This window comes from Microbacterium panaciterrae (assembly GCF_039541635.1).
Lineage (GTDB): Bacteria > Actinomycetota > Actinomycetes > Actinomycetales > Microbacteriaceae > Microbacterium > Microbacterium panaciterrae.
Genome location: NZ_BAABGP010000004.1, coordinates 1 through 56,322, shown reverse-complemented (window position 1 = coordinate 56,322; position 56,322 = coordinate 1). Strand labels below are relative to the sequence as shown.

The window sequence follows — 56,322 nt, the reverse complement described above, 5'->3', positions numbered from 1 at the left end:
CGGATCAGCCGGCGGTCGCGATCCAGAGCCGCCCGGATCCGGCGACCTGCACGGAGGCGGCCCGCGTGACGAACACCGAGGTGCCCCGCGGTGCGTCGGCGGACGCGCCGTGGGAGGATGCGCCGTCCGCCGTGAGGCGGAAGGATCCGTCGGTCGTGACCGCGATCGAGGGACCGCCGAGTGCGACCGACGCGTCGCCGGTGACGGCGAGCAGCTCGAACGGCACGTCGGCGCCCGAGGCGTGGATGCGCGGGCGGTAGCTGCGCACGCCGTCGCCGGCCTCGACCGGGACGAGGTGGTCGTCGTCGCTCGCGGTGAAGGTGAGCACGCGTTCCAGCTCGGCCACGTCGACGTGCTTCGGGGTGAGGCCCCCGCGCAGCACGTTGTCGCTCGGGCCCATCAGCTCGACCCCCGCGCCGCGCAGATAGGCATGGATGTTGCCCGCCGGCAGCCACAGCGACTCCCCCGCGGCGAGCGTGATGTGGTGCAGCATCAGGGCGACGGCGATGCCCGGATCGCCCGGATAGGCCGCGGCCAGGCGCGTGACGAGCTCGAAGCGCGGATCCGTCGCGGCGGCGGCGACCAGCGCCCGCACCGCCTTCTCGACCTCAGGTCCGCCGGCGAGCAGCCAGGAGAAGCCCGCGCGCAGCCCCTCGGATCCGGCGAGCACGGCGCGCCACGGCGCGAGGTCGTCGGATCCGGATCCCGCGGCGAGCGCGTCGACGTCGGCGAGGGTCTCGGCGACCGGGCGGAAGCCGCAGAGGGCCTCGAACCCGTCCTCGAGCGCGACGATCAGCTCGGGCTTCGCGAACGGATCCTTGTAGTTGCGGAACGACGCGTCGAGCGGAATGCCGCGCGCGTTCTCGTCGGCGAAGCCCGCGGCCGCCTGCACCGGGGTGGGATGCGCCTGCAGCGAGAGCGGCGAGCCCGCGACGAGGATCTTGAGCAGGAACGGCAGCTTCTCACCGCTGGTCTGCTCCCAGTCGATCAGGGTCACCCACGGCGTCGCGGCGACCGTGCGCGCGGGGGATCCCGGATGCGCGCCCAGCCACAGCTCGGCCTCCGGGCCGCCGGATCCCGGCGTGCCGAGCACCTGCGCGACACCGTCGACCCTCCCCCACGCGTAGTCGCGCGGGTCGTTGCCGATCTCGACGAACAGGGGAGGCGTGGGCGTGCTCATCCTGCCAGCGTAGCGACCGGCGCCTGGACGCGCCGCGGCGCCCGGGCCTCGCGGAAGCGGCGGATCCGGACGAAGATGAGGACATCCGAACCCCGCAGGAGTCGAACATGAGTCAGCCCCGCCCCGCGACCGCCGCCACCGCCGCGATCCGCTCCGCCCGCGATCTGCTCTTCGCGCATGCGAGGGACTATCCGGGAGCGCGGGCGACGTTCCGCTGGCCCGCTTTCGCGGAGTTCAACTTCGGGCTGGAGTGGTTCGACGTCGTCGCCGCGGAGAACCCCGACCGCCCCGCGGTGCAGATCGTGTCGGCGGATCTGAGCAGCCGCAGCTGGTCGTACGGCGAACTGTCGCGGCGTTCGGATCAGGTCGCGAACTGGCTGAGCGGCCTCGGGATCCGCCGCGGCGACCACGTCATCGTGATGCTCGGCAACACGATCGACCTGTGGGAGACGATGCTCGCGCTCACCAAGATCGGCGCGGTCGCGATCCCCACCTCGACGCTGCTCTCCCCCGCCGACCTCGCCTACCGCGCGGAGACCGGCGAGGCCCGCGCGGTCGTGACGATGACCGCGCTCACCGACCGGGTCGCCGCGCTGCCGGCGTCGATCCTGCGCATCGCCGTCGGCGCAGACGGCGAGGCGGCGGCGGGCTGGCATGATTTCGCCGACGCGGCCACGGCATCCGACGAATTCCAGCCCGACGGCCCGACACCGGCCGACGACACGAGCCTGCTGTACTTCACCTCGGGCACGACGAGCCGGCCGAAGCTCGTGCAGCACACGCACGTGTCGTATCCGGTCGGGCACCTGTCGACCATGTGGTGGCTGGGCGTCCGTGAAGGCGATGTGCACCTGAACATCTCCTCGCCGGGCTGGGCCAAGCACGCGTGGTCGAGCTTCTACTCGCCGTTCCTGGCCGAGGCGACCGTGTTCGTGTACAACTACGAGCGCTTCGACGCGAACACCCTGATGGAGGTCATGGATCAGCACGGCGTGACCACCTTCTGCGCCCCGCCGACCGTGTGGCGCATGCTGATCCAGGCCGATCTCGGCCGCCTCGCGCACCCGCCGCGCGAGCTCGTCGGCGCCGGGGAGCCGCTGAACCCCGAGGTGATCGGCCGCGTGCGCGACGCCTGGGGCGGCACGATCCGCGACGGCTTCGGTCAGACCGAGATGACCGCGTGCGTGGGCAACTCCCCCGGCCAGGTCGTGAAGGACGGATCCATGGGGCGTCCGCTCCCGGGCTATCCGGTCGTGCTTGTGGATCCGGTCACCGGAGCGCGCGTCGACGGCGACGCCGACGGGGCCGGCGAGGGCGAGATCTGCCTCGACCTCGCCGAGCAGCCACTCGGGCTGATGGCGGGGTACTACGCGGATCCGGACGCGACCGCGCGCTCGCGCGAGGGCGGATTCCACCACACCGGCGACATCGCCACCCGCGACGCCGACGGCTACCTCACCTACGTCGGCCGCGCGGACGACGTGTTCAAGGCCTCCGACTACAAGATCTCGCCGTTCGAGCTCGAGTCGATCCTGCTCGAGCACCCCGACGTCGTCGAGGCGGCGGTCGTGCCGAGCCCGGATCCCACCCGGCTCGCGGTCCCGAAGGCGTACGTCTTCCTGACGGCGTCCGCGCACGACGACCTCGACGCCACCGCGGGCTCGATCTTCGCCTACGCCCGCGGCAAGCTCTCGCCGCACCAGTGGGTGCGCATCATCGAGTTCGTCCCGGAGCTGCCCAAGACGATCTCGGGCAAGATCCGCCGCGTCGACCTGCGTGCCCGCGAGGCCGAGCGGATCGCCGCGGGCGACGAGTCCGGCCAGCACCACGACCGCGACCACCGCTGAGTGGGGCTGCGGGGGCTCAACGCGCGTCGTAGGCCGCGCGGGACTCCTCGATCGTGGGGTGGTTGGTGATCGCCCAGCGCGCGATCGTGTGCGCGATGTCGACGAAGGTGCGACCGAGCGCGGTGAGCGCGTACTCGACCCGCGGCGGCACCTCGGCAAAGGCGGTGCGGGTCACGAGGCCATCGCGCTCGAGCTGGCGCAGCGTGAGGGTGAGCATGCGCTGCGAGATGCCGGGGATGTGCCGGAGCAACTCGCTGAACCGCATCGTGTCGCCATCGAGCGTCGCGACCACCAGCAGCGACCACTTGTCCCCGACCCGGTCGAGCACGTCGCGGATCATTCGCCCGGCGTCCGCCCCGCGAAGCTGGTGACTCCCAAGGCCGCTCTCGCCGAGCGCGGCATGGCATGGACCGAGGACTTCTCGGCGGGCGCCGTCAAGACGTTCGCGGCCCTCGAGGTGGTCGGCGCGATCGGCCTGATCCTGCCCCTGGCAACCGGGATCGCGCCGATCCTGACCCCGCTCGCCGCCACCGGTATCGCCATCATCATGATCGGCGCCGTCGTCGTGCACCTGCGCCGCCACGAGCCCGCAGCCCCGGCGATCGTCCTCGCCGTCCTCGCCGTCGCCAGCGCCGTGCTCGGCTACCTCGTGGTGCTCTGACCCACCCGGCTATCCCCATCCCGCCGGAAACGGCGTTTCGTCTCGCTGCTCCTTCGTCGCTGCTCGCTCAACGACCCCGAGGAGGGGGACCGACCGGAGCGCAGCGATCGGTCTCTCGGGCGCGCAGGCATCGGGACTGGCGGGGCTCGCGCAGCGAGCGACCCCTCAGAACTCAGCGATGACCAGCTTCTTCATCTGCATCATGTGCTCGTAGGCGTGCGGGCGCTGCATCAACTCAGCCATGTTCGACGGCACGATCTGCCAGCTCACGCCGAACGGGTCGGTGAGCCAGCCGCACTGCTCGGCGGCGGGCACGGCGCTGAGTGCGTCCCACAGCCGGTCGATCTCGTCCTGCCCGTCGCAGTCGACCTGCAGGGACAGGCCGGGCGTGAACGAGATGTCGTAGTCGGCAGGGGATGCCGCCACGGCGAAGTCCTGTCCGGCGAGCCGGAACTCCTCGTATCTGACGTTGCCGCCCACGTCGGGCATCTGGGTCAGCGGGTACTCGACCACGCGTCTCGACCCAGAGCCCGGCAGCAACGAGATGTACAGCTCGACCGCCTCCTCCGCGCGGCTCTGCACCGCCCCGTTGAACATCAGCATGGGGACGATCTCGTCGACGGTCTCGGCCGTCGGATCCGTGAGCTTCAGCTGCCAGCTGACGCCGTACTTGTCTTCGATCCATCCGTACAGGGCGCTGTACGGATACTCGCCGATGTCCATCAGCGCGAGCCCCTCCTCGCCGAGGCTGGTCCAGGTGCGGTTGATCCACGCGCGCGCGGCGCCCTCATCGCCGTCGAACCGGCGCGCGTCCACGTTCACCAGGAACGAGATCGCCGGGGTCGGGTGGAACTCGCTGCCGGCGTTGATGAGGCTGATCCGGAAGCCGTCCAGGTCGACGTCGACGACCACCGGCTGCCCGGCGAACTCCTGCTGGAACTCGGGCAACCCGTCGGCCGGATAGCGACCGGTCACCCGGGAGGAGGTGTTGTCGAACACCGACGCGTAGAAGGCCCCGACCTCTTCGGCGTTCCGATCGCACCAGATGTTCGGGATGATGCGCTGCGGCATGTCGATGCTCCCTCGCCGTTGTCCCCGCCCCCAGCGTGCGCGCTCAGACGCCCGGACGCAAGGGCTTCAGCGGCGCCCGATGCGGATTCGCGGTTTCGGCTTCGCGCTCGCGATCGGAATCGGGGCCGTGATGACCGCGTCGACCACCATGGATCCGTCGGTCGGGCCGACGACGGCGATCGCGGTGGTCGGGGTGACCTGGGCCGGATCCACCCGCATGCGGCCCAATTCGCGATGCGCCTTGAGATACGCAGGGATCAGCAGCACGGTCGCGCCGATCCACGCCAGCGGGTTGCTCAGCACCACGCCGGGGTATCCGATCAGCGCCCCCAGCACGACCGCGGCGCCCACGCGCATGACGAGCTCGATCACGCCGGTGATCGTCGGGATCAGGGCGTGGCCGAGCCCCTGCAGCACCCCGCGCAGCACGAACAGCACCGCGAGCGCGGTGTAGCTCAGGCCGTTGATCAGCAGCATCAGGGCGGCGAGGCGGACGACCTCGTCGGATCCGGATCCGATGAACAGGCGGACCATGAAGGATCCGAACAGCACCAGCAGCGCGCCGAGGACGACCGCCGTGATGACGGCCATCCAGATCGCCTCGGAGACGCCGCGGCGGATCCGGTCGGGGCGTCTCCCGCCGAGGTTCTGCGCCGCGTACATCGAGGCCGCGAGTCCGATCGACTGCAGGAAGGCGATGGCGATGCTGTCCACGCGCGAGGCCGTCGTGTAGGCGGCCACGGCCTCGGCACCGAGGGTGTTCAGGGCGACCTGCACGGTGATCGTGCCGATCGCGATGATCGAGGCCTGGAAGCCCATCGGCAGCCCGAGGCGCAGGTGCTCGGCGAGGTCGGCGCGGGAGACCTTCCAGTCGGCGCGGTGCACGTGCAGCACCGGGAGCCTGCGCCACACGTAGAGCAGGCACAGCACGACCGACACGGCCTGCGCGACCACCGTCGCCAGGGCCGCGCCCGCGACGCCCCATTCGAACACGCCCACCATCAGGATCACGAGCACGATGTTCAGCGCGCACGACACCGCGAGGAACACCAGCGGCGTGCGGGAGTCGCCGATCGAGCGGATCACGGCGGACAGGTAGTTGAAGAACATCACGGCGCTGCCGCCGATGAACGTCACCTCGGTGAACACCGTCGCCTGGTCGAGCAGGATCGGCGGGGTCTGCAGCAGCTCGAGCAGAGGGCGCGAGACCAGCGGGCCCGCCACCGAGATGATCACGGCCGCGGCGCCGGTGAGCAGCGTCCCTGTGGCCACGGAGCGGCGCACGGCGGCGTGATCCCCTGCGCCGAACGCCTGCGCGGTGGGGATCGCGAAGCCGCTGCTGAGCCCCCACGCGAAGCCCAGGAGCAGGAAGATCAGGCTGCCGGTCGCACCGACCGCGGCGAGCGAATCCACGCCGAGATGGCGCCCCACGACGATCGCGTCGGCGAACTGGTACAGCTGCTGCACGACGTTGCCGATCAGCAGGGGGATGGCAAAGGCGAGGATGACGCGCCAGGGGCGGCCTGTGGTGAGGGGCGTGGCCATGAGAGCTCTTCGGGGGACGGAGGTGAGCGGAACCGAGCAATCCTATCGAATCGATTCGAGCCCTGTCGACGCCTGGCGGTGTGTTTCTCGGAAAGCGCTTGCGTCGGATCCGTGCGCGTCGCCGGATCCGTGGCCCTCCTTCGGACATGTACGCGATCTTCGGACGTCTTCCCCCGGATCCGTCCGAAGATGCTGCACAACTCCGCAGCAGCGCACGTGGGTGCGGGCGGCAGGCCGGAGGCCGCAAGCCCGGAGCGCCCGCGACAAGAGGCCAGTCAGTGCCCGACGTACGAGTTCTGCGCTTCGTTGTAGCGGTCGCCGGCGACCCCGATGCGCCGGGCGAGGGCGTCGAGATCGGCTCGCTCGTCGGCCGAGAGCGCGACCGCGGCGGATCCGGCGTTCTCCGCGATCCGCGACGTGCGGCGAGTACCCGGGATCGGAACGATCCAAGGCTGCTGTGCGAGCAGCCAGGCGAGCGCGATCTGGCCCGGCGTCGCCTCCTTCGCGGCGGCGAGCGCGGTGACGTGGTCGACGATCTGCTGGTTCGTGGCCCGGTTCTCCGCCGTGTAGCGGGGGATCGTCGCGCGGATGTCGCCGTCGGCGAAGGCCGCGTCCGCGCCGACCGTGCCGGTGAGAAACCCCTTGCCCAGCGGGCTGAACGGCACGAACCCGATGCCCAGCTCGGCGAGCACCGGCAGCACCTCGGCCTCAGGTTCCCTGGTCCACAGCGAATATTCGCTCTGCACCGCGGTGACGGGGAATTCGGCGTGGGCACGACGGATGGTCCCCGCGGCTGCCTCCGACATCCCGAAGTGACGCACCTTGCCCTCCCGCACAAGCTCTCCGACGGTGCCGGCCACATCCTCGATCGGGACGGACGGATCCACCCGGTGCTGATAGAACAGGTCGATCACGTCGGTGCGGAGGCGACGCAGTGAGGCCTCGGCGACGCGGCGGATCTGCTCCGGGCGACTGTCGACCCCGGTGTAGCGACCGTCCTCCTCGATGCGCCAGCCGAACTTCGTGGCGATCACGACGTGATCCCGGACGGTTTCGAACGCCTCGCCGACCAGTTCCTCATTGACATACGGTCCGTAGACCTCAGCGGTGTCGATGAACGTGACGCCCAGGTCGAGGGCCGAACGGAGCACGCCGATCATGTCCTCGCGGGTGCCGGGATTCGGTCCGTAGCTCTGCGACATGCCCATCGCGCCGAGCCCGACCGCCGAGACGGTGAGGCCGGCGCCGTCGATGCCGCGGCCGAGGATGCGTGTGTGCATGGGGTGCTCCTTCGTTGCGGATCCGTGGCACGGATCCTGACGTCGGCTCCAGCCAACTCCGAAGTCGCGCTCGCCGCCAGGGTCCGTCAGTACCTGTTACCCGGTGCGCTCGCTCGGAGTTGTACACGAACTTCGGACGGATCCGAGGAATCGCTCCGAAGTTGCTGCACAACTCCGCGGCAAGAGACCGCAAGCGCGGGCGTGGGCGAGATCCGCAGGCCGGATCCGCAGGCCGGATCCGGCGCGGGCGCCCAGCTCAGCGGAAGCGGCGCAGCCGCAGGCTGTTGCCGACCACGAACACGCTGGAGAACGCCATCGCGGCCCCCGCGAGCATCGGATTCAGCAGGCCCAGCGCGGCGATCGGGATCGCGGCCACGTTGTACGCGAAGGCCCAGAACAGGTTCCCCTTGATCGTGCCGAGGGTGCGGCGGGAGAGCCGGATCGCGTCGGCCGCCGTGCGCAGGTCGCCGCGCACGAGCGTGATGTCGCTCGCCTCGATCGCGACGTCGGTGCCGGTTCCCATCGCCATGCCGAGATCCGCGGTGGCCAGCGCCGGCGCGTCGTTCACGCCGTCCCCCACCATCGCGACGACGCGGCCTTCCGCCTGCAGCCGCGCGACGACCTCGACCTTGCCCTCGGGCAGCACCTCGGCGATGACCTCCGTGATCCCGACCTCCGCCGCGATCCGGCGGGCGACCACCTCAGTGTCGCCGGTGAGCAGGATCGGCGTGAGCCCGAGCCGCTTGAGCTCGGCGACCGCCTCGGCGCTGGTGGGCTTGACGGTGTCGGCGATCACGAGGATCCCGCGCGCGGATCCGTCCCAGCCGACCGCGATGACCGTCTTGCCGCCGGCCTCGGCATCCGCCTTCGCCGCCGCGACCGCCGGGCTCAGGTGCAGGGACCAGTCCGCGAGCAGCGCCTCGCGCCCGACGAGCACGGCGTGCCCCTCGACGACGCCCTGCACCCCGCGTCCCTCGATGTTCTGGAAGGACTCGACCCTCGGGAGGGTGAGGGAGCGCGTTTCGTCTCGCTCGGCTCCGCCGTGCTCGCTCAACGACCCCGAGGGCGCCACCGGAAGAGACCCGGCGAGGGCGGCACGCGCCACGGCCTGCGCGATCGGGTGCTCGGAGGCGTGCTCCACCGCACCCGCGAGGCGGAGCAGCTCGGCCGGATCCGTGCCCTCCTCGGTCACGATCTCGACGAGCGCCATCCGGCCGCTGGTCACCGTGCCGGTCTTGTCGAGCACGATCGTGTCGACCTTCCGGGTGGACTCGAGCACCTCCGGGCCCTTGATCAGGATCCCGAGCTGCGCCCCGCGCCCGGTGCCGACGAGCAGCGCCGTCGGGGTGGCGAGGCCGAGGGCGCACGGGCAGGCGATCACGAGCACCGCGACCGCGGCGGTGAAGGCGGCCGTCGCCGGGAACCCGATGCCGAGCCAGACGGCAAGGGTGACCACGGCGATCCCGATCACGATCGGCACGAACACACCGGAGATCCGGTCGGCGAGGCGCTGCACCTCGGCCTTGCCGGTCTGCGCCTCCTCGACGAGGCGCGCCATCTGCGCGAGCTGAGTGTCGGATCCGACCCGTCGCGCGCGGATCACGAGACGTCCGCCCGCGTTGACCGTTCCACCGGAGACCGCGTCGCCCGCCGCGACCTCGACCGGCACCGACTCCCCGGTCAGCATCGAGGCGTCGACGGCGCTGGATCCTGCGACGACCACGCCATCCGTGGCGATCTTCTCGCCCGGCCGCACGACGAACTCGTCGCCGACGGCGAGCTGGGCGATCGGGATCCGCAGTTCGGATCCGCCCCGCACGACCGCCACATCCTTCGCGCCGAGTTCGACCAGTGCTCGCAGCGCCGCCCCCGCCTGCCGCTTGGAGCGCTTCTCGAAGTAGCGCCCGGCAAGGATGAACACGGTCACCCCGGCGCCGACCTCGAGGTAGATGCTGCTCGCGCCGGTGCCCGCTTCGAGCGCGAAGGAGAACTCGTGGCGCATGCCCGGCATGCCCGCGGTGCCGAGGAACAGCGCGTACAGCGACCACCCGAACGCGGCCAGGGTGCCCATCGAGATGAGCGTGTCCATGGTGGCCGCGCCGTGGCGCAGATTCAGCCAGGCGGCGCGGTGGAACGGCCAGGCGCCCCAGACGATCACCGGAGCGGCGAGCGCGAGAGAGGCCCACTGCCAGTACGTGAACTGCAGCGCGGGGATCATCGCCAGCGCGACGACCGGGACGGTCAGGATCGCGCTGACGAGGAGCCGGGTGCGCAGCGAGAGCAGCTCCGGGTCGGCCGCGCGGCCTGCGGACCCTTCGACGGGCTCAGCGATCGCCGACTCAGGGGCCGCCGGCTTCGGCAGCACGGCCGAGTAGCCGATGTCCTCGACCCGGGCGATGAGCACCGCGGGATCGAGGCCGTCGGGGAGCGCGACCTTCGCCTTCTCCGTCGCATAGTTGACCGTCGCGGTGACCCCGTCGAGCTTGTTCAGGGTCTTCTCGATGCGGTTCGCGCAGGAGGCGCAGGTCATCCCGCCGATCTCGAGCTCCACGCTGTTCGCGTTCATAGGTGCGTCTCCTTTCGAGAGAGTGGGGGTCGTCAGTGCTGGTGCGGATCCTTGGCGTCCAGGACGAACGCGGCCGAGTGCACGGCCCCGGAGACCTGGAAGTCGAAGTAGAGCAGATAGCGGCCGGCCGTGGGCACGTGCGCGGCGAAGCGGACCTCCGGGCCGGAGACCGCTCCGCTCGCCGGCACGTCGCCCTCGGGGTGCACGTGCAGATAGGCGAGGTCGCCCTCGCGGAGCGCCACCAGATGCCCGTAGGCGCCCAGATACGGCTGCAGTGTCGTCACGGGGGCGCCGTCGCGGCTGATCGTGACGGTCAGCTCCGAGGCGTCTCCCGGGACGAGGTCCCCGGAGATCCGCGCGTCGAATCCGTCGATCGTGGTCTCGCGGCTTGTCGCAGAGGCCACCGGGGTGAAGGATCCCGCGACGTCGACCGTGCGCGTGAGCGTCACGGCGTCGCCACCCTCCGCGGCGAAATCGGTGAAGACCCGATACGTGCCGGCTTCCGCCCAGGCCCAGGGGATGCTCCAGGTGCCGGTCGTCGTGCCGAGCACGGGGTGCACGTGGCGGAACTGCGTGCCGTCGCTGCGGACGACGATGAGGTGCAGCTCCTTCTCGTGCTGGCGCTCGTAGGCGGTGACCGCGGTGCCGGATCGGTCCAGGATCCGGAAGCTCAGCAGGCCCTGATCTCCGGTCGCGGTCGGTGCGACCACGGGGGCGAGCGTGTAGCCGTCGGCGAAGAGCGAGACTCCTGCCGGGGCGTCCGACCCCGCCATGGCCGCGTGATCCATGGATCCGTGCTCCATGGATCGGTGCCCGCCGGATCCGTGCGCGTCGTGCCCGTCCATCAGGCGCGGACGGCTTGGTATCCGGCCTCGTCGACCGCCGCGAACACCGCGTCGTCATCGAGGTCCGCCGTCGAGGTCACCACGAGGCGGCCGGAGGCGGCGCTGACGTCGATGTCTTCGACGCCGGCGATCCCGCCGACCTCGCGGCGGACGGACGCCTCGCAGTGCCCGCAGCTCATCCCGGTCACCTGGTACTCGGTGGTGGTCATGTCGTCTCCTCCGTTCGACACCCCGCTCGGGCATCTGGATAACCACAACCATATACCCCTGGGGGGTATTCCGGATCCGTGGGGTGCTGCTCAGATCCGGAAGTACGAGATCGCCCGGCAGGCACGACAGCCAGATGACGAGCCAGCCCGCGGCCCGCCCACGCAAGTTTCCGAGTTACGCCTCGTCGTGCACGACCGCCTGAAGCGCGCGGATGACTGCTCCCCGGAGCCCGCGGTCGAGGAGCCCGCCCGACGCGAGCGGGCCGGAGGAATCCTGTCCGAGGAGGGGAAGCAGAGCGAGGGCCGAGCGCACCTCGGGGGTCATCCGCGCGACCTGCCAGCGGATCTCGCGTTCGGTTGCAGCGTCGCCCTCGTCGCCCTCGGCCGCGAGGCCCGCCGCCTCCGCGGCATACGCCGCCGCACCCAGCGCATGAGCACCCACGTGTGCCACACCGGAGGCCTGCGCGGCCGACCGCGCCGCCGCGATGGCTGCGGGTGCGCCGACGGCGGATGCCGCGCGTCCCGCGACGAACCTCCGGCGGATCTCCTCCGCGGCGCTCAGTTCGCCACGGGAGTAGGCACGAGCGCGGGCGATCGCGTCCCGCGGCCGATCGTCCGCGGGAGCTTCCGCCTCGAACAGCCCGAGCACCCGCTCGGCGCAGTCAGCGGCCCAGCCCGCGACGAGCCGGCGATCCCGGTCGTTCAGCGCCTGCGGTGATCCCACGCCTCATCCTCGCACTTCCGGCCCATCCGTGACTCGACGCCAGGAGGCGCCCCTGCGCCGACGGCCGGTCGGAGCAGGAGCGGCTCGCGGCTCCGTAGACTCCGCACATGCGCATCGTCGTGTCCGGCACCCATGCGACCGGGAAGAGCACGCTCATCTCGGATTTCGCGCTGGCTCACCCGGAGTTCGCCGTCTTGCCGGATCCGTTCGAGCTGGTCGACGAGACGACGGGATCGGGCGCGGGATCCTTCGTCGCCCAGCTGCGGATCAGCGCCGAGCGGCTCCTGGCGCCCGCCTCCCGCCGGGCCGTGATCGCTGAGCGCGGACCACTCGACTTCCTCGCCTACCTCGACGCTCTCGACGCGCTCGGACGCTCGTCGGCCGCAGCCGGGCTGCTGCGCCGCGAAGCACCCCTTGCCGCCCGCGCGATGGCCGGCGTCGACCTGATCGTGCTGCTCGGCGGTGACCAGCGGATCGCCGTCCCCGATGACGAGGATCCTGAGCTGCGGGAGGCGATGGCCGCCTCCCTGCTCGAACTGGCCGACGACGAGGACCTGACCGGCGCCGCTTCGGTCATCGAATTGCACGGAGATCCGGCGCAGCGCCTGGCCGGGCTGGAGGCCGCCGTCGCCGCGCTGGAGGGCTGAGAGTCCTCACCCCTCGCGCTGCATCGCGATGCCGTAGCCGGTGGTGCCGAGCGTGCGCATCAGCGCCATCGACAGGAAGATGTAGTGCTCCGGGCCGCGGGCGGTCTCGATGCCGCCGAGAGCACGCCCGGATCCACGGGAGGTCTCACCGTTCTCCGCGCCCTGTGAGCGAGATGTCACGTCGCGCACACATCACGGCAATAGCGGCGTCATCGGCCCTGCCTAGGTTGACCTCATCGATCACCAGAGAAGAGGTCCGTCATGGATTCGCACCACATCGATCTCGTCCAGTCCACCTTCGCCTCCGTCGTCCCGATCTCCGATCTGGCGTCGAGGATCTTCTACGACGAGCTCTTCGCTCTCGAACCCGATCTGCGCGCCCTGTTCGCCGACGACCTGACCGAGCAGCGCCGCAAGCTCATGATGATGCTCGGAGCGGCCGTCAACGGGATCGGCGACTGGGAGTCGACCGCTCCGGTCGTGCGCGAACTCGGCTCCAGGCATGTCGGGTACGGGGTGCAGCCCGCCCACTTCGGCGCGGTGGGGGCGGCGCTCCTGACCACGCTCGAGAAGGGCCTGGGCGACGCGTTCACCCCGGCCGTCCGGGAGGCGTGGACGGAATGCTACGTCCTGATCTCGTCGGAGATGAAGGATGCGATGCTCGCGGCAGGGACACCGGAGGTCGCGTCCGTCTGACCGGATGACCCCGCCGCGCCCGCACTCTCGTGTGCGGTCTTGCGTCAGACGGTCAGCGCCTGCTCCAGGTCGGCGAGCAGGTCGGACACGTCCTCAAGGCCGACGGAGAGGCGCACCACCTCCACCGGCACAGCCGCCTCGGTGCCGCGCACCGAAGCGTGCGTCATCGCGTCGGGGTAGTTGACCAGCGACTCCACGCCGCCGAGCGACTCGGCCAGCTGGAACACCCGCGTCGACTCGGCGAACCGACGGGCCGCCTCCCCTGTCTCCAGCGCGACCGACACGATCCCGCCGAAGCCCGACATCTGCCGCGCGGCGAGCTCGTGACCGGGGTGCGACGGCAGTCCAGGGTAGTAGACACGGGCGACGCGCGGGTGCGCGTCGAGGAACTCGGCGACCGCCTGCGCGTTGGCGTTGTGCTGGCGCATCCGCACCGGCAGGGTCTTGATGCCGCGCGTGGTGAGCCAGGCGTCGAAGGGTCCGGAGACGGCCCCGACCGCGAACTGCAGGAAGCGGACCTGCTCCGCGAGCGCGTCGTCGCTCAGCACGACCGCGCCGCCGACCACGTCCGAGTGCCCGCCCAGGTACTTCGTGGTGGAGTGCACCACGACGTCGGCGCCGAGCGCGAGCGGCCGCTGCAGCACCGGGGTGGCGAAGGTGTTGTCGACCACGACGACAGATCCGGCCGCGTGCCCGATCTCAGCGAGCGCCGCGATGTCGGAGATCCGCAGCAGCGGGTTCGACGGCGTCTCCACCCAGAGCACGCGCGGGGCGCGCTCGGCGACGGCGGCGCGCACCGCATCGAGGGAACTCATGTCCACCACCTGCACGGTCACTCCCCACGCGCCGAGCACCCGCGAGATGAGCCGGAAAGTGCCGCCGTACACGTCGCTGCCGAGCAGCACGTGGTCGCCGGGGGCGAGGATCGCGCGCAGCAGGGTGTCCTCCGCGGCGAGCCCCGAGGCGAACGAGTAGGCGTGGGTGCCGCCCTCGAGCGCGGCGAGCTGCGCCTGCAGCGCATCGCGGGTCGGGTTGGCGCTGCGGCCGTACTCGTAACCCTGGCGGAGCCCGCCGATACCGTCCTGCACGAACGTCGTCGACAGGTGCAGCGGAGGGATCACCGCCCCGGTGTGCGGATCGGCGGCCTGGCCGGCGTGGATGGCGGCGGTGGCGATCTTGTCCGTCTCGATGGTCATGTTCGGATCCCTTCGGTGCTCGCGCGTCAGCCGCGCGCGGTCGGTGCGGCGCCGGGCACGGCGAACCCGTGCCCGGTCATCCAGTCGTCGTCGTAGAACTTGTCGAGATAGCCGCGGCCGTGGTCGGGCAGCAGCACGACCACCACGTCCTCTTCGCCGAGCGGCTCGGCCACCCGGAGCGCGGCCACGACGGCCATGCCGCTGGATCCGCCGACGAGCAGCCCCTCCTCGCGGGCGAGTCGCCGGGTCATCGAGAACGACTCGGCGTCGGAGACGCGTTCGTAGCCGTCGACGACGGATCCGTCGAAGGTGTCCGGCAGGAAGTCCTCCCCGACCCCCTCGACCAGGTAGGAGTGGATCGGGCCGCCGGAGTAGAGGGATCCCTCCGGATCGGCGCCGATCACGCGCACGCGGCCCTCGCTCGCGTCTTTGAGGAAACGCCCGGTGCCGCTGATCGTGCCGCCCGTGCCGATGCCCGCGACGAAGTGCGTGATGCGTCCCTCCGTGTCGGCCCAGATCTCGGGGCCGGTGGACTCGTAGTGCCCGCGCGGCCCGTTCTGGTTGGCGAACTGGTTCGGGTGGAACGCCCCGGGGATCTCACGGGCGAGCCGCGCGGCGACGGAGTAGTACGACTCGGGGTGCTCCGGCGGCACCGACGTCGGCGTGACCACGACTTCGGCACCGTAGGCCCGGAGCGTCGCGACTTTGGACCCGTCGAACTTGTCCGGCACGACGAAGACCATACGATAGCCGCGCTGCAGCGCGATCAGCGCGAGGCCGACGCCGGTGTTGCCGCTCGTCGCCTCGACGATGGTGCCGCCGGGACGGAGCAGTCCGTCGCCTTCGGCCGCGTCGATGATCGAGCGAGCGATGCGATCCTTGGCGGAGCCACCGGGGTTGAAGTATTCGACCTTCGCGAGCACGGTCGCGCGGATCGGACCTCGGTCGCCGGTCGCGCCGGTGACGGAGGAGAGACGGACGAGAGGCGTCGCGCCGACGAGATCGGCGACGTGGCTGGCGTAGCGCACGGAGAGTGTCCTGAACGGTCGTCGCGCGAGAGAGCGCGGAGCTGGCTGTGGTCGTCGAAGGAGGCGCGGATCGCGCTCAGAGACGACAACGACAGGACAGTGCCACGGGACCAGGGTACGCCTCGCGCCTGCAGATCTGGTTCCCCTGGCCGTAACAGTGCGTGTAACAAAGCGACCGTCCCAGAAGTACCAATTCTTGGTACATTTGGCACATGGCACAGAACACGTCGATCAGTCTGGACGACCACTTCGCGGGCTTTCTCGCTCACCAGGTCTCGACGGGCCGCTACCGGTCCGCGAGTGAGGTCGTGCGCGCCAGTCTGCGGCTGCTCGAGGACCGGGAGGCGCAGCTGGCCGCGTTGCGTGCGGCCCTCATCGCCGGCGAGGAGAGCGGAGCGCCGGAACCCTTCGACTTCGACGTGTTCATCGCGGCGAAGAAGTCGTGAGCATCTACCGGCTGACGCCGGCCGCGATCCGAGATCTGTCGTCGATCTGGGATTACACGCAGGAACGCTGGGATGCACAGCAGGCCGAGAAGTACGTGACCGAGATCCGAGCCGGGATCGAACGCGTGGCGGAGCGTCCCGAGCGGGGCCGCCCCTGCGATGAGGCCCGCGAGGGGTATCGCGGCTATGCCGTCGGCAGCCATCTCATCTTCTACATCCCACGCGCCGACGCCGTGGACGTCATCCGTATCCTGCATCAGCGGATGGATCCGGCACGGCACCTGTGAGGTTCGCGTCGGCCCCGTCGAGAGTCTCAGGGACCGGAAAGCCTCAGGCCCGGTGCAGCGCGTCTTCCAGGGCGACCCAGCCGAGCATCGCGCACTTCACCCGGGCCACGTACCGCGAGACGCCGGTCAGCGCCGCGGCGTCGCCGTAGACGTCCTCGTCGAGCTCGACCGCACCCCGCGAACGCAGCGCCTCGCGGAAGCCGTCGATCAGCTCAGCGGCTTCGGCACGCGATCGACCCACGACGAGTTCGGTCAGCATCGACGCGGAGGCCTGCGAGATCGAGCACCCGGATCCGTCCCAGCTCACCTCGGCGATCAGATCGCCGTCGGCACCGCCGCCGCTGGTCGTGATCCGCGCTCGCAGGGTGATCTCGTCGCCGCAGATCGGGTTGCGCTGGTGCGATTCGGCGGTGTGCGGATCGCCCTCGGCGCCGAGCAGGCCCTTGCCGTGAGGGCGCTTGGAGTGGTCCAGGATCAGCTCCTGGTAGAGGTCGTCGAGGCCGCTCACTTCGACTCCCTCTGGTCGCTCAGTGCATCGCATGCGCGCACTCCCGCCGCGATCGCCCCGTCGACGCCGAAGTACGCGCGCACGCCGGAGACGGCCTCGAGCATCCGGTCCACGTCCTCGATCGTGTTGTAGAGCGCCGCCGAGGCGCGCACCGATGCGGTGACGCCGAGGCGCGCGTGCACGGGCTCGGCGCAGTGATGCCCGACGCGCACCGCGACGCCGCGCGCGTCGAGGAACTGGCCGACATCGTGCGCGTGCACGCCGTCGACCACGAACGCCTGCAGTGCGACGCGCTCGGCGCCGTCCGCGGCGCCGAGCAGCCGCACCCCGTCGATCCCCGCAAGACCTTCGCGCACCCGCCGCTCGAGCATCTGCTCGTGCGCGTGCACGGCGGCCATGCCGAGCCCCTCGAGGTAGCGCACAGAGGCCGCGAGCGCTATCGCCTGCGACACCGGCTGCGTGCCGGCCTCGAACCGCTGCGGCGGCGGCAGGAACTCTGTGCGCTCGAAGGTGACGTGGGTGATCATCGATCCGCCGGTGAGAAACGGCGGCAGCGCCGCGAGCACCTCGCGGCGACCGTAGAGTCCGCCGATCCCGTAGGGGCCCTGCATCTTGTGTCCGGAGAACACGGCGAGGTCGACACCGAGTCCGGGCAGGTCGAGCGGAAGGTGCGGTGCGGACTGGCAGGCGTCGAGCACGGTGAGCGCCCCGACCCCCTGGGCGAGGGCGACGATCTCGGCGACCGGGTTGACGATGCCGAGCACGTTCGAGACGTGCGTGAAGGCGACCACGCGGGTCCGGGATCCGATGACCTCCGCCGCGTGATCGAGGTCGACGGATCCGTCGTCGCGGATCCGGATCACGCGCAGGATCGCCCCGGTGCGCGCCGCGAGCTCCTGCCAGGGCACGATGTTCGCGTGATGCTCGGCCTCGGTCACGGCCAGCTCGTCGCCGGGGCGCAGAGCGAGACGAGCGCTCGCCGGCGCGCCGCGCCCGAGGGTGGCGTTGCCGATCGCGTAGGCGATCAGGTTGAGGCCCTCGGTCGCGCCGTGGGTCCAGACCAGGTCGTCCGGCGCGGCGCCGACGAAGCCCGCGACAGCTGCCCTGGCGTCCTCATAGAGCTCGGTCGCCTCGGCGGCGAGGGTGTGCGCGCCGCGATGCACGGCGGCGTTCGAGCGCTCCAGGAAGTCGCGCTCGGCATCCAGCACGACCCGCGGTTTCTGGCTCGTGGCGGCGGAGTCGAGGTACACCAGCGGCATCCCCTGCACAGACTCGGCTAGCAGCGGGAAATCGGCGCGTACGGCGGCCACATCGAAGGCGGGAAGACTCACATATCAACGCTACGTCAGTGCAGGGTGTGGTGGATCCGTGCCCGACACATGCGATCGGCGCCCGTGCGTGATGAGCGATGCGGAAACATTCCGCCGGGAGGGTGGACAGACGCACAGCACAGGCATACGGTGACCGTGAGAACGGTATATCGGGGGGTCGTCATGCCGGACAGATCGCGAAAGTCGCGGGGTTTTGTCCCCGCCGCGATCACCGGCGCGTTCTTCGCCCTCGGCTGGGTGGCCCTGTCGATCGCTTTCGGATCCGGATCCGCTCAGGCCGCGGAGAGCACGCCTCCTCCGCCCGCAGGACTCGTGAGCACGCTGCAGAACACGGTCGCCGCCGTGCAGCACACCGTCGACGACACCGTCGTGGCCGCCGTGCCCGCTCCCGCCGCGCCTGCGCCCGCCGCGCCTGCCGCAGCCGCCGTCGCTCCCGCTCCCGCCGCCTTTACCCCGGACGCCCCCGCTGCGCCGGATGCCCACGCTGCGCCGGATGCCGTCGAGCAGTCCTCTGCTCCGCTGGTCGCCCCACTCGTCGATGCCGTCGCCCCGCTCCTTCCGCCCGTCGCGCAGACGGTGGGCGCGGCGATCGATGCCGTGGCGACCACGACGGACACGGTCGCTCCGGCGCTGAATCCCGTGCTCGCCCCGGTCGATGTGGTGCTGCAACGGGTTCCCGCCGTCCTGACGACGATGACCTCAGCGCTTCCGCGGTTGGCCGTCTCGCTCGATGACACGGTCGGGTCCGTCGCCGAGATCGCGCGCGGCACGACGGCGATCATCCCGGCGCTCGCGGTCACGCCGCGGCCGATCGTGATTCCGGCGGGCGTCGAGGCGGCCGTTCCGCGCCTATCCGCCGCATCGATGGCGGCTGCCCCCAAGCTCGCGCCGAGTTCGGCCGTCGATTCTGCCGCGGCCGTCGCGGTCCCCACCTCTGCGGTGGCGAGCACACCCGGCGCTCCCGCGCAGCCCGCGGGATCCCCCGCCGCCGATGGTCTCACCGTGCCCGGGACCGGATCCTCCGCCGGAGGCGCTTCGGGCGACGTCCGGCTGCTCGGATCCGTCTCGTCATCCTCCGCAGGCGATCGCCTGCTCACCATCCGCTCCGGATCCGCAGGCGACGATCGCCTGCCGGTGTCTCCGGTCGCGGATCACGACTCCTCTCCCGACTGATCGGGGCGCGGCCGTCCTCGGGACGGCACGTGTCATCGCGCAATCGCGCATCCCCAGATCAGAAGGAAAGAGACCATGAATCGCATTCTCAAGCGTGCTCTCTGGGGCACGCTCATCGCGGGCGGGATCACTCTCGCCGGCGCGACGGCGGCGAATGCCGCAGAGGCGCCGCCCAACGGCGCCGACTGCGGCTGCAGCGTCGTCAAGAGCACTCTCACCACGGTGACGGATCTGCTGACCGCCCCGTGCGATCAGACCTCGACCGGTGGCCAGTCCGGGTCGGGCGGAACCGGCGGCGTGCCGGCCGTGACCCAGGACGTCACGAACCTCGTCTCGGACGCGCTCAGCGTGGTCACCCCCGCGCCCGCGCCCGCGCCCGCGCCCGCGCCCGGCGGATCCGACCCCGGCGGAACCACCCCGGGGGCCTTGACTCCCGGGGGCACGGAATCGGGAGGATCCGTGCCCGGTGGTTCCGACTCGGGATCCACCCCCGTCCCGGCGCCGAGCGTCGTGACGATCCCGGTTCCTGGAGTCGGCACAGTGCACGCCGGCACCACCCCCGACGGCCTCAACGTCGGGAAGAACCTCGACGTCGCCGGAATCAAGGACGACTGGGCTCTCACCGCAGGCCCGAACGGGGTCGCCACGACCGACCGCATCGGCACCGACACCACGAATGTCACCGTCGACGCGGCCGTTCCCACCACCGGCACCACCGCACCGCACGCCACCGTCACCCTGCCGAACCTCGGCGGACTCACCGGCGGCCTTCCCGGGCTTCCCTCGGTTCCGGGGCTGCCCTCGGTTCCTGGGCTGCCATCGATTCCAAGCCTGCCGGGCACCGGCGGCCTCCCGGGCGTCCCGTCCCTGCCCGTCGGTGACCTCACCGGCCTGCTCGGCGGATTGACCGGATCCCTTCCGGGACTCCCCTCAGTCCCGGGCCTGCCCGGCACAGGATCGCTCCCGGGTCTGCCGTCCCTGCCCGTGGGTGACCTCACCGGGCTCCTGGGCGGACTGACGGGCGGGCTTCCGTCCATCCCGGGGCTCCCTCCAGTTCCGGGCCTGCCCGGCACCGGTAGCCTCCCGGGACTCCCGTCTCTGCCCGTCGGTGATCTGACTGGTGTGCTCGGGGGGCTCACGGGCGGACTCCCGTCTGTCCCTGGTCTGCCTTCAGTTTTGGGCCTGCCCGGCACCGGTAGCCTCCCGGGACTCCCGTCCCTGCCCGTCGGTGACCTCACCGGCCTGCTCGGCGGACTCACGGGCGGACTCCCGTCCATCCCGGGGCTTCCCTCGATCCCGGGGCTTCCCTCGATTCCGGGTCTGCGCGGCACCGGTGGCCTTCCGGGCGGCGGCCTTCCGGACGTCCCGTCCCTGCCGGTCGGTGACCTGACCGGCCTGCTCGGCGGACTCACGGGCGGACTCCCGTCCATCCCGGGGCTTCCCTCGTTTCCGGGTCTGCCCGGCACCGGCAGCCTCCCGGGACTCCCGTCCGTCCCGGGGCTTCCCTCGGTTCCGGGACTTCCTGGTACCGGCGGCCTCCCGGGACTGCCGTCTCTGCCTGGCGTGATCACGGTCCCGGTCCCCGGGATCGGATCCGTCCACGCCGGCACCACCCCCGACGGCCTGAACGTCGGTAAGAACCTCAACGTCGCCGGAATCAAGGACGACTGGGCTCTCACCGCCGGGCCGAAGGGCATCGCCACGACCGACCGCATCGGCACCGACACCACGAATGTCACCGCCGATGCGGCCGTTCCCACCAGCGGCGCCACCGCACCGCACGCCACCGTCACCCTGCCGAACCTCGGCGGAATCACGGGTGGACTCCCGTCCGTCCCGAGGCTCCCCACAGTTCCGGGGCTGCCCGGCGGCTCGCTGCCGGGCGGAACCACCCCCGGCCTCGGCGGCACGGGTGACGGCACGTCGTCCGGCCTCGGCGGAACCATCTCGCCGATCAGCCAGGTCGTCTCGCAGGTGGCCCACGGACGGAACGCGGCGAGCATTCGCAGCGGGATGCCCTCCACGGGGAACGGATCCCTCGCCCAGACCGGGGCGGACTCGTTCCTGCTCTTCGCCGGCGCACTCCTGCTCGCAGCGGGTACGGCCGTGAAGCTCCTGGATCAGCGGCACTGACTCCTCCCGCGGGGTGGCGGACGACGCGTCCGCCACCCCGCACCCGAAGGGCCGTCTCCCATCCGGAGGCGGCCCTTCGTGCTGCCATGGCCGCAGGAAGAAGATAGGTTAGGCTTACCTATATTCCGCACCCTGATCCGAGGAGATCCATGCCCTCCCTTCGTCTGCGCCGCGGCGCCGCCGTCCTCAGCCTCCTCACCGTCGGCGCTCTCGCCCTGTCCGCGTGCTCCGCCGGATCCGCGCCCTCGGCCGACGCGACGGGCAACGCATCCTCCGGCGGGGAATTCCCCGCGACGGTCGCGCACGTCTACGGCAAGACCGTGATCGACGCGGCGCCGAAGCGTGTCGCGACCATCGGCTGGGGCAGCTTCGACGCGGCGATCGCGCTGGGCACGATCCCGGTCACGATCCCGACCGCCACCTTCGGCGATGCGAATGGCGACGGCTACCTCGCCTGGACGCACGATGCGATCACCGCGGCCAAGGCGAAGCTGCCACCGCTGCACGACGAGACCGACGGGATCCCGTACGAGAAGATCGCCGACACCTCACCCGACCTGATCCTCGGCGCCAACTCCGGCCTCACCCGTCAGGAGTACGACACCCTCACGAAGATCGCGCCGACGGTCGCCTACCCCGGCGCACCCTGGGGCACCTCCTGGCGCGAATCGACGACGATGGTCGGCGCGGCGCTGGGCAAGCCGGCCGAGGCGAAGCAGCTGATCAGCGACACCGAGAAGACGATGGCGACGGAGATGGCGAAGTATCCCGCCGTGAAGGGCAAGACCGGCATGGTGATGTGGGTCGACGCGAAGGATCCGGGCAAGGTGCAGTTCTACTCTCCGCGGGACACGCGCGTGCAGTATCTCAACGACCTCGGCTTGGCGACACCGCCGTCCATCACCGACCTGTCCCAGGGTGGGAAGGGCTTCGTCACCACGATCTCGGCCGAGCAGGCCGACAAGCTCGACGCCGACGTGGCCGTGATCTACGTGCAGGGCGGCGATCTGTCCACGCTGCAGAAGGATCCGCTGCTCAGCCGCATCCCGGCCGTGGCGTCCGGCGCGGTCGTGCTGATGAACGACGAGGAGATGCTGATGGCGATCTCCGCCCCCACCGTGCTGTCGATCCCGTGGGCGCTGCCGTCCTACGCGAAGATGCTCGGCGAGGCCGCCGCGAAGGCGTGATGACCGTCGCACCCGCTGCTCCGGCGCCCTCCTCTCCGGCACCCGTGTCTCCGGCGCCCGCGTCGAGCCCCGGCGCGCGCCCTCGCGTGCCGCTGGGCCCGACCGCGGCGGTCGTCGCGTGCCTCGCGGCCGTGGTCGTCGCGGCCGCCCTCTCCCTCACGCTCGGCGCTCGGATCGTGCCGCCCGACGTGGTGTGGGACGCATTCCTCCGCCCGGACGGATCCACCGATCAGGCGGCGGTGCTGTCGCGCGTGCCGACGACCATCACCGGGCTGCTCGTCGGCGGCGCCCTCGGCATGGGCGGCGCGCTCATGCAGGGGATGGCCCGCAACCCGCTCGCCGATCCGGGTCTGCTCGGGGTCAACTCCGGCGCCGCGCTGTTCGTGGTGCTCGGCATGACGCTGTTCGGATGGCAGGCGCCGCTCGCGATCGTCTGGTGCGCGCTGGCCGGCGCGGCGGTCGCGGTCGCGCTGGGATACGGCGCTGCGGCGGCCAGTCCGGGCGGGGCGACGCCGGTGACGCTCGCGCTCGCCGGGGCCGCCGTCACCGCGATCGCGACCGCCGTGATCACCGGGATCCTCATCATCGACCAGTCCACACTCGACAGCTACCGGTTCTGGCAGCTCGGATCCCTCACCTCCGCCTCGGTCGCCTCTCTCACCCAGCTCGGCGGATTCCTCGCCCTCGGTGCGGTGCTCGCGGTGGCGTGCTCAGGCCGGCTGAACGCGCTCGCGCTCGGCGACGACGTCGCCCGCGGACTCGGCGTGCGGGTGGGGGCCTCCCGGATCACCGCCGTGCTCGCCGTCGTGCTGCTGTGCGGCACCGCGACCGCGCTGGCGGGGCCGATCGGCTTCGTCGGGCTGGCGGTGCCGCACGGGGTGCGGCTGCTCATCGGCGCCGACTACCGCGGGATCGTGCCGCTCTCGGCCGCGGCCGGCGCGGCGTTTCTGCTGCTCTGCGACGTGATCGGGCGGATCCTGGCGCGCCCCGGCGTGCTGGAGGTGGGCATCGTCACGGGGGTGATCGGTGCGCCGGTGTTCATCGTGCTGCTGCGCCGGCGGAAGGCGGTCGGGCTGTGACGATGCGTGTCGGATCCGGTGCGGGACGCCGGCTCAGCGGATCCGGTGCGGAGCCCCCTCCCCCGTTCGCGCTGTCGATTCCTGGTGACGCGGCTGACATCGGCGCCGCGTCCCCAGGAAACTGCAGCGCGAGCGGATCCGCGCCGGACGCTCCCGCACCACGTGCGACCAGATCCGCAGAACTGCTGCGTGCCGCCCGACGCCGGGCGTCCGCGCGCGACATCTTGCTGCTGACCGGACTCGCCGTCGTCACCGCGCTCCTCTTCGGCGCGGGCCTCGTCTTCGGCGCGAAACCCCTCGCCGCGCCCGACGTGCTGCGGGCCCTCTCCGGCGAGACCGTGCCAGGGGTGAGCTTCGCGGTCGTCGAGCTGCGCCTGCCCCGCGCCCTCGGCGCCCTGCTGACCGGGGCGGCGTTCGGCCTGGGCGGCATGCTGTTCCAGACCCTGCTGCGCAACGTGCTCGCCAGCCCCGACGTGATCGGCATCAGCGCCGGATCCAGCGCCGCGGCGATCACCGCGATCTCGTTCTTCGGCGCCTCCGGCCTTCTCGTGGCTGCAGCGGCGATCGTCGGCGGGCTGATCACCGCGCTGCTCATCTGGGTGCTCGCGTATCGCAGAGGGCTCTCCGGGTTGCGCTTCGTGCTGGTCGGGATCGCGGTCGCCGCGGCCCTGCAGGCCGTGATCAGCTACGTGCTCACCCGCTCCGACGTCAAGGCCGCCGAGCAGGCGACCGTGTGGATGGCCGGATCCCTCAGCCGCAGCCTCTGGGACCAGCTCGCCCCGACCGCCCCCGCACTCACGGTGCTGCTCGCGATCGCCCTGCTCGCCGCCCGCGCCCTTCCCGTCCTGCGCCTCGGCGACGACTCCGCGACCGCTCTCGGCGCCCGCCCCCAGCGATCCCGGATCCTGCTGATCCTGTGCGCGGTACTGCTGATCGCCGTGGCAACCTCGCTCACCGGGCCGATCTCGTTCGTCGCGTTCCTCGCCGGGCCCATCGCGCTGCGGCTGGTGCGACGCGGTGCCGCACTGCCCCTGGCGTCGGCGCTGCTCGGCGCGATCATCGTGCTGGCCGGCGACGCCGTGGCGCAGCACCTGTTCCCGCTCGCGCTGCCGGTCGGCGTGATCACCGGCGCGATCGGGGCGCCGTTCCTGCTGTGGCTGTTGATGAGAGGACGCACACGCGCATGAGCACGCACACCCTTCAGGCGCGGGATCTGACGGTCGGCTACGACGGGGATCCCATCCTCGACGGACTCGACCTGACGCTTCCCGGATCCGGCATCACGATGATCGTCGGCGGCAACGGCTGCGGCAAGTCGACCCTGCTGCGCACCCTGGCCCGGCTGCTGCGCCCGCGCGCCGGGACGGTGATGCTGGACGGGACCGCGATCGCGAGCCGGCCGACGAAGGAGGTCGCGCGGATCGTGGGTCTGCTGCCGCAGGCGCCGGTCGCGCCCGACGGGATCAGCGTCGCCGACCTCGTCGACCGCGGGCGCACGCCGCATCGCGGCTGGCTCGGCGGACGCGATCGTCACGACGACGACGTGGTCGCCGACGCCCTGCAGGTGACGGGCCTGGCGGAGTTCGCCCCGCGTCCGATCGACGAGCTCTCCGGCGGGCAGCGCCAGCGTGCGTGGGTGGCAATGGCACTCGCGCAGGAACCGGACATCCTGCTGCTCGACGAACCCACCACCTACCTCGACCTCGCGCACCAGGTCGAGTTGCTGCAGCTGCTCGTGCGGCTGAGTCGCGAGCGGGGCACCCAGGTCGTGATCGTGATGCACGAGCTCAACCTCGCCACCCGCTACGCCGACCATCTCATCGCGATGCGCGACGGCCGCATCGTCGCCGAGGGAGCGCCGGGCGACGTCGTCACGGTCGAGCTGCTGCGCGAGGTGTTCGACCTCGAGGCGGTGGTGATCCCGGATCCGATCGCCGGCACCCCGATGATCGTGCCCGTGGACGTGCACCGGGGCTGACCGCGCGCCCGCGCCTCGCACCGACCGCTACGGCCGGGTCAGCTCCTCGAGCACCTCGACCACGTGCCGGTACGGCTTCCCGGTCGCCCGGCTCAGGCCGAGTTCGCACGTGCGGTTCGCCGAGACGTAGGCGTCGAAGCCGCCGCGCTCCGCGCCGGCCGTGGCCAGCTCGGCCGCCTCCAGGGCGGCGGCGCTGGCCGTCAGTTCAGGGTGCAGCATGCCGCGGTCGCCCGCGAAGGCGCAGCAGCCCCAGTCGTCGGGAACGTACACCTCGTCGGCGACGGCCGCGGCGAGCGCGCGCAGCGCACCGGTGGCGCCGAGCTGCGTGGTCGAGCAGGTGGGATGCACGGCGATCGAGCGGATCCGCTGCCGCACGGTCAGCCCCGGCAGCGCCTCCCGGGCGAGGAAGGTGGTCGCGTCCTCGATGCGCAGCGCCGCGTATTCGGGGTGCGCGGCGACCGCCTGGGCGAGCATCACGTGCAGCCCCTCGGTGCACGACGCCGCATCGCACACCACGGGCAGTGCGCCCTGCCGGCTGGCTTCCCACAGGGCCGGCAGCACGCGTTCCGTCATCGTGGCGTAGCCCGAGAGCTGGCCCTTCGACTTCCACGGCGTGCCGCAGCACAGCGACCCGGCGCTCTCCGGCACCGCGTACGCGATCCCGGCCCGCTCCAGCAGCAGCCGCACCGCGTCCCGGGATCCCACGCCGTCCCCGCCGCTGCCATTCGCCGCAGCACCCGACCCGTCCTGCTCCGGTCCGAACATCGTGCCGATGCAGGATCCGAACAGCACCGCCTGCGCATCGTCCGGGCTCTGGGCCTCCGGCGCGCGCGACCCTCCGCCTGGGAGGCGCGCGTCGTAGAGCGGCACGGTGTCGGCGCCGAGCACGGCCCGCCCGACCCGGGTCACGCCCGCGACGAGCGGTGCCGGCAGGGCCTTCGCGACGCTAAGCGCGAGCCCGCCGCCGCGGGTGATCGCACCCCAGCCCTTCGCCGCGGCGTTCCATATGCCCTGTTCGAGGCGGCCGGCCTCTTCGGCGCGCAACCGGCGCACGAGATCGCCGGTGTTGATGTCGACGGGGCAGGCGACCCCGCACATGCCGTCGACCGCGCAGGTCTGCACGGCGTCGTAGTCGTAGTCCTCAGCGATCGCGGCCACGAGGGCGTCGTCCCCGCGTTCGCGCGCCGCGGTCATGTCGCGGCGCAGCACGATGCGCTGCCGGGGCGTGAGCGTGACGTCCTTGCTGGGGCACGTCGGCTCGCAGTAGCCGCACTCCACGCAGCGGTCGACCTCCGTCTCGACGGTGGGCACGATCTTCAGGTCGGCGAGGTAGGAGGCCGGGTCGTCCGACAGGACCACCCCGGGGTTCAGGATCCCGTCCGGGTCGATGAGCCGCTTGATCTCCCACATCATGCCGGTCAGCACGTCGCCGTACTGCCGCCGGACGAACGGGGCCATGATCCGGCCCGTGCCGTGCTCGGCCTTGAGGGTGCCGCCCTGCGCGAGCACGAGCTCGACGAGATCCTCGGTGAACGCCTCGTACCGCCCCCGTGCCGCGGGATCGTCGAAGCGCTCGTTGAGGAGGAAGTGCACGTTGCCGTCTTTGGCGTGGCCGAAGATCACGCACCCCTCGTAGCCGTGCGCGCCGAACAGCGCGGTGAGGCCCTCGCAGACGCCGAGCAGCCGTTCGATCGGCACGGCGATGTCTTCGAGCAGCGCGGTCGTGCCCGAGGGCCGCGCGCCGGCGACCGCCGTGTACAGCCCCTTGCGGACGGTCCACAGCTCGCCGCGCTCGTTCGGATCCTCAGTCAGGCGCGCCGGCGTCGTGAGCGGCAGGGACGCGAGGTGAGAGAGCGCGGCGGCCTTGCCCGCGGCGAGGGACGCCGCATCGGCGGCGTGCACCTCGATGAGCAGCGCCGCGTGGCCCTGCACCGCGATGTCGGCGATCACGTCCGGCACCGTGCTGAGCCCCTGGGCGACGCGCAGCGACGCGGCATCGAGCAGTTCGATCGTGGCGAGGCCGAGCCGGGTGAGGCCCGGCAGTGCCGCCATCGCCGCCGACAGCGTGTCGAAGACCAGCAGCCCGGTGGAGATCTCGGGCTGGATCGGGATCGTCCGGAACCGCGCCTCCGCGACGAAGGCGAGCGTCCCCTCGGATCCGATCACCAGATGCTCGAGGATCCGCACCGGATCATCGAAGTCGAGCAGCGAGTTCAGCCCGTAGCCCATCGTGTTCTTCATCGAGAACTGGCGCGCGACCTCGGCGACAAGCGCCGGATCGGCCCGCAGGCGATCGCGGAGCTCACCCAGGCCCTCGGCGATCCGCGGTTCCGCGCGCTGCAGCTGCGCGTCGGCATCCGGATCCGCGGTGTCGAGGATCGTGCCGCTCGGCAGCACGAGCAGCATCGACTCGATCGTGCGGTACGAGTTCTCCACGATGCCGCACGCCATGCCGCTGGAGTTGTCGGCCACGACGCCGCCGATCGTGCAGGCGATCTCACTCGCCGGATCCGGTCCGAGCTTGCGCCCGAAGCGCGCGAGCCGGGTGTTGACCTGACGCACGGTGGCGCCGGGCTGGGCCGCGACGCTCTCGCCGCCGTCTGTGACGCTGATCCCGCGGAACGCCGACCGCGTGTCGACCATGACATCGGCGGTCACCCCCTGACCGCTGAGGCTCGTGCCGCCCGAGCGGAACGTGAGGGTGCGCCCGGCCCGCCGCACGGCGTCGAACACCCGAGCCACCGCGGCCGCGTCCTGCGGCACGAGCACCGCGTCCGGCACGAGCAGGTAGTGAGAGGCGTCGTGCGCGCGGGCGAAGCGGTCGATCGTGCGGGAGGCGATTCTGACGTCGGTGCCGAGGAGCGCGGCATCCAGCGGCGTCCGGCCAGCGGGTTCGGGGACCATCGTGGCGGGCATGCGTACTCCTCGCGGCCGTGCGTTCAGGGTGATGCGATCCGGATTGTCTGACAAGTATACCGACGGCGGGCGGATCTTCTACGCTGTGAGCATGACCGAGAACACGCTCACCGTCGTGGGCATCGTGGAGGCGACGAGCCGGATGCTGCGCGAGCGGATCCTGCACGGAACGCTGGCGGGCGGCGCGGCGGTCACCGAGGCGTGGGTGTCGGCAGAGTTCGCCATCGCCCGCCCGAGCGCGAAGGCGGCGATCGAGCAGCTGGTCGCGAACGGGCTGCTCGTGCGCACCGCACATCGCAGCGCCCGGGTGGCGGCCATCGACGCCACCATGGTGCATGACGTCTACCGCACCCGGGCCCGGCTCGAGACGGCCGCCCTCCGCGAGCTCGCGGCCGCCGCTCGGGTCCCGGCGGAGGCGGTCGCGGCGAACGACGAGATCGCGGCGATGCCGCCCGGAGCGGATCCGGCGACCGTGGCACCCGACCTGCGCTTCCACACGGCGCTCATCGACGGCGTCGGCAGCGCGCGCCTCTCCCGGATGTACCGCACGCTGGCCGACGAGGCGCGCCTGTGCATGGCGCAGGTGCAGGATCGGCGTCTGGTGGATGCCGGCGTGATCGCCGCGCAGCACGGCGCGATCCTCGACGCGGTGCGGGATCACGATGCCGAGCGCGCGGCCCTGCTGCTGGCCGAGCACCTCGGTTCCGCCGAGCAGCGCCTGGTCGACGCCCTCAGCCGAGACTGATCACCGCGGCCGGATCCGCCCGCTGGAAGGCCCCGTCCAGCAGCACCGGCACCGTCTCCGACACATCCACCTGCGCGGCGAGGTCGACGTCGGCGCCCTGCCCGTCCTCGCGCAGTTCGACGCCGCTGACCGCAGCGGTGAACAGGTGCCGCGTGGCGCGCGCCAGCCCGGTATACGCAGCGCAGGCGGCCGCGGCCTCGGGCGAGCACGCGTCGATGCCGAGAGCGCCGAGCGCATCGATCACCGCACCGGCCGTGAGCAGATCCTCGACCGAGAACCGGACGGTCTCGTCGTCGCGCACCTCGCCGCCCGCGACCACCGCCACCCGCACGCGGTGCCCGAGCGCCTGCTGGTGATCGAGGATCCAGCGCGCCACGGCGGTGCGGTTGCGCAGCGATGCCGCGAGCACGGGCACCGCGAACGCCACCGCGTCCGCGGCCAGACGGGATCCGTTGAACGAGGCCACCACCGCCCGGCGCGTTCCGAAAGCAGCCACGTTCTCGGCCGTCAGGCTCGACGGCGACAGCGTCACCCCGGTACCGCCGCGCGGGCCGGCCAGCCGGGCATCGCCGAATCCGCCCGCAGCCGCGATGTGCTCGGCCTCGGCGCGCAGGCCCGGGAACGGCTGCACCTCGAGTCCCTCGGACACGGCGCGTTCCACGGTCGTCGTGAACGAGATCGCGTCGATCACCACGATCACGCCCGCACCGGGGGCGATCGAGCGCAGCCCTTCGCGCGCCCAGTCGAAGCGCACCTCATAGTCCTGCTGCAGCGGATGGTCTGGGCTCAGCGGGGTCCTCACCCCGGAATGCTACCCGTGACCCGGATCCGCTCCGCGCCCTCGCGGGAACGTCCGAGGGCTCACCATGGCACGGTCCGGCCCAGATAGTCGACGTAATGCAGACCGCCGCGCCCGTGCAGCCCGTCCAGCGTCGAGACGACGTTCGGGATGCTCTCCTCGATGGTGAGGCGCGCGCCCGCGCCGCCCAGCGCGGTCTGCACCCACCCCGGCGCCATGAGGACGAGGGTCTGCGCGTCGTCTCGATGCCGTGCGGCGTAGCTGCGCATGAAGGTGTTCAGGGCTGCCTTGCTCCCGCGATACACCTCGTGGCCGCCCCGTTCGTTGTTGGCGACGCTGCCCTGCCCCGACGACATCACGCCGATGGTCCCGTCCGGCCGCACGAGGTCGCGGAGCGCCTCGACCACCCGCATCGGAGAGAGCGCGTTGGTGACCATCAGGCGCACGAACTCCTCCGTCGGCGTCTCGGCGACCGTCTGCTCGACCTCGCTCGCGACGCCCGCGTTCACGAAGAGCAGGTCGAACGTGCTCTCCCGCAATCGGTCGCGCAGGGCCGCGATCTGCTCGGGCACGGTGATGTCGACCGTCTCGACCTCGACGGCGCCCGGGCGGCGATCCGCGAGTTCCCGAAGCCCGTCACCGCCTGAGCCGCGCACCGTCGCGGTGACGTGCCAGCCGTGGCCGGCCCACTCGCCGGCCAGCGCGAGCCCGAGGCCGCGGGAGGCGCCGATGAGCAGCGCCCTCCGGGGTGGTGCCGCGGCGCCGGCGCGAATCGGTTCGGGATCGGGCTCTCCGCTGCGTGCGTGTTCAGGTGCTGGGCTCACGAGGCTCCCCACTGTTGAGAGGCGGTGGCGGCAGGTTACTCACTGCGGCGATGATCGACCTGACAGCCGCTGGGTGGTGTGGGCGGATCCGGCCTGAGCCGACCGGATACCCTGGACTCCGCTGGTTTCCGCACCCGAGGAGGGCGATGTTCGACAGCCCGCTCTCCGCCTCGGCGTACGAAGTGCTCGGCGTCGTCGCGCACGCCTCCGACGAGGAGCTGCGCCGCGCCTACCGGCTGCAGCTGCGGCGCGCACATCCGGACACCGGCGGCGACACGGCCGTCTTCATCCAGGTGCAGCGCGCGTGGGAGCTCGTCGGCACACCGGCGCTGCGCGCGGCGTACGACCGCGGCCACGGGTTCGCCGACGACGACACGACGTGGGATGGCTGGCGCGCCCCGGCCGCGCGCACCGACACCCGCCCCCGCGCGAAGGCGTACGGGCAGGCGGGCGCGAGCCGGCGCCGCGACTACGTCGCACGGGTGCGCGCCTGGGCGGGGTCCGAGGTTCCGGATCCGTACGCGCCGGCGTTCGTGCGCACGATTCCGCGGGAGCTGCGCCGGATCCTCGCCGCCGCCCTCGCGGCCGAGGAGACCGCCCGCGCGGTGAGCGATCTCGGCATCGGCTTCACGGCGTGGCACGACGTGGCGGTCGCCGCGGGCGGAAGTGCTGCCGTCGCCGAGACGGAACCCGCTGACACCCTCGACCACATCGTGCTCGGCCCGTCCGGGCTGTACGGCCTGAGCTCCGCCGACTTCGGCGGGGTCGCCCGGTTCCGCGGCGGCGAGATCATCGGACCGGAGACCGGCGCGCGCGCCCCGATCGCCGCGCTGCTCGGCCAGGTCAGGATCGTGGCGCGAGCGGCCAGGGTGCGCTTCGGCGGAGCGATCCTGGTCCTTCCCGACGACGACCTCGCGCAGGCGACCACCCCGCTCGGCACGATCCGCGACACCCCGGTGGTGGTCTCCCGGCAGAGCGCCCTGCGCACCCTGCTGCGCGCGGGCGTGCCCGGTTCGCGCACGATCGGCGGCACCGAGCTCTTCGACGTGCGCAGCAGGATCCAGCAGACCGTGCGACTCGCTCAGGAGTAGCCCCCTCGCGGCGGCAGGCCCGCCACGCGTCGTGAGACTCGGACGGGGTGCCGGGGTGCCGGCGGCCGAGGTGCCCGGCCGCCACGGCGGAGAGGACCCAGGCCCATGGTGACCGGCCGCGCGGCAGGCCATCATGAGGATGTGCATGTCGCGCCCCTCGGGCGGGACGGGGAAGGACGGCGACCGATGACGGCGCAGCGACGGATGGCAGCGGAACCGCCGCCCGTCTCCCGGCTGCGGGCGGGATCCGACCGCAGCCTCCCGTCCGCCCTCATCGTGATCGGCGCGTTCGCCTTCCTGCTCGGTGCCGTGGAACTCGGGGTGGGGGCACGGGTCCCGGATCAGCTCTGGGCCGTCGCCCTGTTCGTCGGGGTCTTCTGGATCTGGGCGGCCGCGGGCCTGCTGGCCTGGTGGCGTCGCCCGCACAACACCACCGGACTGCTGCTGATCATCGGCGGCATCGCCCTGTTCCTCGGCGGGCTCGGCAACCTGGGCATCGACGCCCTGACGCTGGTGAGCGCGGTGTTCGCGACGAGTTCGCTCGCCATGACCGTGCAGCTGCTGCACGCGTTCCCCTCCGGGCGGCTGCGCGGTCGGCTCTCGATCACCACGGTCGTGCTGGGCTGGGTGGCCAGTCCGGTCTCGCAGCTCGTGCTGCTGCTGATCCCCTCCTCCGCGCCGGCCGCGTTCGAGATCGCCGCCGCCACGCAGAAGACACTCGGCATCGCGGTGATGGTCCTGACCGCTGTCGTCCTCGCCCGGAGGCTCGTCACGGCCGACCCGGTGCATCGCCGTGTGCTGCTGCCGATGTTCGGCTACGGCATCGTCGCCGTGCTGCTGCTCGCCTTCGCCCCGACGATCGTGCACACGCTCGGAGGGGATCCGAGGATCGGCGGCGTGACCCAGCTTCTCGTCGCGGCCGCCATCCCCGTCGCCTTCCTGCTCGGCGTGCTGCTCGGCGGGTTCCGCCGCACCGGCGACCTCGAGCCGCTGAGCACCTGGCTCGGCATCAGCGGCGCCGGCGGTCCCGCCGTCGCCCGCGCTCTGGCCGCCACCCTCGGCGACGACTCCCTGCGGGTCGTCTACTGGGCCGAGGAGCGCGGCGAGTTCGTCGACGAGACGGGCGTCGCCGTCGACCCCGGTCAGCGCGACGCGGATCGCGGGTGGTGCGAGATCCGGGTCGAATCCCGCCTCGTCGGCGCGATCGTCTACGACACCCGGTTGACCGCGGATCCGGGCCCGGTGCGCCGCGCCGGCGACGTGCTCGCGATCGCGATCGACCGGGAGCGCCTCACCGCCGAGCTGCTCGCGAGCAACGAGGCGCTCACCCGGTCGCGGATCCGTCTCGTCGAGACCGCCGACCGGGAGCGCTCCCGCATCGCGCAGGATCTGCACGACGGGATCCAGGTGCAGCTCGTGCTGCTCGCCCTCGCCGCGCAGACCATCGCGAACGACCCCGATGCGAGCCCCGCGACGAGCGCCGCCTCTGCGCGGCTGCGGCACGGCATCGATGAGGCCGCCGCGGATCTGCGCCGCCTCGTGCACAACGTGCTGCCCGTCGCCCTCACCGAGCGCGGACTGACTGCGGCGGCGGAGGATCTCGTCGACCGGCTGGCGATCCCGGCGACCCTCGACAGCGACGTCGCCGACGCCGCCATCTCGTCGACGACCGCGCACACCGCGTACTTCATCATCGCCGAGGCTCTGACGAACACGGTCAAGCACTCCCGCGCCTCCTGGGTGCGCGTGACACTGCACGCCGACGGCGGGCGGTTGCACATCGGGATCCGCGACAACGGGGTCGGCGGGGCGAGCGTCGACCGGGGCGCGGGACTGCGCGGTCTGCTCGATCGCGTGGATGCGCTCGGAGGGAACCTGCGCGTGACCTCGGAAGCGGGACACGGCACCGAAGTGAAGGTGGAGCTGCCATGCGTGTGATCATCGGCGAAGACGAGGTGCTGCTGCGCGAGGGCCTGCGGCAGCTGCTCGCGCAGGACGGGTTCGAGGTCGCCGCAGCCGTCGGCGACGCCGAGACCCTGCAGGAGCAGGTGGAACTGCTGCAGCCCGATCTGGTCATCACCGACATCCGGATGCCCCCGACGCACACCGACGAGGGGCTGATCGCCGCGCTGCGGATCCGCGAGTCCCACCCGGGCATCCCGGTCGTCGTGCTCTCGCAGTACGTGCAGCGCCGTTACGCGACCGAGCTGCTCGACCAGAACAGCGGCGGTTTCGGCTATCTGCTCAAGCAGCGCATCGCCGACGTGACCACGTTCACGGCCGATCTGCGGCGGGTCGCGGCGGGCGGCACGGCTCTGGATCCCGAGGTGGTCTCGGTGCTGGTCACCCGGGCCAGCCGCGCGAGCGGGGCGGTCGGATCCCTCACTCCGCGCCAGCTCGAGGTGCTCTCGCTGATGGCGGAGGGCCGCAGCAACGCGCGGATCGCGAACGACCTGTTCCTCTCCGAGAAGGCGGTCGTGCAGCACACCTCGCACATCTACACCGCGCTCGGCCTGTCCGTCGACGGCGACGACCACCGGCGCGTGCTCGCGGTGCTGCGGTTCCTCGCCTCGGTCGCGGAGGAATACCGCTGAGAGCTCGCGGGGCTACGACCGCGTAAAAGTGCCGAAGCATGCATGGCATTGACGGCTCGCTGGGTCGCACTGAACCGCAACGCACCCGCGCGCACCCTGAGCACCTGCGGAACTTTGCGCGCGTGCCGATGAGCACTCCGGTGGTGCCAGCCTGTCCGTTGAGGCTGATACCACCGGAGCGGAATGTCTCGGGAACACCGAGGCACGAGGGTGGCCGTTGCGGCCGCTCAGTATCCCGAGATCTCGACGGGGCCGCCGGTCTCGATCGATTCGAGCACAGCGCACAGCACGGCAGTCACCTGGATGCCCTCCTCGCCGGTCGCGAGCACCGGGCGACGACCTGCGACCGCGTCGACGAATTCACTGATCGAATCCATGATGAACCCCGTCAGGTGCTCACCGTACGGCGGAGCCATCACATCGGGGAAGCGCGCATCGTTCGCCGAGTAGATCTCCACCGCCCGGTTATGGGAGCCGTCGATCAGCACCGATCCCTCCGAACCGAGGAGTTCGAACTTGAGGTCCTTCGCAGTGGCGTGCGAGTTTGGGAGGATCCAAGCGTGCTCGAACGTGCCAATAGCGCCCGAAGCGAATTCAGCGAGGATGATGAAGACATCCGGGGTGGTGATCCCACGGCTCTCAAGCGTGCCGGAGACGGTCTTCGCCGTGACTCGCACAATGCGGTCGCCGACAATCCACTGGGCAATGTCCACCATATGGCTGGACAGGAACCAGAGCGACGACGAAGCGGAAGCCCAGCGGATGCTCGAGGCGACGGCGAGGGTGTTGCTGAGCCGTGCGTACACGTACTCCACCCGGCCTACGCGACCGTCGACGACGGCTTCATGCGCGGCGACGAACGGCGGGTTGACTCGGTTGTGGAAGTCGACCATAAGGGTCACGCCGTTGGCCTTCGCCGCCTCGACGATCGCCCTCGCGTCCTCGACCGTTGTTGCGAGGGGTTTTTCGACCAAGAGGTGTTTGCCTGCGTTGGCGACCGCGATGGCGACGTCCCGATGAAGGTGATCTGGCGTTACAACCGACACCGCCTCGAGGCCCTCGATCGCGAGGAATTCGTCAAGGTCGGTGAACACCGCAGGTGGCGTAGCGCACCCCGACGCGACAGCGTCCGCGAGTCCGCGGTTGAGGTCGAGGATGCCGACCAGCTCCACTTCGGGATGACGGTCGTAGGCGGTGATGTGCCGGGAGCCGAACGCGCCGGCACCAATTACACCGAATTTCATGATTCTCCTTGGTTCATTTGGGGTGGTCTGGGCAAATCGAGGCTGTCGAAATAAATAGAGGTAGGGCGGGTAGGAAGCCGGCACCTGGCGTCCAGAAGCGGCATCGCCTATGAGATGCCCCCCTCCATCGACGCGAGTCCACTGACCGGAGAAGTCCGTCGCGAGACCCACGACTCCGGTGCCGGCAGCGACGACAGCACCGCCGTCGGTTCCCCACACGGAGACCAGCCCCATGACGGCATCCGATGCCAACACGAGCCGGTGGCAGCAAAAGTGACGGCGGACCTGCTCCGCGAGGTCTTCTGGATCGCCGAACGATGTGATCGACGCAAGTCCGACGGCGATCACATCGAGCCGACCCTCCATAGCGGGGAGCTGTTTCGCAAGGCTGCTGAGCGCCTCGGTCGCGCTGAGCCTGCCGTCCGTGATCCTTATTGGAGCGCCCACGGCCGCGTGCAGCGTGACGTCTCGCAGAAGGGCGAGCGAACCCGAGCCACCGATGTCGACAGCGAGGACGGTCACGCTCAGGACTGTGGGTTCTCGAGGGTCGCCAGCGCGCCGCGCACTGAGCCCTCGGCGGCGCCGAGCGCGGCAGCTGCGTCCGACAGCGGCACGAACCCAAGGCTCGAGACGATCGCCAGCTTGAGATCACCGTCGGCGGCGGTAAGACGCTCAGCGGCCACGTCTCGTTCGATACCGGTGGCCTCCATCAGAATCCGCACGGAGCGGTCACGTAGCTTCGCGTTTGTGGCGGACGCCGACACCATGAGGTTCGAATAGGTCAGACCGAGCCCGACCATCAGCGCCGTCGAGAAGCCGTTCAGTACGAACTTTTCTGCCGTTCCGGCCTTCAGGCGCGTTGAGCCCGTGAGCACTTCCGGACCCGTGTTCGCAGCAACCAGGTAGTCCGCCAGCGGTGCCAGCGGCGCGTCGGGGTTGCTGGTCACCAGAGCGGTCAACGCCCCCTGAGTGCGAGCCTCCATGAGTGCCCCCCGCACGTACGGCGTGCCCCCGCTTGCAGCGAGGCCAATCGCAACGTCGAGCGGGCCGAGCCCGGACGCGTCCTTCATGCCTGCGGCGATCGAGTCCTCGGAGCCTTCTGTGGCGCTCCGCAGTGCCGCGTCCCCTCCCGCAATGTGTCCGATCACGGTGTCGCTCCGCCCGAACGTGGGCGGGATTTCCGACGCATCGAGGATGCCGAGCCGACCGGAGGTGCCCGCACCGAAATAATGGACCCGTCCACCGCGCCGAACATGTGTCAGGGCGGCATCGACCAGCTCGCTGAGCGGCTGGATCACGGCTCCCGCAGCGTCGACCGCTTCGCGGTCTGCCACGTTCATGAGGCGAAGGATCTCGAGAGAGGAGAGCTGGTCCAGGTCGGTGGAAGCCGGGTTGCGCCACTCCGTCGCGGAGAGGGCCGTGTGAACAGTGGTCGAGTTCGATAGGTCGTTCATGATATTTCCTATTTCACGCTTCCTGAAGTAAGCCCCTGCACGAGAGCTCGCTGGGTGACGAGGACGAAGAGGACGATCGGCGCAAAGATCAGCACGGCAGCGGCGGACAGCGGGCCCCAGTTCACCTCCTGGAAGGTGACGAAATGGGCGGCATAAACCGTGAGGGTCGCTGCCCTCGCTTGGCCGAGGATCAGCGGGATCAGGAACGAGTTCCATACCGCGATCGCGGTAAAGATTGCCGCCGTCGCGATCCCCGGCGCGACCATCGGGAGTAGGACATGCCGGAAGAGCTGGACACGGTTGGTTCCGTCGATGAGTGCGGCTTCCTCGATCTCGATGGGCATGCTCTGGAAGAACGCCATCGTGAGCCAGGTCGCGAATGGGATGTTCAAAGTGGCGAGGATCAACATGATCGGGAGCCACTGGTCGTAGAGCCCTGCGTCGCTCACCAGTCGGTAGAGCGGGATCACCAACACGATTCCCGGGATGATCTGGACGCACACCATGACGATCGCGAGCGTCTTACGTCCCAGGAACCGAAGGCGGGCGAAGGCATAGCCGCCGAGCGTCGCGAGCACCGCGACGATCAAAGTCGAGATCACCGTGATCACGACGGACGCAATCAGTGCGTCGCGGAACGCCAGGTCGGAGAAGAGCTGGAGGTAGTTCTCGCTCGTCGCTTCGAAGTCAAACGCCTTCGAAGCGGATGCCTGAGCGTCTGCGGGACTCTTGAGGGAGGTGAGCAGCACCCAGAAGAGCGGGAACATCGCGAATAGCGAGGCCACGACGAGCACGGTGTAGCCGACTATCGGGCCGGCAACCGAACGATGTTTCATATTTTTGTCAATCGTACGTAGAAGAAGTAGATCGGGATCATGATCACTGCGATGGCGATCGAGAGCGCCGCTCCACTGCCGAACTGGAAATAGGCGAAGGTGCTTTGGTAGGCGAGCATCGAAACAGTCGCCGTCGAGGTGCCGGGACCGCCCTGCGTCGTCGTGAAGACGGTGTCGAAGAGGCGGACGATATCGACACACCGTACGAGCAACGCGATCGTGATCACCGGCCGCAGCATCGGCATCATCACGTAGCGGGTCGTCTGCCACCAACTGGCACCGTCGACAGCCGCAGCCTCAAGCGGTTCCTGGGACACACCTGTCATACCTGCGACCAACATGAGCATGACGAAGGGAATGTGCATCCAGCAGTCAATGAAGATGATCATCCCGCGCGCGAGCGGCGTGCTGGCGAACACGTTCAGCTTCATTCCAAACGGTTCGAGCAGAGTTGCGATCACTCCGAGGTCCGGCTGAAAGATGAACTGCCACACCAGCCCAACGACGACAGGCGTGAGAAGCATCGGGATGAGCAGCACGGTGCGGAAGATCTGGTAGCCGCGCAACTGCCGGTGCAGCACGACGGCAAGCAGATACCCGAGCGTGAACTGGATCGTCAGACCGAAGACCACGAAGATCAAGGTGACGAGCAAGCTGCCCGCGAACTGCGAGGTGAAGACGGCGCGAACGTAATTCGTGAATCCGACCCACGCGCCCGGAGTCGCCGTGGTGAGACTCTGGTCGGTGAGCGACATCCATACGGCATACCCGATCGGGATCAGTCCCATGACGATCATGAACAACCAGGTCGGCGCGACGTAGCCGAGCGACCGGATGTCCGTAACAAGACGTCGTCGACGGCGCCCCGCACCGTCCCGGGTCACGCGACCCGGGACGGTGGCGACAATGCTGGATGAGGCGGCCAATTAATTGCCTTTGTACGCGCCGGCCTGCACCAGGATGTTGAGCACCGAGCTCTGCATCGCGGCCATACCTGCGTCGACGGTCTGCTGTCCGGTCGCCATGGCGTTGATGCCCTGGCTGATGACCGACACGATCTGGCTCATCGCCGGGATGCGTGGCAGCGTCGTTCCGGTCTTGACCGCTTCGGCTTCGGCCGTCAGATACGGGGCCTTGGCTACCAGCTCATGGTTCGACGTGGTCGAGATACGGGCGGGCGGAGCCGCACCGGCGTCGATGAACGCGGAGACGTTGTCCTTGCCGAGAGCCCAGGACAGGAACTCCCAGGCGTCCTTCTGATGCGGGGAGGCGCTGGAGATTCCGGCCAGCCAGCCGTAGAGCATGCTGGTCGGAGTGTAGGTTCCGAGCTTTCCGAGCGGCGTTTCGGCCGTGGCGACCTTGCCTGCGACGGGGGACGTCGTGCCGTTGATCGTCGGCCACCAGCCCGAAGCGAGCACCATCTGGCCGGCATTCTGCTGCTGGAATGCCTGCACCGCGTTGGCTGTAGCGCCACTCGTCGAGCTGGACGGGCCGTACTGCTTGAGCGCCAGGTATTGATTCATGACCTTCTTGGCGACGTCGGTGTCGAGCAGCGGCTTGAGCGTCTTCGGATCGAACATGCGTCCGCCCTGACTGACGAGCATCTCGTTGTAGAAGTGCGCCGCGCCTGCTGCGTTGTACAGCGGGTTGTAGCCGAGGTAGCCGGCGGTCTGCAGTGCCTTTGCGTTGCTCGTGACCTCGTCCCACGTGGTCGCCGGCTTCAGGCCGAGCTCGTCGTAGAGGTCGGCGCGGTACCACTGCAAGTAGGGCTCTGTGGACAGCGGCACCGTGTAGCTGACGTCCTTGTACTTGGCGTAATCCTTCAGCCCCTGCGGAAAGTCTGCGTCGTAGTCATACGCGGTGTCGTCCTTCAGATAGCTGTCCAGCGGCACGAGGGCGCCGGCGGCGGCGACCGAGGCCAGCGTGAAGCCGTCGACCATCGCGAGGTCGAAGGTGTTCTGCTTGCTCTTGGCTGCGAGGATCTCCTTCGTCGGCAAGTCGCCACTGGCGACCTCGACAAAGTTGATGGTGATCCCCGTCTTCTGCTCGTACGTCTTGGCGAGCGACTTGAGGCCGTTCTCGCTACCGGACGTGGTCACCAACATCGTGAGTGAGCTGGGCTTCTTCGAGTCCTGAGGAACGGACGCTGTGGACTCGCCGCTGTTTGGGCTTGTCGTGCTGCATCCGGTGAGGACGACGACGGTGGCTGCGACACCAGCCAGGACGGCGGCAATACGGCGATGCTTCATTGCGAGGTTGCCTCTCTTGTCGGTCATTGGGTCATCCGGCACGTAAGCCTCGAAGGGCTCATCGGGCGGCCGGTGCTTCATGTTAGGTGCACCGCTCACCGGATCAGCCAACGATCAGGACCCTGTTAACCGCGATATCACCCACCCAGGGCGGCGGCGAGGTGAAAGGTGCGGGAGACTGTCGGAATGAAGGCAGACGTGCCCGCACTGACTTCTCCGCCAGCGGCGCTCGACCATGGTCTCGGGGCCGCCGTTGCAGCGGGAGACTGGTCGGCGGCGGCCGGAATCATGGAGCGCTGGGGTGTCGAGCTACAGGCCGGCGTGCACCGTGGTCACTTCTTCGACGCCGTCACACACACGCCGGACTCCCTCTGCGCGGCCCACCCGGGGATCGTCTACTGGCGCGAGGCGGGAAGGGTCACTGAGATCCCAGTGGAGCGGCCGTCGTTCGACGCTGCCCGCCTTGCTGCGGGCGGAGAGGCTGGGCTCATCGAGCTGCGCCGGGTCGCCGCAGCCGTGTTGGCCCGACGTCGCAGAGGGTTCGTGGCCGAAGCCGTCGCGATCCTCGACGAGATGATGCCCGCGGTCCGCACAGCCATTCGCCGCCAAGGGGATCTGCCGATCACGGATGCCGCATGGTTCCTCATGCAGGCCGGGATCACCTTCGATGTCTTCGGCGACGTCCACACTGCTCGTCGTTACTACCTGATGGCGTGGCAGCGACGCGATGACGACGTGGTCGGCTTGGGGTCTCAGGACCTTCCTGCCAAGCTCGCCGTGCTCGCGGCCATCGACGGCGACCATGCCGAGGTCGGGCGCTGGGTGGCGGTGGCGGGCCGAACGCCCACCACCGACCCGGCGGAGCTGGACGGCACTGACCTTGGTTACCCGCTTGCAGAATTCATCGTGGCCGTCGACCGCCTCGATTTCACTACGAGTGACGAACTACTTCCCTACATCGCGCTTCCCACCGAATATGAGGAGTTCTTCCACTACCTCGTCTGGGCACGAGCACATCGTCTGTTGGTCATGGGCAGAATTGGAGAGGTGCTCCGGCTCATCGATGAGACGGCGGTTGCGTGGGACGATCTCGTGGCGGGCGACGGCTGGTACAGGACACACCTGACGGCGCTACGCGCAAAAGCACTTCTTGCCGGCGGACGCGTCGATGAGGCGGAAGCGACCCTCGAGTCGTTGTCCAACTCGGATGACGGCATTGTGCTGCTGTGGGCCCGTGCTGGCGCTCTCCGGCTTCATTTTGATGCGGCAATGGAGCATCTGGTGGGGATCTCCGATCGCCCGCCCCGGCGTGTGCAGCTCGAAGCACAACTCCTCGCCGCGGCATGCCACTTGAATCTGGGACAGATCTCCCTGGCGCGCTCAAAGTTTCAGGCGTTCGTCGCGTCGGTCGGTCACAACCTGCAGTCGATGGCATCGATATCCGAAACGCACCTGCACGGACTTTTCGCGCTTCTCGGATCCGTTCCGGCTGCGAACGCGCTCGAGGCGCGCTGGCAAGAATTTCGGCACTTGCGCACCTACCCCTACCCAGAGACGTCGATATCCGTCAGTGATCGGGAGCTCGTTGTTCTCAGACGCCTCGCGCGCGGCGAATCCCGCGCGGAGATCGCGAAGGCTGAGTTCGTCTCCGCGAACACCGTCAAGACTCAAGTCACCGCCCTCTACCGAAAGTTCAACGCGACCAACCGTTCAGAACTCATTGCGAAAGCGCTGTCGCACGGACTTCTTGCAGGCTCGCGGAACGCAGTCACCGAACACCTCTCGGACTAAGGACCGCGTCGCTCCTGTTGCGAGGTCGCGCGCCATCTCCGGGTGTACGCGATGCCGAGCTCCATCGTCAGAAGCCGAGCGGGCGTCCGTTCCGGGATCATCGTCAGGAATCCTGTCCTCGGTCGCGGAGGAATACCACTGAGCCCCCGGGCGCGACGAGCCCCGAGCGCGGGGCCGACCGCGTCAGCTACGACCGGGGCGGCGGCGCGTACGCGGTGCCCAGCTCGCCGGTGAGCGCCACCAGGATCCGCACCGCCGGGGTCTGACAGATCGCGTCGCCCGGGTCGTCGGCCAGCGTGGGCGAGTCCTTGCAGCCGCCCGAGGCGATGTCGCTGTTCGTCTGCACGGCGACCGTGGTGTCGGTGGCGGTGTCGTAGAAGAGCGAGCTGTTGTAGCCGGAGAGGTCGCCGGTGTGCCCGACCCACCCGTTCGAGCAGCTCATGCCGAAGCCGTAGCCGATCTCGGAGAACGACGTCAGGCGCAGCTGCTGGCTCTTCGCGTCGACCAGGCCCTGCCCGGTGCCGAGCGCTCGGCCCATCGTGAGCAGATCGTCGATGTCGGAGATGATCTCGCCGGCGGTGAAGCTCCACGCCGGATTCCAGTTCGTGGAGTCGGTCGGCGCGGTCGAGGTCGCGGCCGGCCCGTTCAGCGTGTACCCGTGCGCGTACGGTTCGGGCAGCGCGGACGAGACGTCGGGCCACGAGGTGTTCTTCAGGTGCAGCGGATCGAGGATCCGCATCTGCAGCTCCCGCCCGAATGACAGCCCGGTAACCTTCTCGATCACCTGGCCGAGCAGCACCGTGTTGGTGTTCGAGTAGTTGAAGCTCGTGCCGGGCGCGTACAGGGGGGACAGCGGAACGGCAGCCGCGACGAGCTCTTCGGGGGTGTAGACGGTCGAGGGGTCGGCGAAGTAGGTGTCGACCAGCTGCTCGTTCATCGCGTAGCTCGCGATGCCGCTGGTCATGTCGGCGAGTTGCGTGAGAGTGATCTGGTCGCCGTTCGGGACTCCGGCGATGTACTTCCCGATCCTGTCGGTGAGCTTCAGCTTCCCCTCCTGCGCCAGCTGCAGCACGATCGACGTGGTGTACATCTTCGTCAGCGAGGCGATGCGGGTGTGCATGCCCACCTGCATCGGAGCTCCGGTCGCGGAGTCCGCGATTCCGTACGCCTTCGTCCACGTGCCCTCGGGCGTGCGCACCCCGACCACGGCGCCGGGCGAGGCCCCGAGCGCGAACGCCTTCGCGGCAGCCGCGTCGAGCTTCGCCTCGGTCGCCGCGGGCAGTGCGGACATCGTCGTCGCTCCCGCCGCGGCCGAGGCGGTCTTGGCCGGATCCGCCACGCATCCGCTCGCCGCGGCTGTCGCAGTGGGCGACGTTCCCGGGGCGGGCGGCGGCGAGGACGTGCAGCCGGTCAGGACGAGCGCGCCGGCGACGCTGACGAGCGCAAGGGTGCGGAGGGTGCGACGCGACATGTTCTTCAGCTTCCGTAGATGCTCTTCATGAGCGAGGTGGCGATCGTGGCGGCGGGCGGGCGCCCGTCCGCGGCCGGGGCGAGGTTCGACCAGACGACGATCGTCACCTTGTGCACGGGGTCGTACCCCATGAACGAGTTGTAACCAGGCAGTTCACCGGTGTGGCCGTAGAGCGGCCCGATCTTCGCGATCCCCCAGCCGTACTGCGGGTCGGGCAGGGGCGGAAGGGGGAACGGTACGGGCTGCACGCTCGCCAGGCGCTCCTTCTGCAGCGTCGGGCTCAGCAGTCCGCCCCCGCCGAGCGCCTCGACCCAGTGCGCGAGGTCGCGGATGGTGGAGATGCCGGCGCCCGCGGCCCCCGCCCACGACGGGTTCAGGTTCGTCGTGTCGCTCGGGAGCAGGGTTCCGGCCTTCGCCTGCGCGAGCTGCGTCGGCGGCAGCGTGCTCGTCTCCATCGTGTCGACGTTCGTCGAGTACATGTAGCCGTGCGGGAACGGCGTCGGCAGCGAGGCGTCATCCGCTGCGGGGTAGGAGGTCTCGCGAAGGCCGAGCGGCGTGAACAGGCGCTTCTGGAAGATCTCCGAGAGCGGCATGCCGTCGAGCTTCTCGGCGATGAGGCCGAGCAGCAGGGTGTTGGTGTTGGAGTAGTTCCATCCATCTCCGGGGGCGAAGGTGGGCGGCTCGGCGAGCCCCATGGCGACGAGCTCTTCCGGATCCCAGACACGCTGCTGCTGAGTGTCGAGCGCCGTGTTGAGCGCCAGCGTGGTCGTGTAGTTCGCCAGCCCGCTGCGCATCGTGAGCAGCTGCTCGATCGTGATCCGATTGCCGTTCGGCACGTCGGGACGGTATTTCGACACCTTGTCCGCGAGCGCGATCTTCCCCTCCTGCACGAGCTGAAGGATCACGGTGCCCGTCATCGTCTTGGTGTTCGAGCCGATCCGGAAGTGGTCGTCGAGCGACACCGGGGTCGATCCGCCGAGGTCTGTCACGCCATACGTCGCGGTCGCCTCGCCCTGCGGGGTGCGCACGAGCATCGCGGCGCCGACGACGCCGAGCTCGGTCGCGAGGTCGGCGAACTGCCCGCGCAGCGCGGCGGCATCCATGGTCACCGTGACCGCCGGCGCCGTCGTGGTGGCGGGCGGAGAGGCGGGTGCAGCGGCGCACCCCGATGCGCCGAGGCCGATCGTCACGAGTGCGGCGACCGCCATCATGCGGCGTCGCCCGGTCGACGTGTTCACGGATCGTCCTCCTTGTGGTCTGCCGCTGCTCCCCGCGGGCCACGTCCCGATGCGGCCCGCGGGCCGCCCGAGCGTCCCCCAGCCTGTTCAGTCTCACGGCACGGCCGGCGAGGCGGAATGGGCCTACGTCTATTCCTCGCAGGTGCGGACGGTGGAAGAGTTCTCGGTGACAGGCCGCTCTGCGTGAGCGGGTCGATCCGCGAAGGGACAGCGCCATGACCTCCACCCGCCGTGCGACGCCGATCGCACTCGCCGCCGCGCTCCTCCTGCTGGCCGGCTGCTCCGCGCAGCCCTCGACCGGGCCGACCGCGTCGGGCAGCGCCTCCGCAGCCCCGGTCGTCCCCGCCGTCTCGACGTGCGTGGCGGATCCCGCTGCGGTGGTCGCCCGCACCGCGGACCTGCCGACCACGGCGATGCCCGCCGACCTGACCGCGACGATCGAGAAGGCCGCGAAGGACGGGTTCGCCGCCACCGCAGCGCCGGGCGCGGTCGTGGCCGTGCAGTCGCCGAAGGGGCTGTTCCTGACGGCGTACGGCGTCGCGGATCCGAAGACCGACGCTCCGATGACCACCGACGTGTACCAGCGGGTGGGATCCATCACCAAGCCCTTCACCGGAACGCTGACCCTGCTGCTCGCCGCCGACGGCAAGCTCAGCCTCGACGACCCCATCTCGAAGTACGTCGACGGCGTACCCCGCGGCGACAAGGTCACGATCCGCATGCTCGCCGACATGACCAGCAGCGTCACGAGCTACACGAAGGACGACGCCTGGCAGAAGATCTTCTTCGCGGAGCCGACCAGAGTGTGGACGCCCGATGAACTGCTCAAGGCCGGCCTCGCCCTGAAGCCGCAGGACTTCGCGCCCGGCACCGCCTTCGACTACTCCAACACCAACACCGTCCTGCTCGGCAAGGTCATCGAGAAGGTCACCGGCAAGAGCTACCAGGACGCGCTGGCCGAGAAGATCCTCACCCCGCTGGGGCTGTCGCACACGATCTTCCCGGCCGGATCCGCCGCCTTCCCCGACCCGCACGCGCAGGGATTCACCCTGCAGGGCGACCACGGCACGCCCGCCGATCCGGCGAACGCGACGGACTGGAACCCGTCCTGGGGGTGGACGGCGGGCGAGCTCATCTCGAACGTGCAGGATCTGCTCCACTTCGGTCGCGCCGAGGCGACCGGCGCGGGACTCCTGCCGGCCAAGCAGCAGATCGAGCGGCTCACCTCGTTCCGCGAGTTCAACGGCCCGGGCAACGGCGGCTACGGCCTGGGCTGGGGCTGCCAGAACGGCTGGGTGGGGCACACCGGCGAACTGCCGGGCTACAACACCTCGATGTTCTACAGCACCAAGGACGACACCACCATCGTGACGATGGTCAACAGCGACATCCCGACCGGCTCCTGCGCCGATGCACGCACCCTGACCGACAACCCGACCGATCTGCCGTGCAACTCGCCGGCGACCCGGATCTTCACGTCGATCGCAACCGCACTTGGCACCCCGTTCGCCCCGCAGAAGAAGTAGCGGCCGGTCCGGAGCCGCTCGGCGTGCGCGCTCGAGGCGCCGGCGCGTGGGATACCGTGGCGGCATGAGCGGCTACAACGTGTACGAGATCGGGGCCATCGACAGCTGGGGTGCCGAGGACGGCACCGCCAAGCGCTTCGTCGACGGCGAGGCGGCGCGGTTCCTGGGGCTGTCGGTGAACGCGACGGATCCGGGCGCGGGTTCGCCGTTCTGGCACCGGCACTCCGCGTTCGAGGAGGTGTACGTGTTCCTGGACGGGCACGGGCAGATGGCGCTCGGCGACGAGGTCGTCGAGCTGCGGGCCGGAACGGTCGTCCGCGTCGCGCCCGAGACGTGGCGTGCCGTGCACAGCGCGGCCGACGCGGATCGCCCGCTGAAGTGGCTGTGCCTGCGCGGCGGCGGCGACACCCTGGCGTCGATCGGCCGGGATGGCGAGCTCGACAAGGAGCGTGCGTTCCCGTGGAGCGCGTGAGGGCCCGGAACCAGAGCGGCATGACGGAAGCGGAGATTCAGAAGTGACGAGCAGCGATCCGACCGACGACATCTCGATCGGCGGCGCGTCCATCCGGCTCGGGCAGTTCCTCAAGTTCGCGGGGCTGCTCGACTCCGGCGGCAACGCCAAGGAGGCCATCATCGACGGCTACGTGCGCGTCAACGGCGACGAGGAGCGCCGCCGCGGACGTCAGCTCATCGACGGCGACCTCGTGACGTTCGAGGGGCGCACGGTTCGGGTCCGCCCCTGACGGACTCACGGACGCTCGGGGGCGATGCTGCGGAACTGCCGCTTCTACGACGCGCGTGCTAACGTTTCTTACAAGTACTTTCCTCGGAAGGATAGTCAGATGACTCAGCTCGCGTCCCGTCCCGAAGATGAAGTGCGCCACGCGCTCGAGGTGCTGGGGGGCGCTGACGTCGCGATCGTCGCGGGCCAGCTCACCCACATGCGCGTGACCACGGGCGGATTCCTCGAGTCGCTCCGTGGCGCGGCCACGTACCGCGTCGCCGTGAGCGACCTCGGTGGCGCCCTTGCGTCCCTGACGACGACTGTGGACCCGGCGACCGCGCGCGCGGCGCAGGCCACCGAGACCGTGTGGCGCGGCGTCGAACGCGATTTCGGCCTGTTCTCCTCGTCGGCTGTAGGAGAGATCCTCGGCGCCAGCAAGAGCAATCGCGCGTATGCATCGGCGCTGCGCCAGCGAGGCGAGCTGCTCGGCATGCAGCGGAAGAACGCCTATGTCTTCCCCGGCTTCCAGTTCGACCGTCCTGCGGGCGAGATCCGGCCTTGGGTGAGGCCTCTGCTGGCCCTTGCCGCCGAGCACGAACGATCGGCGGCCGACGTGATCGCGTGGATGATGTCGCCGACGACCTACCTCGGAGGCGATCGACCCGTCGATCGAGTCACCGACCCGGAGCGCCTGCTCTCCGTCGCCGAGAGGGCGTGGGGCGTCGAGTGGTGAGCGGGGCGGGCCCCGCACGCCCTTCCGTGGTTGTCCCGACTCCACCGTCACCGTTCGACGCACTCGGTCACCTGGTACCCGCGGGCACCCTCCTGCATCGCGTGCACGACCCCCAGCGCGCCGGCAACGTTTTCAATCCCGGCGCGGGCTCGCAGACACGCTTCGCTTCTTTCGCGAGTCTTGATGACCTGGATGGCCCCCAGGTCCCCACGCTCTATGCCGCAGCTACCGCAGAGGCCGCGGTCTGCGAGTCGATCCTGCACGACGTCCCCGTCGCCGGGGGCCTCCTGCCGGAGGGCAGCTACGCCACCCGCGTGGAGACCGCGCTCGACCTGAGACGCGACCTGAACCTGGCGATGCTGATGGGGCCGGGGCTGCGCCGGCTGGGAGCGACCCCGCAGCAGTTGACGGCCACCGACGCGGATGTCTACGACCAGACCGTGCTGTGGGCGCAGGCTGCGCATGACCGCGGCTTCGACGGGATCGCGTGGATGAGCGCGCGCGACAACACTTCCGAGGCGTACGTGCTGTTCGGCGATCGCGTCGACAAGAGCGACCTGCACATCACCGAGCGCGGGGTGGGCTCATTCGCCCCGGGGACTCCCGGTTTCAGCTGGCTGTCGGCCTACTGCTCGCGCGTCAAGATCGAGCTGCTGATCGCGTGACAAGGGCGGTCGTCGAACCGGTCGTTCGGGTGCGACCGGTCTCCGCGTTGCCCGAACAAGTACGCCCCTGCTGCCCGGTCCAAAGCGGGAACCGATCGCCCGGCACACGCTACATTCCCTACGGCTCCGCGGCTTCGCTACGCCCCCGCGGGCGGCGTCGGCTCCCCCAGCGACAGCATGAGCCGGTTCGCCCAGTTGAAGAACGCGGCGCTCTGCACGACGTCGACGACGGCCTGGTCGTCGAGGCCCGCCGCGCGCAGCGCTTCGACGTGCGCCGACCCGAATCTCGACGGCGTCGCGGTGAGGGCGGCGGAGGCCTCGATGATCGCGGTCCAGCGCTCGTCCTGCTCCCCGTCGATGCCCTCGTCGAGCAGCCGCTGCACGTCGTCGCGGCGGGAGGGCGCCTGGATCGTGGCGAAGCGGGAGTGCACCGATGCGCAGTACAGGCAGCCGTTCGTGCGCGAGGCCGCGGCGGCGGAGATCTCCCGCTCGGCCCGACCGAGGCCGGCGTCGGTGTTGTAGAAGATGTCGTTGTCGGCGCGGGTGCGGGCGCCCAGCACGACAGGATCGCGCACCAGCAGGCGGAAGTAGGGGTTCGCGGAGCGGGCGCGCTCGACGAGCCCCGCGTAGTCCTGTTCGGTCAGCTCCTCGACCGGCTTCGGCTCGAGCCACGGCACCCAGCCCAGCTCTTCCTGCGTGAAGACGTCGGGCGGGGTCAGCTCCGGGTGGCGCAGCACGTGCTCGGCCATGTCAGATCGCCTCCTTGAGGACGGTCAGTCCCGCGATCACACGGAGCTGGAAGTGGGTGAACGCGATGAGCTGCGAGACCGTGACGACGCCGTCGGTGCTCCAGCCCGCGTCGAGCAGATCCTGCAGCGCGTCCGGGCTGGCGTCGCGGGGCCGGTACGTGAGCAGGTGCGCGTGCGCGAGCGCGGCCGCGATCCTCTCACCCACCGCGTCGCCCAGGTCGGCCGGGGCGGCCCAGTGCAGGCCGTTCTCGTCCTCGATGCTGAGCGGACCCTCCGGGTACGAGCCGTAGGGGCCTGAGGTGAGCGCGCCGGGCAGGGCGCCGTCGAGCGCCGCCCGCACGGACGGATCGAGGGTGTCGAGAAGGGCGCGGTAATGGTCGGCGAGACCGCCGGCGCGGCTGAGCACGGCGACCCAGTATCCGATCGCGACACGCTCGGCGGCGCTCGCGCGCACGAGATCGGCGGGGGCGGTGATCAGCCCGTCATAGGTCGCCTGGGCGTCGCTGCGGGCGACCGGGCGCTTCGCGCGCAGCGCGTCGAGCGCACTGCCCGGGGCGATGCCCACGAGGTCGTCGATGAGATCAGACATGGCTCTCCTCCAGGTAGTTCAGGGACCGGGACGGGCTCCACCCGAGGGCCGGGGCGACGCGCGTCGCGATGAGCTCGAGCGAGCGCAGCAGCACCTCGTGCGGCGGGTCGACCGGGTGCGTCTGGAACACGATGTCGGTGGCGGAGGTGAGCACGTGATCCTGCGCCAGCTCATCGATGATCTGCTCGGGCGTGCCGACGTGCAGGTCGAACAGCACCCGCAGCTCCTCGTCGCTCGCCCCCTCGGGCACCTGGATCCCGAGCGCCCGCGCCGAGGGCAGTGAGCGCTCGATGCCGCGCCGGACCAGGGCTGCGACGTCGGCTTCGTCATCGACCACGACGAGCCCCCGGGAGGCGAACGTGCGCGGAGCGACCCCCTCCGGCAGCGCGGCCCGGTACGCCTCGACGACCAGACGCTGCGTGTCGGCGAGCGCCGTGACGCCGGAGCCCGCCGTGTGCGGCTGCGACTTGGACAGCATCAGCCCGGATCCGGCGGCGCCGATCCGCGCGGCACCTTCGGGCGAGAACGTCGCCTGCCACAGCGTGTCGAGCAGCTCGGGGGCTGCCGGGTACAGCCGTCCGCCGTCCGCCGTGAGCTCATCGCCGCCGAGCGCCTCCTGCAGGCGGGCGAAGTGCCGCGCGTAGATCGCCGCACGCTCCTTCGGGTCGTGGCCGAACGGCGGGAAGGAGCTCGGCGTGCCGCCGCTGCCGACGCCGATCTCGACGCGTCCGTCGCTCAGCAGCGACAGCACGGCCGCGTCCTCGGCCACGCGCAGCGGCTCCTCGAGCGGCAGGGTCACGATGCTGGTGCCGAGCACGATGTCCGTCGTCTGCGCCGCCGCATACGCGAGGAACACGAGCGGCGAGGGCAGCCCGCCCTCCGCCTCATGGAAGTGATGCTGTGCGACCCACGCGGTGTCGAAGCCGAGAGCTTCCGCCGTGCGGATCTGCTCGAGCGCGAGCCGATAGCGTTCGGCGGCGGGGGCGTCGTCGAGCACACGAGTGAAGAATCCGAGCCGGGGGGCTCCTGTACGTGCGGTCATGAGCCGCTCCTTCCGAGGTAGGCCTCTTGAATGCGGGGATCGTGCAGCAGCTGCTGCGCGGATCCCTCGGCAACGATCTCGCCCGTCGCCAGGACGTAGCCGCGGGACGCGATCGACAGGGCGAGCTCCGCCTGCTGCTCCACGAGCAGCACGGCGACGCCCAGCTCGCGGTTCAGCCGCGCGATCTCGTCGAGCACCTGATCCACGAGCTTGGGCGAGAGCCCCATGGTGGGCTCGTCCATGCAGATCAGCCGCGGCCGGCTCATCAGCGCCCGCGCGAAGGCGAGCATCTGCTGCTCACCGCCGGAGAGCGTGCCCGCCTCCTGTCGGCGGCGCTCGGCGAGCCGCGGGAAGTGCTCCCGCATCCGCTCGATGTCCTCGGCGATGCCCGCACGGTCGCGGCGCGTGTAGGCGCCCGCGTACAGGTTCTCGTCGACCGTCATCTGCGGGAACACCCGGCGCGCCTCGGGGACGCTCGCGATCCCCGCCCGCACCCGGCGTGCGGTGCTCTGATGTGTGATGTCGCCGCCCGCGAACGAGATCCGCCCGTCCTTGACGCGGTTCAGACCGAGGATCGATTTCATCGTGGTCGACTTGCCCGAGGCGTTGCCGCCCAGCAGCGACACGATCTCCCCCTCGCCGATCTCGATCGACACACCGCGCAGCGCGTGGAACGGGCCGTAGTAGACGTTCAGCGCGTCGAGGCTCAGCAGGGTGCTCATGCGGATCCCTCCCCGCCCTCGGGGGTCGGCCGCTCCCGGCGGCGGCCGAGGTAGGCCTCGATCACGGCGGGGTCGTTGCGCACGGTTTGCGGATCGCCCGCGGCGATGATCCGCCCGCCGTCCATCACGATCACCCGATCCGACACCGTCATCACGAGGTCGAGCTTGTGCTCCACGAGCAGGATCGCCTGGCCTGCGGCCTTGAGCTCGAGCAGCTGCGCGAGCACCTCCGCGGTCTCGGACTGGTTCATGCCGGCGGTCGGCTCGTCGAGCACGAGCAGCTTCGGCTGCAGCGCGAGCGCGCGGGCGATCTCGGTGCGCCGCCGGTTGGCGTAACTGAGCGTGTAGGCGGGGTCGTCGCGCCGTGGGCCGAGCCGAGCCTCGAACCGGTCCACCTCGAGGTCGACGGTCCTATCGATCTCGGCGCGTTCCCGGCGCGCGGCCGGAGTGCCGAAGATCGCGACGAACAGCTCGGCGAGCAGCGGTATCCAGCGCAGCAGGAAGACGTGCGACAGGCCCCGGAACGGCCGGTGCGCGTGCAGCTGGGAGTGGATCCCGACCTCGATGTTGTCGGCGACCGAGAGCGTCGCGAACACCCGGCCGTTCTGGAACGTGCGCGCGATGCCGTGCTCGGCGATGTCCACCGTGCTCGCGTGATCGATGCGCGCGCCGTCCAGCACGATCGTGCCGCCGTGTGCGCGGAACGTGCCCGTGACCAGGTTCAGGGTGGTGGTCTTGCCGGATCCGTTGGGTCCGATGATCGAGACCACCTCGTGCGGCTGCACCTGGAACGAGACGCCGTCGACGGCCCGGACGCCCTCGAAGTGGCGTTCCAGGTCGGTGACGTCGAGCAGCGGCGCGGTCATGAGCTGCGCACCAGGACGCCGCCGGGCCGGAAGCGCACGACGAGGATGAGCACGAGGCCGTAGACGATGATCCGCCACTCCGGGGTGAACCGCAGCAGCTCCATCGCCCCGATCAGCACAATCGAGCCCACGACCGCGCCGTACGGCAGGCCGACGCCGCCGAGGATGACGATCGTGACCACGAGCAGCGACATCATCATCGTGAACATGGTGGTGTCGATGTAGGTGTACTGGTGCGCGAGGAGGGATCCGCCGATGCCGGCGAAGAACGCGGATATCGCGAACGCCAGGGCCTTGTAGTCGCGCACCCGCACGCCCGAGGCGAGGGCGGCGACCTCGTCGGACCCGACCGAGGAGATGACCTTGCCGAGGTGCGAGCGCCGGATCCGCCACATCACCAGCAGCGTGAGCACGAGCACCACGAAGTCGATGACGTAGTACGCGAACGGGGTGTTCAGCTCGATGCCTCCGATCGACGGGACGGGGATGCCGTAGATGCCCTGCGGCACGATCAGCTGGATCACGGCGACGATCGCGATGCCGAGGCCGAGCGTGGCGATCGAGATGTAGTGGCCCTTCACTCCCCAGATCGGCGAAGCGAGGACCGACGCAATGATCGCGGCGCCGATGCCCGCGAGCGGCAGAGCGAGCCAGAAGGAGAGGTGCAGGTGCACGCTCAGCAGGGCGGAGATGTATGCGCCGATCGCGATCGGGCCGGCCTGCCCGAGGGCGAGCACGCCCGCCTGCCCGGCGGTGACCGTGAAGCCCGCCGCGATGATCGCGTAGATCAGGACCTGGGTGCCGGTGGTGAGCACGTAGGTGTCGGCGAAGATCGGCACGAGCACCCCGAGCACCACGAATCCGGCCGCCCACACCCAACGCGGGATCCGCAGCGGGCGCCCCTTGCCGAGGAACGTGCCGGTGAGCGGCTCGGCCGTCAGCAGCGGCACCTTGCCGAGCAGCCCGCCCGGGCGCACCACGAGCACGATCAGCAGCACGACGAAGACGATGATCTGGCGGGACGCGTCGCCGAACCAGTAGATCCCGAACGCCTCCAGGATCCCCAGCACGAACCCGCCGACCACGGCGCCGAGCAGGGATCCGAGGCCGCCGAGGGCCGCCGCGACGAAGGCCGTCATCCCGATGTTCATGCCGGAGGTGGGGTTCACGACGCCGATGTAGAGCGAGAAGAAGATGCCGGCGAGGCCGCCGAGGCCGGAGGCGATCACGAACGAGATGTTCTGCACGGATCCGACGGGGATGCCCATCTGCAGGGCGGCTTCCTGATCCTGCGCGGTGGCGCGGATCGCCCTCCCGGTGCGGCCGTATTTGAGGAACAGCGACATCACGATCATGACGACCGCGGTGATGGCGAGCATCACGACGTCGGAGGTGCCGAACCGCATGTTCCCGATGTGCAGGTTCGAGGTCGGCAGCACCTGCGGGAACGAGCGGAACTGCGCGGAGAACGCGAGTTGGGATCCGTTGTCCAGGATCTGCGCGACCGCGTACGTGGAGAGCATGGCCGCGAGCGGCAGATACTTCGCGAGCGGCCGCACAACCGCGATGTTGATCACGAGACCGAGCGCCGCGCAGATCGCGAGCACGAGCGGCAGCGCGATCCAGAACGGCTGCTGCAGCTGCACGACGAAGAACCAGGCCAGCATCGCGCCGAGTCCGAAGAACGAGAACTGGGCGAAGTTGACGACGTTCATGACGCCGAAGACGAGCGAGATCCCGACCGCTCCGAGGGCGTAGACGTTCCCTCGGAGCAGGCCGGCGATCAGAGTGTCGAGCATGGTGTGGGCAGCGGGGGCGTCAGCCCTTCAGCGCGTCCCAGGCGCCGTTCTTCAGCACGACCGGAGTCAGCTGCGGGTCAGCCACGCGGCGTGTGGCCTGATCGAACGTGATGGTCCCGTAGATCGCGCTGGGCACGTCCTTGATCTGCTTGAACCCCTTCAGGATCCCGGCGCGGTCGGTACCGCCCTTCTTCGCCGCGGCGACGGCGACGTGCAGGGCGTCATAGGCGTTCGCCTCGAACAGCGTCACGTCCTTCTCGTCCGGGTACTTCGCCTTGAACGCCTTCACGAACGCCTGCACCTCGGGGTTGCTGCCGTTCGAGACGAACTCGGTGCCGATGATCGAGCCCGCGGCGTCCGGTGTGCTGTCGAAGGACTGCTCGTCTTGGCCGCCGTAGAACGTGCCGGTGAAGCCGATCGCCCGCAGCTGGGTGACGAGCTTGGCGGCGTCGGGGCCATAGCCGATGTGCGCGAACGCCTTCGGGTTGCCTGCGACGGCCTTCGTGAGCGAGGGGCGGTAGTCGTCCGAGGTCGGATCGATCGCCTCGGCGTCGGTGATCTTCAGCCCGATCTTGTCGGCCTCGGCCTTGAACGCCTGGAACGCCGGGATCCCCCAGTCGGCGGTGTTCAGGTACGTCACGCCGATCGAGTCGATGCCCTGCTTCTTGATGTAGTCGGCGGTCCAGGTGTAGGTCGCGCTCGTGGTGATCGAGGTCGACCACTGGTACTCGGTGCCCTTTGCGGTGAAGTCGGGGTTCGAGTTGTTGAAGCCGTACTGCAGCAGCTTGCCGGCCGTGTAGATGGGCGAGGCGGGGATCGACGCCGCGGACGAATAGTCGCCGAAGACGAGCGAGATCTGCGGATCGTTCACGAACTTCTGCGCGACGGTGACGGACTGCTTCGGGTCGGACTGCGAGTCCTCGTACTTCAGGGCGACCGGGTGGCCGTCGATGCCGCCGTCCTTGTTGACCTCTTCGACGGCGAGGTCGAACGCCTTCTTGAACTGCTCACCGTATTGCGCGTACTGGCCGGTCTGCGCGGCCGAGACACCGAAGTAGACCGTGCTGCCGGCCGAAGCGCTGCCCGAAGGACCGCTCGCCGAGGCGGTGAGGCTGCAGCCGGCGAGGGTCACGACCGCCACGGCGGCCATCATCCCGGCAAACGCGATGCGTCGGGTGTTTCCTGCCATGGGGGCCCCCTCTGATCGGGCACCGGCGTCGGGCGACAGTCGGTGCGGCGGGCGTCGTGCGTGAACGACACCATGCGAACGCCCGCGATGCTGATCGATCGGGACGTGCTTTCACGTTGGCACGCTGGCGGGATGCCAGGGGGCTGTGTGTCCGTTTTCGACAGCATGTGACGTCATGAAGTCCGCCGCGGGAATACGGGCGCGGTCGTCGTACTGGCGCTGAGCCTGTCGAGGGGCCCGCCCTTGCCCGGTCCTTGAGCTTGTCGAAGGGCCATTCGGCGTGGTCGTGTTCGTTCTCCACAGGGACGTCTGTCGAGAACTTCTCCACAGTTCGGTTATGAGGTGCGATCTGGGGTTTGAATGTCGGTGGCCCCGGGTTGAATGGGGGTATGACATCGACCACGGCAGACACCCTCGAGCAGTTGGAGCAGCTGCTTGCGGGGGTGTGCGGGTCGGTGCAGATGACCCGCCAGTTCGAGGATTCGACGGCTGCGGAACTTGTCGGCCTGCTGCAGATGCTGGGGCGGGTGCAGCGGCGGGTGGATGCGGTGATCACCACCGTCACCGGGGAGGTGGCGGATCGGGATTGTCGGCTGTCCGTCGAACGGGTGTCGTCGGCGGCGGGGTGTCGGGATGTGACCGAACTGCTGCGACGCACCCTGCGGGTGGATGCGGGCACCGCCCGGAGGTATGTGACCGCCGGCGACGCTGTGTACCAGGGCACGCAGTTGTCCACGGGTGACTTGCTCCCTGCCCGGTTCCCGGCGCTCGGTGCGGTGTTGAGGGACGGGGTGGTCTCGGTGACCGGGTTGCTGGCCGCGACCGGCCCGGTCGAGCGGGCCGGGAACC

Annotated in this window: 53 protein-coding genes and 1 pseudogene; 23 read left to right on the top strand and 31 right to left on the bottom strand. The window is 70.1% G+C overall.

Annotation, left to right across the window (positions count from 1 at the left end):
- Positions 1 to 4: 4 nt before the first annotated feature.
- The gene (manA, locus tag ABD882_RS02620; RefSeq protein WP_345184069.1) at positions 5 to 1,180 is read right to left on the bottom strand and encodes a mannose-6-phosphate isomerase, class I; all 1,176 of its coding nucleotides are present in this window, start codon (positions 1,178 to 1,180) and stop codon (positions 5 to 7) included.
- A gap of 107 nt (positions 1,181 to 1,287) precedes the next feature.
- On the opposite strand from manA, the gene ABD882_RS02615 reads away from it, so the two are divergent.
- Positions 1,288 to 3,027, top strand: a complete 1,740-nt coding sequence (locus ABD882_RS02615) for an AMP-binding protein (RefSeq protein WP_345184067.1) — start codon at positions 1,288 to 1,290, stop codon at positions 3,025 to 3,027.
- A 16-nt stretch (positions 3,028 to 3,043) separates the two neighbouring features.
- Here ABD882_RS02615 and ABD882_RS02610 read toward each other — a convergent pair whose 3' ends face one another.
- Positions 3,044 to 3,367 carry a winged helix-turn-helix transcriptional regulator gene (locus ABD882_RS02610; protein ID WP_345184065.1) on the bottom strand — a complete coding sequence of 108 codons (324 nt, stop codon included), beginning with the start codon at positions 3,365 to 3,367 and terminating at the stop codon, positions 3,044 to 3,046.
- A 27-nt stretch (positions 3,368 to 3,394) separates the two neighbouring features.
- Between ABD882_RS02610 and ABD882_RS02605 the strand changes: the two genes are divergently transcribed.
- On the top strand, positions 3,395 to 3,688 hold the full coding sequence (locus ABD882_RS02605; RefSeq protein WP_345184063.1) for a DoxX family protein: 294 nt from the start codon (positions 3,395 to 3,397) through the stop codon (positions 3,686 to 3,688).
- 165 nt (positions 3,689 to 3,853) lie between these two features.
- Here the strand turns inward: ABD882_RS02605 and ABD882_RS02600 are convergent, their stop codons facing one another.
- From ABD882_RS02600 to ABD882_RS02570, 7 genes are all read right to left on the bottom strand, one after another.
- Complete coding sequence (locus ABD882_RS02600; protein WP_345184061.1) at positions 3,854 to 4,759, bottom strand: VOC family protein; 906 nt, start codon at positions 4,757 to 4,759, stop codon at positions 3,854 to 3,856.
- A gap of 66 nt (positions 4,760 to 4,825) precedes the next feature.
- Complete coding sequence (locus tag ABD882_RS02595; RefSeq protein WP_345184059.1) at positions 4,826 to 6,304, bottom strand: MATE family efflux transporter; 1,479 nt, start codon at positions 6,302 to 6,304, stop codon at positions 4,826 to 4,828.
- A 275-nt stretch (positions 6,305 to 6,579) separates the two neighbouring features.
- Positions 6,580 to 7,584 carry an aldo/keto reductase gene (locus tag ABD882_RS02590; RefSeq protein ID WP_345184056.1) on the bottom strand — a complete coding sequence of 335 codons (1,005 nt, stop codon included), beginning with the start codon at positions 7,582 to 7,584 and terminating at the stop codon, positions 6,580 to 6,582.
- Positions 7,585 to 7,840: 256 nt separating this feature from the next.
- Entirely contained in the window at positions 7,841 to 10,150 is a 2,310-nt protein-coding gene (locus tag ABD882_RS02585; protein WP_345184054.1) for a heavy metal translocating P-type ATPase, read from the bottom strand.
- A 32-nt stretch (positions 10,151 to 10,182) separates the two neighbouring features.
- Positions 10,183 to 10,995 (bottom strand): hypothetical protein, encoded by an 813-nt coding sequence (locus tag ABD882_RS02580; RefSeq protein WP_345184052.1) that lies wholly within the window; start codon positions 10,993 to 10,995, stop codon positions 10,183 to 10,185.
- Entirely contained in the window at positions 10,995 to 11,204 is a 210-nt protein-coding gene (locus tag ABD882_RS02575; RefSeq protein WP_345184050.1) for a heavy-metal-associated domain-containing protein, read from the bottom strand. The genes ABD882_RS02580 and ABD882_RS02575 overlap by 1 nt, the downstream gene beginning before the upstream one ends.
- A 175-nt stretch (positions 11,205 to 11,379) precedes the next feature.
- On the bottom strand, positions 11,380 to 11,928 hold the full coding sequence (locus tag ABD882_RS02570; RefSeq protein ID WP_345184048.1) for a putative immunity protein: 549 nt from the start codon (positions 11,926 to 11,928) through the stop codon (positions 11,380 to 11,382).
- Between the two features lie 107 nt (positions 11,929 to 12,035).
- Here ABD882_RS02570 and ABD882_RS02565 point away from each other — a divergent pair, with 107 nt between their 5' ends.
- Positions 12,036 to 12,575 (top strand): AAA family ATPase, encoded by a 540-nt coding sequence (locus ABD882_RS02565; protein WP_345184046.1) that lies wholly within the window; start codon positions 12,036 to 12,038, stop codon positions 12,573 to 12,575.
- A gap of 6 nt (positions 12,576 to 12,581) precedes the next feature.
- On the opposite strand, the gene ABD882_RS02560 is transcribed toward ABD882_RS02565, so the two are convergent.
- Positions 12,582 to 12,755, bottom strand: coding sequence for a hypothetical protein (locus tag ABD882_RS02560; RefSeq protein ID WP_345184043.1), 174 nt, complete (start codon positions 12,753 to 12,755; stop codon positions 12,582 to 12,584).
- 81 nt (positions 12,756 to 12,836) lie between these two features.
- On the opposite strand from ABD882_RS02560, the gene ABD882_RS02555 reads away from it, so the two are divergent.
- On the top strand, positions 12,837 to 13,271 hold the full coding sequence (locus ABD882_RS02555) for a globin family protein (protein WP_345184041.1): 435 nt from the start codon (positions 12,837 to 12,839) through the stop codon (positions 13,269 to 13,271).
- Between the two features lie 44 nt (positions 13,272 to 13,315).
- Here the strand turns inward: ABD882_RS02555 and ABD882_RS02550 are convergent, their stop codons facing one another.
- Positions 13,316 to 14,467 carry a cystathionine gamma-synthase gene (locus ABD882_RS02550; RefSeq protein WP_345184039.1) on the bottom strand — a complete coding sequence of 384 codons (1,152 nt, stop codon included), beginning with the start codon at positions 14,465 to 14,467 and terminating at the stop codon, positions 13,316 to 13,318.
- Between the two features lie 26 nt (positions 14,468 to 14,493).
- On the bottom strand, positions 14,494 to 15,495 hold the full coding sequence (locus ABD882_RS02545) for a pyridoxal-phosphate dependent enzyme (RefSeq protein WP_345184037.1): 1,002 nt from the start codon (positions 15,493 to 15,495) through the stop codon (positions 14,494 to 14,496).
- A 212-nt stretch (positions 15,496 to 15,707) separates the two neighbouring features.
- Here ABD882_RS02545 and ABD882_RS02540 point away from each other — a divergent pair, with 212 nt between their 5' ends.
- Positions 15,708 to 15,941 carry a type II toxin-antitoxin system ParD family antitoxin gene (locus ABD882_RS02540; protein ID WP_345184035.1) on the top strand — a complete coding sequence of 78 codons (234 nt, stop codon included), beginning with the start codon at positions 15,708 to 15,710 and terminating at the stop codon, positions 15,939 to 15,941.
- On the top strand, positions 15,938 to 16,228 hold the full coding sequence (locus ABD882_RS02535; protein WP_345184033.1) for a type II toxin-antitoxin system RelE/ParE family toxin: 291 nt from the start codon (positions 15,938 to 15,940) through the stop codon (positions 16,226 to 16,228). The genes ABD882_RS02540 and ABD882_RS02535 overlap by 4 nt, the downstream gene beginning before the upstream one ends.
- A 43-nt stretch (positions 16,229 to 16,271) precedes the next feature.
- On the opposite strand, the gene sufU is transcribed toward ABD882_RS02535, so the two are convergent.
- Both sufU and ABD882_RS02525 read right to left on the bottom strand, forming a co-directional pair.
- Positions 16,272 to 16,736, bottom strand: coding sequence for a Fe-S cluster assembly sulfur transfer protein SufU (gene sufU, locus ABD882_RS02530; protein WP_345184031.1), 465 nt, complete (start codon positions 16,734 to 16,736; stop codon positions 16,272 to 16,274).
- Positions 16,733 to 18,067, bottom strand: a complete 1,335-nt coding sequence (locus tag ABD882_RS02525; protein WP_345184028.1) for a SufS family cysteine desulfurase — start codon at positions 18,065 to 18,067, stop codon at positions 16,733 to 16,735. Before ABD882_RS02525 ends, sufU begins: the two co-directional genes overlap by 4 nt.
- A gap of 162 nt (positions 18,068 to 18,229) precedes the next feature.
- Between ABD882_RS02525 and ABD882_RS02520 the strand changes: the two genes are divergently transcribed.
- From ABD882_RS02520 to ABD882_RS02495, 6 genes are all read left to right on the top strand, one after another.
- Complete coding sequence (locus tag ABD882_RS02520; protein ID WP_345184026.1) at positions 18,230 to 19,240, top strand: hypothetical protein; 1,011 nt, start codon at positions 18,230 to 18,232, stop codon at positions 19,238 to 19,240.
- 75 nt (positions 19,241 to 19,315) lie between these two features.
- Positions 19,316 to 21,373: a hypothetical protein gene (locus tag ABD882_RS02515; RefSeq protein ID WP_345184024.1), complete on the top strand. Its 2,058-nt coding sequence runs from the start codon at positions 19,316 to 19,318 to the stop codon at positions 21,371 to 21,373.
- A gap of 149 nt (positions 21,374 to 21,522) precedes the next feature.
- Positions 21,523 to 22,560 (top strand): iron-siderophore ABC transporter substrate-binding protein, encoded by a 1,038-nt coding sequence (locus ABD882_RS02510; RefSeq protein WP_345184022.1) that lies wholly within the window; start codon positions 21,523 to 21,525, stop codon positions 22,558 to 22,560.
- Complete coding sequence (locus tag ABD882_RS02505; protein ID WP_345184020.1) at positions 22,560 to 23,639, top strand: FecCD family ABC transporter permease; 1,080 nt, start codon at positions 22,560 to 22,562, stop codon at positions 23,637 to 23,639. Before ABD882_RS02510 ends, ABD882_RS02505 begins: the two co-directional genes overlap by 1 nt.
- A gap of 2 nt (positions 23,640 to 23,641) precedes the next feature.
- Positions 23,642 to 24,826 carry a FecCD family ABC transporter permease gene (locus ABD882_RS02500; protein ID WP_345184427.1) on the top strand — a complete coding sequence of 395 codons (1,185 nt, stop codon included), beginning with the start codon at positions 23,642 to 23,644 and terminating at the stop codon, positions 24,824 to 24,826.
- Positions 24,823 to 25,617, top strand: coding sequence for an ABC transporter ATP-binding protein (locus ABD882_RS02495; RefSeq protein WP_345184018.1), 795 nt, complete (start codon positions 24,823 to 24,825; stop codon positions 25,615 to 25,617). The genes ABD882_RS02500 and ABD882_RS02495 overlap by 4 nt, the downstream gene beginning before the upstream one ends.
- 27 nt (positions 25,618 to 25,644) lie before the next feature.
- Here the strand turns inward: ABD882_RS02495 and ABD882_RS02490 are convergent, their stop codons facing one another.
- Complete coding sequence (locus tag ABD882_RS02490) at positions 25,645 to 28,533, bottom strand: FAD-binding and (Fe-S)-binding domain-containing protein (RefSeq protein ID WP_345184015.1); 2,889 nt, start codon at positions 28,531 to 28,533, stop codon at positions 25,645 to 25,647.
- 91 nt (positions 28,534 to 28,624) lie between these two features.
- On the opposite strand from ABD882_RS02490, the gene ABD882_RS02485 reads away from it, so the two are divergent.
- Positions 28,625 to 29,278 (top strand): GntR family transcriptional regulator, encoded by a 654-nt coding sequence (locus ABD882_RS02485; RefSeq protein WP_345184013.1) that lies wholly within the window; start codon positions 28,625 to 28,627, stop codon positions 29,276 to 29,278.
- Here the strand turns inward: ABD882_RS02485 and ABD882_RS02480 are convergent.
- Together ABD882_RS02480 and ABD882_RS02475 are read right to left on the bottom strand one after the other, a co-directional pair.
- Entirely contained in the window at positions 29,265 to 30,080 is an 816-nt protein-coding gene (locus ABD882_RS02480; RefSeq protein ID WP_345184011.1) for a 2-phosphosulfolactate phosphatase, read from the bottom strand. The two genes, ABD882_RS02485 and ABD882_RS02480, sit on opposite strands and share 14 nt — an antisense overlap.
- Before the next feature lie 59 nt (positions 30,081 to 30,139).
- Positions 30,140 to 30,901: an SDR family oxidoreductase gene (locus ABD882_RS02475; protein WP_345184009.1), complete on the bottom strand. Its 762-nt coding sequence runs from the start codon at positions 30,899 to 30,901 to the stop codon at positions 30,140 to 30,142.
- A gap of 146 nt (positions 30,902 to 31,047) precedes the next feature.
- On the opposite strand from ABD882_RS02475, the gene ABD882_RS02470 reads away from it, so the two are divergent.
- From ABD882_RS02470 to ABD882_RS02460, 3 genes are all read left to right on the top strand, one after another.
- A complete protein-coding gene (locus tag ABD882_RS02470) occupies positions 31,048 to 31,992 on the top strand; it encodes a J domain-containing protein (protein ID WP_345184007.1) in 945 nt (314 codons plus the stop codon).
- Positions 31,993 to 32,178: 186 nt separating this feature from the next.
- Entirely contained in the window at positions 32,179 to 33,930 is a 1,752-nt protein-coding gene (locus ABD882_RS02465) for a sensor histidine kinase (RefSeq protein ID WP_345184006.1), read from the top strand.
- The gene (locus ABD882_RS02460) at positions 33,921 to 34,586 is read left to right on the top strand and encodes a response regulator (protein ID WP_345184003.1); all 666 of its coding nucleotides are present in this window, start codon (positions 33,921 to 33,923) and stop codon (positions 34,584 to 34,586) included. Before ABD882_RS02465 ends, ABD882_RS02460 begins: the two co-directional genes overlap by 10 nt.
- A 227-nt stretch (positions 34,587 to 34,813) precedes the next feature.
- Here ABD882_RS02460 and ABD882_RS02455 read toward each other — a convergent pair whose 3' ends face one another.
- From ABD882_RS02455 to ABD882_RS02435, 5 genes are read right to left on the bottom strand one after another with little or no spacing between them, the layout of a single operon-like run.
- The gene (locus ABD882_RS02455) at positions 34,814 to 36,352 is read right to left on the bottom strand and encodes a Gfo/Idh/MocA family oxidoreductase (protein ID WP_345184001.1); all 1,539 of its coding nucleotides are present in this window, start codon (positions 36,350 to 36,352) and stop codon (positions 34,814 to 34,816) included.
- A gap of 2 nt (positions 36,353 to 36,354) precedes the next feature.
- Positions 36,355 to 37,284 carry an N-acetylmuramic acid 6-phosphate etherase gene (locus ABD882_RS02450; RefSeq protein ID WP_345183999.1) on the bottom strand — a complete coding sequence of 310 codons (930 nt, stop codon included), beginning with the start codon at positions 37,282 to 37,284 and terminating at the stop codon, positions 36,355 to 36,357.
- A gap of 8 nt (positions 37,285 to 37,292) precedes the next feature.
- Positions 37,293 to 38,078 carry a carbohydrate ABC transporter permease gene (locus ABD882_RS02445; RefSeq protein ID WP_345183997.1) on the bottom strand — a complete coding sequence of 262 codons (786 nt, stop codon included), beginning with the start codon at positions 38,076 to 38,078 and terminating at the stop codon, positions 37,293 to 37,295.
- A gap of 38 nt (positions 38,079 to 38,116) precedes the next feature.
- Positions 38,117 to 39,046 (bottom strand): carbohydrate ABC transporter permease, encoded by a 930-nt coding sequence (locus ABD882_RS02440; RefSeq protein ID WP_345183995.1) that lies wholly within the window; start codon positions 39,044 to 39,046, stop codon positions 38,117 to 38,119.
- A complete protein-coding gene (locus ABD882_RS02435; RefSeq protein WP_345183992.1) occupies positions 39,047 to 40,396 on the bottom strand; it encodes an ABC transporter substrate-binding protein in 1,350 nt (449 codons plus the stop codon).
- 159 nt (positions 40,397 to 40,555) lie between these two features.
- On the opposite strand from ABD882_RS02435, the gene ABD882_RS02430 reads away from it, so the two are divergent.
- On the top strand, positions 40,556 to 42,160 hold the full coding sequence (locus tag ABD882_RS02430; protein WP_345183990.1) for a helix-turn-helix transcriptional regulator: 1,605 nt from the start codon (positions 40,556 to 40,558) through the stop codon (positions 42,158 to 42,160).
- A 187-nt stretch (positions 42,161 to 42,347) separates the two neighbouring features.
- Here ABD882_RS02430 and ABD882_RS02425 read toward each other — a convergent pair whose 3' ends face one another.
- Positions 42,348 to 43,631, bottom strand: a complete 1,284-nt coding sequence (locus tag ABD882_RS02425) for a serine hydrolase domain-containing protein (RefSeq protein WP_345183988.1) — start codon at positions 43,629 to 43,631, stop codon at positions 42,348 to 42,350.
- Between the two features lie 5 nt (positions 43,632 to 43,636).
- A complete protein-coding gene (locus tag ABD882_RS02420) occupies positions 43,637 to 44,869 on the bottom strand; it encodes a serine hydrolase domain-containing protein (RefSeq protein ID WP_345183986.1) in 1,233 nt (410 codons plus the stop codon).
- 215 nt (positions 44,870 to 45,084) lie between these two features.
- Here ABD882_RS02420 and ABD882_RS02415 point away from each other — a divergent pair, with 215 nt between their 5' ends.
- From ABD882_RS02415 to ABD882_RS02395, 5 genes are all read left to right on the top strand, one after another.
- A complete protein-coding gene (locus tag ABD882_RS02415; protein WP_345183984.1) occupies positions 45,085 to 46,395 on the top strand; it encodes a serine hydrolase domain-containing protein in 1,311 nt (436 codons plus the stop codon).
- 64 nt (positions 46,396 to 46,459) lie between these two features.
- Positions 46,460 to 46,867: a cupin domain-containing protein gene (locus ABD882_RS02410; RefSeq protein ID WP_345183982.1), complete on the top strand. Its 408-nt coding sequence runs from the start codon at positions 46,460 to 46,462 to the stop codon at positions 46,865 to 46,867.
- A gap of 43 nt (positions 46,868 to 46,910) precedes the next feature.
- Entirely contained in the window at positions 46,911 to 47,138 is a 228-nt protein-coding gene (locus tag ABD882_RS02405) for an RNA-binding S4 domain-containing protein (RefSeq protein WP_345183980.1), read from the top strand.
- Positions 47,139 to 47,237: 99 nt separating this feature from the next.
- The gene (locus ABD882_RS02400; protein ID WP_345183978.1) at positions 47,238 to 47,852 is read left to right on the top strand and encodes a hypothetical protein; all 615 of its coding nucleotides are present in this window, start codon (positions 47,238 to 47,240) and stop codon (positions 47,850 to 47,852) included.
- A gap of 101 nt (positions 47,853 to 47,953) precedes the next feature.
- The gene (locus ABD882_RS02395) at positions 47,954 to 48,517 is read left to right on the top strand and encodes an RES family NAD+ phosphorylase (RefSeq protein ID WP_345183976.1); all 564 of its coding nucleotides are present in this window, start codon (positions 47,954 to 47,956) and stop codon (positions 48,515 to 48,517) included.
- Positions 48,518 to 48,654: 137 nt separating this feature from the next.
- On the opposite strand, the gene ABD882_RS02390 is transcribed toward ABD882_RS02395, so the two are convergent.
- Genes ABD882_RS02390 through ABD882_RS02360 form a run of 7 tightly spaced genes read right to left on the bottom strand, consistent with a single transcriptional unit; the run spans position 48,655 to position 55,473 of the window.
- Positions 48,655 to 49,266, bottom strand: a complete 612-nt coding sequence (locus tag ABD882_RS02390; RefSeq protein WP_345183973.1) for an alkylhydroperoxidase domain protein — start codon at positions 49,264 to 49,266, stop codon at positions 48,655 to 48,657.
- A gap of 1 nt (position 49,267) precedes the next feature.
- Complete coding sequence (locus ABD882_RS02385) at positions 49,268 to 49,855, bottom strand: CMD domain protein (RefSeq protein ID WP_345183971.1); 588 nt, start codon at positions 49,853 to 49,855, stop codon at positions 49,268 to 49,270.
- The gene (locus ABD882_RS02380; RefSeq protein ID WP_345183969.1) at positions 49,848 to 50,897 is read right to left on the bottom strand and encodes a putative FMN-dependent luciferase-like monooxygenase; all 1,050 of its coding nucleotides are present in this window, start codon (positions 50,895 to 50,897) and stop codon (positions 49,848 to 49,850) included. Before ABD882_RS02380 ends, ABD882_RS02385 begins: the two co-directional genes overlap by 8 nt.
- The gene (locus ABD882_RS02375) at positions 50,894 to 51,619 is read right to left on the bottom strand and encodes an ABC transporter ATP-binding protein (protein WP_345183967.1); all 726 of its coding nucleotides are present in this window, start codon (positions 51,617 to 51,619) and stop codon (positions 50,894 to 50,896) included. The genes ABD882_RS02380 and ABD882_RS02375 overlap by 4 nt, the downstream gene beginning before the upstream one ends.
- Positions 51,616 to 52,485, bottom strand: a complete 870-nt coding sequence (locus ABD882_RS02370) for an ABC transporter ATP-binding protein (protein WP_345183966.1) — start codon at positions 52,483 to 52,485, stop codon at positions 51,616 to 51,618. The genes ABD882_RS02375 and ABD882_RS02370 overlap by 4 nt, the downstream gene beginning before the upstream one ends.
- Positions 52,482 to 54,284, bottom strand: a complete 1,803-nt coding sequence (locus tag ABD882_RS02365) for an ABC transporter permease (protein ID WP_345183964.1) — start codon at positions 54,282 to 54,284, stop codon at positions 52,482 to 52,484. The genes ABD882_RS02370 and ABD882_RS02365 overlap by 4 nt, the downstream gene beginning before the upstream one ends.
- Positions 54,285 to 54,303: 19 nt before the next feature.
- Positions 54,304 to 55,473: an ABC transporter substrate-binding protein gene (locus ABD882_RS02360; protein ID WP_345183962.1), complete on the bottom strand. Its 1,170-nt coding sequence runs from the start codon at positions 55,471 to 55,473 to the stop codon at positions 54,304 to 54,306.
- 389 nt (positions 55,474 to 55,862) lie between these two features.
- Here ABD882_RS02360 and ABD882_RS02355 point away from each other — a divergent pair.
- Positions 55,863 to 56,322: pseudogene (locus ABD882_RS02355) on the top strand (hypothetical protein); the annotation flags it as partial.

Coding starts and splice junctions, on each gene's coding strand:
- manA (WP_345184069.1), bottom strand. CDS start 1,180: ATGAGCACGCCCACGCCTCCCCTGTTCGTCGAGATCGGCAACGACCCG.
- ABD882_RS02615 (WP_345184067.1), top strand. CDS start 1,288: ATGAGTCAGCCCCGCCCCGCGACCGCCGCCACCGCCGCGATCCGCTCC.
- ABD882_RS02610 (WP_345184065.1), bottom strand. CDS start 3,367: ATGATCCGCGACGTGCTCGACCGGGTCGGGGACAAGTGGTCGCTGCTG.
- ABD882_RS02600 (WP_345184061.1), bottom strand. CDS start 4,759: ATGCCGCAGCGCATCATCCCGAACATCTGGTGCGATCGGAACGCCGAA.
- ABD882_RS02595 (WP_345184059.1), bottom strand. CDS start 6,304: ATGGCCACGCCCCTCACCACAGGCCGCCCCTGGCGCGTCATCCTCGCC.
- ABD882_RS02590 (WP_345184056.1), bottom strand. CDS start 7,584: ATGCACACACGCATCCTCGGCCGCGGCATCGACGGCGCCGGCCTCACC.
- ABD882_RS02585 (WP_345184054.1), bottom strand. CDS start 10,150: ATGAACGCGAACAGCGTGGAGCTCGAGATCGGCGGGATGACCTGCGCC.
- ABD882_RS02580 (WP_345184052.1), bottom strand. CDS start 10,995: ATGGACGGGCACGACGCGCACGGATCCGGCGGGCACCGATCCATGGAG.
- ABD882_RS02575 (WP_345184050.1), bottom strand. CDS start 11,204: ATGACCACCACCGAGTACCAGGTGACCGGGATGAGCTGCGGGCACTGC.
- ABD882_RS02565 (WP_345184046.1), top strand. CDS start 12,036: ATGCGCATCGTCGTGTCCGGCACCCATGCGACCGGGAAGAGCACGCTC.
- ABD882_RS02555 (WP_345184041.1), top strand. CDS start 12,837: ATGGATTCGCACCACATCGATCTCGTCCAGTCCACCTTCGCCTCCGTC.
- ABD882_RS02550 (WP_345184039.1), bottom strand. CDS start 14,467: ATGACCATCGAGACGGACAAGATCGCCACCGCCGCCATCCACGCCGGC.
- ABD882_RS02540 (WP_345184035.1), top strand. CDS start 15,708: ATGGCACAGAACACGTCGATCAGTCTGGACGACCACTTCGCGGGCTTT.
- ABD882_RS02520 (WP_345184026.1), top strand. CDS start 18,230: ATGCCGGACAGATCGCGAAAGTCGCGGGGTTTTGTCCCCGCCGCGATC.
- ABD882_RS02515 (WP_345184024.1), top strand. CDS start 19,316: ATGAATCGCATTCTCAAGCGTGCTCTCTGGGGCACGCTCATCGCGGGC.
- ABD882_RS02510 (WP_345184022.1), top strand. CDS start 21,523: ATGCCCTCCCTTCGTCTGCGCCGCGGCGCCGCCGTCCTCAGCCTCCTC.
- ABD882_RS02505 (WP_345184020.1), top strand. CDS start 22,560: ATGACCGTCGCACCCGCTGCTCCGGCGCCCTCCTCTCCGGCACCCGTG.
- ABD882_RS02500 (WP_345184427.1), top strand. CDS start 23,642: ATGCGTGTCGGATCCGGTGCGGGACGCCGGCTCAGCGGATCCGGTGCG.
- ABD882_RS02495 (WP_345184018.1), top strand. CDS start 24,823: ATGAGCACGCACACCCTTCAGGCGCGGGATCTGACGGTCGGCTACGAC.
- ABD882_RS02490 (WP_345184015.1), bottom strand. CDS start 28,533: ATGCCCGCCACGATGGTCCCCGAACCCGCTGGCCGGACGCCGCTGGAT.
- ABD882_RS02485 (WP_345184013.1), top strand. CDS start 28,625: ATGACCGAGAACACGCTCACCGTCGTGGGCATCGTGGAGGCGACGAGC.
- ABD882_RS02470 (WP_345184007.1), top strand. CDS start 31,048: ATGTTCGACAGCCCGCTCTCCGCCTCGGCGTACGAAGTGCTCGGCGTC.
- ABD882_RS02465 (WP_345184006.1), top strand. CDS start 32,179: ATGACGGCGCAGCGACGGATGGCAGCGGAACCGCCGCCCGTCTCCCGG.
- ABD882_RS02460 (WP_345184003.1), top strand. CDS start 33,921: ATGCGTGTGATCATCGGCGAAGACGAGGTGCTGCTGCGCGAGGGCCTG.
- ABD882_RS02450 (WP_345183999.1), bottom strand. CDS start 37,284: ATGAACGACCTATCGAACTCGACCACTGTTCACACGGCCCTCTCCGCG.
- ABD882_RS02435 (WP_345183992.1), bottom strand. CDS start 40,396: ATGACCGACAAGAGAGGCAACCTCGCAATGAAGCATCGCCGTATTGCC.
- ABD882_RS02430 (WP_345183990.1), top strand. CDS start 40,556: ATGAAGGCAGACGTGCCCGCACTGACTTCTCCGCCAGCGGCGCTCGAC.
- ABD882_RS02425 (WP_345183988.1), bottom strand. CDS start 43,631: ATGTCGCGTCGCACCCTCCGCACCCTTGCGCTCGTCAGCGTCGCCGGC.
- ABD882_RS02415 (WP_345183984.1), top strand. CDS start 45,085: ATGACCTCCACCCGCCGTGCGACGCCGATCGCACTCGCCGCCGCGCTC.
- ABD882_RS02410 (WP_345183982.1), top strand. CDS start 46,460: ATGAGCGGCTACAACGTGTACGAGATCGGGGCCATCGACAGCTGGGGT.
- ABD882_RS02400 (WP_345183978.1), top strand. CDS start 47,238: ATGACTCAGCTCGCGTCCCGTCCCGAAGATGAAGTGCGCCACGCGCTC.
- ABD882_RS02390 (WP_345183973.1), bottom strand. CDS start 49,266: ATGGCCGAGCACGTGCTGCGCCACCCGGAGCTGACCCCGCCCGACGTC.
- ABD882_RS02385 (WP_345183971.1), bottom strand. CDS start 49,855: ATGTCTGATCTCATCGACGACCTCGTGGGCATCGCCCCGGGCAGTGCG.
- ABD882_RS02380 (WP_345183969.1), bottom strand. CDS start 50,897: ATGACCGCACGTACAGGAGCCCCCCGGCTCGGATTCTTCACTCGTGTG.
- ABD882_RS02375 (WP_345183967.1), bottom strand. CDS start 51,619: ATGAGCACCCTGCTGAGCCTCGACGCGCTGAACGTCTACTACGGCCCG.
- ABD882_RS02370 (WP_345183966.1), bottom strand. CDS start 52,485: ATGACCGCGCCGCTGCTCGACGTCACCGACCTGGAACGCCACTTCGAG.
- ABD882_RS02365 (WP_345183964.1), bottom strand. CDS start 54,284: ATGCTCGACACTCTGATCGCCGGCCTGCTCCGAGGGAACGTCTACGCC.
- ABD882_RS02360 (WP_345183962.1), bottom strand. CDS start 55,473: ATGGCAGGAAACACCCGACGCATCGCGTTTGCCGGGATGATGGCCGCC.